Source organism: Micromonospora sp. CPCC 206061 (genome assembly GCF_036906915.1).
GTDB lineage: Bacteria > Actinomycetota > Actinomycetes > Mycobacteriales > Micromonosporaceae > Phytohabitans.
Map to the genome: position 1 here is coordinate 1 of NZ_JBAKHX010000011.1, position 56,073 is coordinate 56,073.

General features: G+C 68.3%; 53 protein-coding genes and 26 tRNA genes (1 of these 79 only partly in view). 62 read left to right on the top strand and 17 right to left on the bottom strand.

Annotation, left to right across the window (positions count from 1 at the left end; all coding sequences use genetic code 11):
- Positions 1–456: 456 nt before the first annotated feature.
- Positions 457–585: a hypothetical protein gene (locus V6V89_RS11055; RefSeq protein WP_334618953.1), complete on the bottom strand. Its 129-nt coding sequence runs from the start codon at positions 583–585 to the stop codon at positions 457–459.
- Between the two features lie 448 nt (positions 586–1,033).
- On the opposite strand from V6V89_RS11055, the gene V6V89_RS11060 reads away from it, so the two are divergent.
- The 30 genes from V6V89_RS11060 to V6V89_RS11205 all read left to right on the top strand — a co-directional run bounded on the left by V6V89_RS11060 (position 1,034) and on the right by V6V89_RS11205 (position 8,555).
- Positions 1,034–1,107: transfer RNA gene (locus V6V89_RS11060), tRNA-Trp, on the top strand.
- A 185-nt stretch (positions 1,108–1,292) separates the two neighbouring features.
- A tRNA-Ala gene (locus V6V89_RS11065) sits at positions 1,293–1,365 on the top strand.
- Between the two features lie 111 nt (positions 1,366–1,476).
- Positions 1,477–1,550, top strand: a tRNA-Glu gene (locus tag V6V89_RS11070).
- An 11-nt stretch (positions 1,551–1,561) separates the two neighbouring features.
- Positions 1,562–1,634: transfer RNA gene (locus tag V6V89_RS11075), tRNA-Gly, on the top strand.
- A gap of 6 nt (positions 1,635–1,640) precedes the next feature.
- Positions 1,641–1,720: transfer RNA gene (locus V6V89_RS11080), tRNA-Gln, on the top strand.
- A gap of 1 nt (position 1,721) precedes the next feature.
- A tRNA-Leu gene (locus tag V6V89_RS11085) sits at positions 1,722–1,794 on the top strand.
- A gap of 42 nt (positions 1,795–1,836) precedes the next feature.
- Positions 1,837–1,912 (top strand) — tRNA-Gly (locus V6V89_RS11090).
- A gap of 37 nt (positions 1,913–1,949) precedes the next feature.
- Positions 1,950–2,390 carry an HNH endonuclease gene (locus V6V89_RS11095; protein WP_334618954.1) on the top strand — a complete coding sequence of 147 codons (441 nt, stop codon included), beginning with the start codon at positions 1,950–1,952 and terminating at the stop codon, positions 2,388–2,390.
- 41 nt (positions 2,391–2,431) lie between these two features.
- Positions 2,432–2,503 (top strand) — tRNA-Gln (locus tag V6V89_RS11100).
- 36 nt (positions 2,504–2,539) lie between these two features.
- A tRNA-Thr gene (locus V6V89_RS11105) sits at positions 2,540–2,612 on the top strand.
- Positions 2,613–2,693: 81 nt separating this feature from the next.
- Positions 2,694–2,767 (top strand) — tRNA-Ile (locus tag V6V89_RS11110).
- 5 nt (positions 2,768–2,772) lie between these two features.
- Positions 2,773–2,844, top strand: a tRNA-Arg gene (locus V6V89_RS11115).
- Positions 2,845–2,850: 6 nt separating this feature from the next.
- Positions 2,851–2,927 (top strand) — tRNA-Pro (locus V6V89_RS11120).
- Position 2,928: 1 nt separating this feature from the next.
- Positions 2,929–3,002 (top strand) — tRNA-Pro (locus V6V89_RS11125).
- A gap of 92 nt (positions 3,003–3,094) precedes the next feature.
- Positions 3,095–3,168: transfer RNA gene (locus V6V89_RS11130), tRNA-Lys, on the top strand.
- 4 nt (positions 3,169–3,172) lie between these two features.
- A tRNA-Arg gene (locus tag V6V89_RS11135) sits at positions 3,173–3,247 on the top strand.
- Between the two features lie 3 nt (positions 3,248–3,250).
- Positions 3,251–3,325 (top strand) — tRNA-Arg (locus tag V6V89_RS11140).
- A gap of 76 nt (positions 3,326–3,401) precedes the next feature.
- Positions 3,402–3,473, top strand: a tRNA-Met gene (locus tag V6V89_RS11145).
- 3 nt (positions 3,474–3,476) lie between these two features.
- Positions 3,477–3,550: transfer RNA gene (locus V6V89_RS11150), tRNA-Val, on the top strand.
- A 5-nt stretch (positions 3,551–3,555) separates the two neighbouring features.
- Positions 3,556–3,629, top strand: a tRNA-Glu gene (locus V6V89_RS11155).
- Between the two features lies 1 nt (position 3,630).
- Positions 3,631–3,701, top strand: a tRNA-Asn gene (locus V6V89_RS11160).
- A 5-nt stretch (positions 3,702–3,706) separates the two neighbouring features.
- Positions 3,707–3,790, top strand: a tRNA-Ser gene (locus V6V89_RS11165).
- A gap of 6 nt (positions 3,791–3,796) precedes the next feature.
- Positions 3,797–3,871: transfer RNA gene (locus tag V6V89_RS11170), tRNA-Ile, on the top strand.
- Between the two features lie 9 nt (positions 3,872–3,880).
- Positions 3,881–3,954: transfer RNA gene (locus tag V6V89_RS11175), tRNA-Val, on the top strand.
- 2 nt (positions 3,955–3,956) lie between these two features.
- Positions 3,957–4,033 (top strand) — tRNA-His (locus V6V89_RS11180).
- 77 nt (positions 4,034–4,110) lie between these two features.
- Positions 4,111–4,182 (top strand) — tRNA-Arg (locus V6V89_RS11185).
- 544 nt (positions 4,183–4,726) lie between these two features.
- Positions 4,727–6,367 (top strand): TROVE domain-containing protein, encoded by a 1,641-nt coding sequence (locus V6V89_RS11190; protein WP_334618955.1) that lies wholly within the window; start codon positions 4,727–4,729, stop codon positions 6,365–6,367.
- A gap of 141 nt (positions 6,368–6,508) precedes the next feature.
- On the top strand, positions 6,509–6,940 hold the full coding sequence (locus V6V89_RS11195) for a phosphatase domain-containing protein (protein WP_442935118.1): 432 nt from the start codon (positions 6,509–6,511) through the stop codon (positions 6,938–6,940).
- Positions 6,941–6,952: 12 nt separating this feature from the next.
- Positions 6,953–7,120 (top strand): hypothetical protein, encoded by a 168-nt coding sequence (locus V6V89_RS11200; RefSeq protein ID WP_334618957.1) that lies wholly within the window; start codon positions 6,953–6,955, stop codon positions 7,118–7,120.
- Positions 7,121–7,304: 184 nt separating this feature from the next.
- Positions 7,305–8,555: a cellulose binding domain-containing protein gene (locus tag V6V89_RS11205; RefSeq protein WP_334618958.1), complete on the top strand. Its 1,251-nt coding sequence runs from the start codon at positions 7,305–7,307 to the stop codon at positions 8,553–8,555.
- Positions 8,556–8,995: 440 nt separating this feature from the next.
- On the opposite strand, the gene V6V89_RS11210 is transcribed toward V6V89_RS11205, so the two are convergent.
- Entirely contained in the window at positions 8,996–9,637 is a 642-nt protein-coding gene (locus V6V89_RS11210) for a class I SAM-dependent methyltransferase (protein ID WP_334618959.1), read from the bottom strand.
- A 320-nt stretch (positions 9,638–9,957) separates the two neighbouring features.
- Positions 9,958–11,457, bottom strand: coding sequence for an MFS transporter (locus V6V89_RS11215; RefSeq protein WP_334618960.1), 1,500 nt, complete (start codon positions 11,455–11,457; stop codon positions 9,958–9,960).
- Between the two features lie 129 nt (positions 11,458–11,586).
- Here V6V89_RS11215 and V6V89_RS11220 point away from each other — a divergent pair, with 129 nt between their 5' ends.
- The 3 genes from V6V89_RS11220 to V6V89_RS11230 all read left to right on the top strand — a co-directional run bounded on the left by V6V89_RS11220 (position 11,587) and on the right by V6V89_RS11230 (position 16,465).
- On the top strand, positions 11,587–12,303 hold the full coding sequence (locus V6V89_RS11220) for a TetR/AcrR family transcriptional regulator C-terminal domain-containing protein (RefSeq protein WP_334618961.1): 717 nt from the start codon (positions 11,587–11,589) through the stop codon (positions 12,301–12,303).
- A 9-nt stretch (positions 12,304–12,312) separates the two neighbouring features.
- The gene (locus V6V89_RS11225; RefSeq protein ID WP_334618962.1) at positions 12,313–13,155 is read left to right on the top strand and encodes a siderophore-interacting protein; all 843 of its coding nucleotides are present in this window, start codon (positions 12,313–12,315) and stop codon (positions 13,153–13,155) included.
- Positions 13,156–13,255: 100 nt separating this feature from the next.
- A complete protein-coding gene (locus V6V89_RS11230) occupies positions 13,256–16,465 on the top strand; it encodes a S8 family serine peptidase (protein WP_334618963.1) in 3,210 nt (1,069 codons plus the stop codon).
- Between the two features lie 42 nt (positions 16,466–16,507).
- Here V6V89_RS11230 and V6V89_RS11235 read toward each other — a convergent pair whose 3' ends face one another.
- Entirely contained in the window at positions 16,508–16,825 is a 318-nt protein-coding gene (locus tag V6V89_RS11235; RefSeq protein ID WP_334618964.1) for an SDR family oxidoreductase, read from the bottom strand.
- A gap of 345 nt (positions 16,826–17,170) precedes the next feature.
- Here V6V89_RS11235 and V6V89_RS11240 point away from each other — a divergent pair, with 345 nt between their 5' ends.
- Entirely contained in the window at positions 17,171–17,644 is a 474-nt protein-coding gene (locus tag V6V89_RS11240; protein WP_442935119.1) for a SigE family RNA polymerase sigma factor, read from the top strand.
- Positions 17,644–18,837, top strand: coding sequence for a hypothetical protein (locus V6V89_RS11245; protein WP_334618966.1), 1,194 nt, complete (start codon positions 17,644–17,646; stop codon positions 18,835–18,837). Before V6V89_RS11240 ends, V6V89_RS11245 begins: the two co-directional genes overlap by 1 nt.
- Positions 18,838–19,018: 181 nt before the next feature.
- Here V6V89_RS11245 and V6V89_RS11250 read toward each other — a convergent pair whose 3' ends face one another.
- The 6 genes from V6V89_RS11250 to V6V89_RS11275 form a co-directional block, all read right to left on the bottom strand.
- Positions 19,019–19,147: a hypothetical protein gene (locus tag V6V89_RS11250; protein WP_334618967.1), complete on the bottom strand. Its 129-nt coding sequence runs from the start codon at positions 19,145–19,147 to the stop codon at positions 19,019–19,021.
- A 24-nt stretch (positions 19,148–19,171) separates the two neighbouring features.
- Entirely contained in the window at positions 19,172–19,741 is a 570-nt protein-coding gene (locus V6V89_RS11255) for a hypothetical protein (protein WP_334618968.1), read from the bottom strand.
- Positions 19,742–19,750: 9 nt separating this feature from the next.
- The gene (locus tag V6V89_RS11260) at positions 19,751–19,969 is read right to left on the bottom strand and encodes a hypothetical protein (RefSeq protein ID WP_334618969.1); all 219 of its coding nucleotides are present in this window, start codon (positions 19,967–19,969) and stop codon (positions 19,751–19,753) included.
- A gap of 444 nt (positions 19,970–20,413) precedes the next feature.
- Positions 20,414–21,178, bottom strand: a complete 765-nt coding sequence (locus V6V89_RS11265; RefSeq protein ID WP_334618970.1) for a hypothetical protein — start codon at positions 21,176–21,178, stop codon at positions 20,414–20,416.
- 276 nt (positions 21,179–21,454) lie between these two features.
- Positions 21,455–21,823 (bottom strand): hypothetical protein, encoded by a 369-nt coding sequence (locus tag V6V89_RS11270; protein WP_334618971.1) that lies wholly within the window; start codon positions 21,821–21,823, stop codon positions 21,455–21,457.
- Positions 21,824–21,881: 58 nt separating this feature from the next.
- Positions 21,882–22,397, bottom strand: coding sequence for a YxiG-like protein (locus V6V89_RS11275; protein ID WP_334618972.1), 516 nt, complete (start codon positions 22,395–22,397; stop codon positions 21,882–21,884).
- Between the two features lie 411 nt (positions 22,398–22,808).
- Between V6V89_RS11275 and V6V89_RS11280 the strand changes: the two genes are divergently transcribed.
- Genes V6V89_RS11280 through V6V89_RS11290 form a run of 3 tightly spaced genes read left to right on the top strand, consistent with a single transcriptional unit; the run spans position 22,809 to position 27,300 of the window.
- Positions 22,809–23,399, top strand: coding sequence for an RNA polymerase sigma factor (locus V6V89_RS11280; protein WP_334618973.1), 591 nt, complete (start codon positions 22,809–22,811; stop codon positions 23,397–23,399).
- 4 nt (positions 23,400–23,403) lie between these two features.
- On the top strand, positions 23,404–24,018 hold the full coding sequence (locus tag V6V89_RS11285) for a hypothetical protein (protein WP_334618974.1): 615 nt from the start codon (positions 23,404–23,406) through the stop codon (positions 24,016–24,018).
- A 21-nt stretch (positions 24,019–24,039) separates the two neighbouring features.
- The gene (locus V6V89_RS11290; RefSeq protein WP_334618975.1) at positions 24,040–27,300 is read left to right on the top strand and encodes a S8 family serine peptidase; all 3,261 of its coding nucleotides are present in this window, start codon (positions 24,040–24,042) and stop codon (positions 27,298–27,300) included.
- A gap of 296 nt (positions 27,301–27,596) precedes the next feature.
- On the opposite strand, the gene V6V89_RS11295 is transcribed toward V6V89_RS11290, so the two are convergent.
- Positions 27,597–28,124, bottom strand: a complete 528-nt coding sequence (locus V6V89_RS11295; RefSeq protein WP_334618976.1) for a hypothetical protein — start codon at positions 28,122–28,124, stop codon at positions 27,597–27,599.
- A 1,195-nt stretch (positions 28,125–29,319) separates the two neighbouring features.
- On the opposite strand from V6V89_RS11295, the gene V6V89_RS11300 reads away from it, so the two are divergent.
- Both V6V89_RS11300 and V6V89_RS11305 read left to right on the top strand, forming a co-directional pair.
- Positions 29,320–29,988, top strand: a complete 669-nt coding sequence (locus V6V89_RS11300; protein ID WP_334618977.1) for a GntR family transcriptional regulator — start codon at positions 29,320–29,322, stop codon at positions 29,986–29,988.
- 8 nt (positions 29,989–29,996) lie between these two features.
- Positions 29,997–30,917 (top strand): phosphotransferase family protein, encoded by a 921-nt coding sequence (locus tag V6V89_RS11305; protein ID WP_334618978.1) that lies wholly within the window; start codon positions 29,997–29,999, stop codon positions 30,915–30,917.
- Here the strand turns inward: V6V89_RS11305 and V6V89_RS11310 are convergent.
- Complete coding sequence (locus V6V89_RS11310) at positions 30,914–32,263, bottom strand: hypothetical protein (protein WP_334618979.1); 1,350 nt, start codon at positions 32,261–32,263, stop codon at positions 30,914–30,916. The genes V6V89_RS11305 and V6V89_RS11310 overlap by 4 nt on opposite strands.
- 661 nt (positions 32,264–32,924) lie before the next feature.
- Between V6V89_RS11310 and V6V89_RS11315 the strand changes: the two genes are divergently transcribed.
- The 18 genes from V6V89_RS11315 to V6V89_RS11400 all read left to right on the top strand — a co-directional run bounded on the left by V6V89_RS11315 (position 32,925) and on the right by V6V89_RS11400 (position 46,087).
- Positions 32,925–33,182, top strand: a complete 258-nt coding sequence (locus V6V89_RS11315) for a DUF6284 family protein (protein ID WP_334618980.1) — start codon at positions 32,925–32,927, stop codon at positions 33,180–33,182.
- A 148-nt stretch (positions 33,183–33,330) separates the two neighbouring features.
- Positions 33,331–33,546 (top strand): hypothetical protein, encoded by a 216-nt coding sequence (locus V6V89_RS11320; protein WP_334618981.1) that lies wholly within the window; start codon positions 33,331–33,333, stop codon positions 33,544–33,546.
- Positions 33,543–33,692: a hypothetical protein gene (locus V6V89_RS11325; RefSeq protein ID WP_334618982.1), complete on the top strand. Its 150-nt coding sequence runs from the start codon at positions 33,543–33,545 to the stop codon at positions 33,690–33,692. Before V6V89_RS11320 ends, V6V89_RS11325 begins: the two co-directional genes overlap by 4 nt.
- Positions 33,689–34,585 carry a hypothetical protein gene (locus V6V89_RS11330; protein ID WP_334618983.1) on the top strand — a complete coding sequence of 299 codons (897 nt, stop codon included), beginning with the start codon at positions 33,689–33,691 and terminating at the stop codon, positions 34,583–34,585. The genes V6V89_RS11325 and V6V89_RS11330 overlap by 4 nt, the downstream gene beginning before the upstream one ends.
- Positions 34,586–34,841: 256 nt before the next feature.
- Complete coding sequence (locus tag V6V89_RS11335) at positions 34,842–35,006, top strand: hypothetical protein (RefSeq protein WP_334618984.1); 165 nt, start codon at positions 34,842–34,844, stop codon at positions 35,004–35,006.
- Between the two features lie 93 nt (positions 35,007–35,099).
- A complete protein-coding gene (locus tag V6V89_RS11340; protein WP_334618985.1) occupies positions 35,100–35,513 on the top strand; it encodes a transcriptional regulator in 414 nt (137 codons plus the stop codon).
- Positions 35,510–35,761 (top strand): hypothetical protein, encoded by a 252-nt coding sequence (locus tag V6V89_RS11345; protein ID WP_334618986.1) that lies wholly within the window; start codon positions 35,510–35,512, stop codon positions 35,759–35,761. The genes V6V89_RS11340 and V6V89_RS11345 overlap by 4 nt, the downstream gene beginning before the upstream one ends.
- Entirely contained in the window at positions 35,736–37,955 is a 2,220-nt protein-coding gene (locus V6V89_RS11350) for an FtsK/SpoIIIE domain-containing protein (RefSeq protein ID WP_334618987.1), read from the top strand. The genes V6V89_RS11345 and V6V89_RS11350 overlap by 26 nt, the downstream gene beginning before the upstream one ends.
- A gap of 141 nt (positions 37,956–38,096) precedes the next feature.
- Positions 38,097–38,348: a hypothetical protein gene (locus tag V6V89_RS11355; RefSeq protein WP_334618988.1), complete on the top strand. Its 252-nt coding sequence runs from the start codon at positions 38,097–38,099 to the stop codon at positions 38,346–38,348.
- Positions 38,349–38,439: 91 nt separating this feature from the next.
- Positions 38,440–38,766, top strand: a complete 327-nt coding sequence (locus V6V89_RS11360) for a hypothetical protein (RefSeq protein ID WP_334618989.1) — start codon at positions 38,440–38,442, stop codon at positions 38,764–38,766.
- On the top strand, positions 38,766–39,977 hold the full coding sequence (locus tag V6V89_RS11365; RefSeq protein WP_334618990.1) for a DNA cytosine methyltransferase: 1,212 nt from the start codon (positions 38,766–38,768) through the stop codon (positions 39,975–39,977). Before V6V89_RS11360 ends, V6V89_RS11365 begins: the two co-directional genes overlap by 1 nt.
- Positions 39,978–40,025: 48 nt before the next feature.
- On the top strand, positions 40,026–40,397 hold the full coding sequence (locus V6V89_RS11370; protein WP_334618991.1) for a hypothetical protein: 372 nt from the start codon (positions 40,026–40,028) through the stop codon (positions 40,395–40,397).
- A gap of 178 nt (positions 40,398–40,575) precedes the next feature.
- Positions 40,576–41,487, top strand: a complete 912-nt coding sequence (locus tag V6V89_RS11375) for a bifunctional DNA primase/polymerase (RefSeq protein ID WP_334618992.1) — start codon at positions 40,576–40,578, stop codon at positions 41,485–41,487.
- Positions 41,484–42,305 carry a deazapurine DNA modification protein DpdA family protein gene (locus tag V6V89_RS11380; RefSeq protein WP_334618993.1) on the top strand — a complete coding sequence of 274 codons (822 nt, stop codon included), beginning with the start codon at positions 41,484–41,486 and terminating at the stop codon, positions 42,303–42,305. The genes V6V89_RS11375 and V6V89_RS11380 overlap by 4 nt, the downstream gene beginning before the upstream one ends.
- Positions 42,302–43,882, top strand: a complete 1,581-nt coding sequence (locus V6V89_RS11385) for a hypothetical protein (RefSeq protein ID WP_334618994.1) — start codon at positions 42,302–42,304, stop codon at positions 43,880–43,882. Before V6V89_RS11380 ends, V6V89_RS11385 begins: the two co-directional genes overlap by 4 nt.
- A 457-nt stretch (positions 43,883–44,339) precedes the next feature.
- On the top strand, positions 44,340–44,510 hold the full coding sequence (locus V6V89_RS11390) for a hypothetical protein (RefSeq protein ID WP_334618995.1): 171 nt from the start codon (positions 44,340–44,342) through the stop codon (positions 44,508–44,510).
- Positions 44,507–44,719: a helix-turn-helix transcriptional regulator gene (locus tag V6V89_RS11395; protein WP_334618996.1), complete on the top strand. Its 213-nt coding sequence runs from the start codon at positions 44,507–44,509 to the stop codon at positions 44,717–44,719. Before V6V89_RS11390 ends, V6V89_RS11395 begins: the two co-directional genes overlap by 4 nt.
- Entirely contained in the window at positions 44,720–46,087 is a 1,368-nt protein-coding gene (locus tag V6V89_RS11400) for a tyrosine-type recombinase/integrase (RefSeq protein ID WP_334618997.1), read from the top strand.
- Between the two features lie 151 nt (positions 46,088–46,238).
- Here V6V89_RS11400 and V6V89_RS11405 read toward each other — a convergent pair.
- From V6V89_RS11405 to V6V89_RS11420, 4 genes are all read right to left on the bottom strand, one after another.
- Positions 46,239–46,310 (bottom strand) — tRNA-Arg (locus V6V89_RS11405).
- Positions 46,311–46,360: 50 nt separating this feature from the next.
- Complete coding sequence (locus tag V6V89_RS11410; protein WP_334618998.1) at positions 46,361–47,020, bottom strand: winged helix-turn-helix domain-containing protein; 660 nt, start codon at positions 47,018–47,020, stop codon at positions 46,361–46,363.
- 72 nt (positions 47,021–47,092) lie between these two features.
- A complete protein-coding gene (locus tag V6V89_RS11415; protein WP_334618999.1) occupies positions 47,093–47,764 on the bottom strand; it encodes a DUF305 domain-containing protein in 672 nt (223 codons plus the stop codon).
- Positions 47,764–48,663: a DUF3105 domain-containing protein gene (locus V6V89_RS11420; protein WP_334619000.1), complete on the bottom strand. Its 900-nt coding sequence runs from the start codon at positions 48,661–48,663 to the stop codon at positions 47,764–47,766. The genes V6V89_RS11415 and V6V89_RS11420 overlap by 1 nt, the downstream gene beginning before the upstream one ends.
- 109 nt (positions 48,664–48,772) lie before the next feature.
- Here V6V89_RS11420 and argS point away from each other — a divergent pair, with 109 nt between their 5' ends.
- From argS to V6V89_RS11435, 3 genes are read left to right on the top strand one after another with little or no spacing between them, the layout of a single operon-like run.
- Positions 48,773–50,416, top strand: coding sequence for an arginine--tRNA ligase (gene argS, locus V6V89_RS11425; RefSeq protein WP_334619001.1), 1,644 nt, complete (start codon positions 48,773–48,775; stop codon positions 50,414–50,416).
- Positions 50,417–51,802: a diaminopimelate decarboxylase gene (gene lysA, locus V6V89_RS11430; protein ID WP_334619002.1), complete on the top strand. Its 1,386-nt coding sequence runs from the start codon at positions 50,417–50,419 to the stop codon at positions 51,800–51,802.
- Positions 51,799–53,100, top strand: a complete 1,302-nt coding sequence (locus V6V89_RS11435) for a homoserine dehydrogenase (protein ID WP_334619003.1) — start codon at positions 51,799–51,801, stop codon at positions 53,098–53,100. Before lysA ends, V6V89_RS11435 begins: the two co-directional genes overlap by 4 nt.
- A 178-nt stretch (positions 53,101–53,278) precedes the next feature.
- Here V6V89_RS11435 and thrC read toward each other — a convergent pair whose 3' ends face one another.
- Positions 53,279–54,328, bottom strand: a complete 1,050-nt coding sequence (thrC, locus tag V6V89_RS11440) for a threonine synthase (protein ID WP_334619004.1) — start codon at positions 54,326–54,328, stop codon at positions 53,279–53,281.
- Between the two features lie 165 nt (positions 54,329–54,493).
- Here thrC and V6V89_RS11445 point away from each other — a divergent pair, with 165 nt between their 5' ends.
- On the top strand, positions 54,494–56,073 hold the beginning of the coding sequence (locus V6V89_RS11445) for an efflux RND transporter permease subunit (protein WP_334619090.1). The gene runs 1,606 nt beyond the window's last position; 1,580 of the gene's 3,186 nt are visible here — the first part of the coding sequence; its start codon is at positions 54,494–54,496; its stop codon lies off the right edge, out of view.

Genomic DNA, 56,073 nt, shown 5'->3' on the forward strand with positions numbered 1-56,073 from the left:
CGAGGGGCTCGTTGAGGGCATGACCGGCGTGCACCCGGACGCCCCCTTCGCTCTTTATCGACTCTGAAGTCCTTGGGGACCCGCGCCGGCCCGGCTCACAAGGTGTCGCGGCGACTATTTCGGCGGGTGCCCGGCCGCGCGCGCGTGAAGGAGCCGAACGTTGTCCTGCAACGCCGTCTGCGCGCGGAGGGTGTCGAGTTCGCTGCTCACCTCGCGGATGACCTGGGCGTAGGTGTTGACCCGTTCGGCCAGTTCGGTGTGTCTGCGCGGAGACGCCGGTTGGCGGCTTCGAGGTCGGAGATCTTGCCGCTGAGGTGCTGGAACGCTGGCGGGACGCCGTTGGTAGCTCGTCGCTGTTCTTCGAAGGCTTGGCGTAGGTCGGGGTGTTTGTGGGTGAGGACCCAGCGTTTGGCGCTGCACGTCGGCGACGTAGGCGTCGAGGTGGGTGAGGGTGACCTAGCTGAGACGGCGGATGCCGCGGTCGGTGAGCCACTCGGTAAACGCGCGCAGGTAACGGAAGATCGCCACGATGGTGCGGATCGCGGGCCGCGTGAGGTTGTCCCCGGCCGGGCGCAGATCCGCCACGCCGATGTTTCCACGACGTGGCGAGCGAGCTGATGCCGGGGACCGGCAGCAACGCCGGCGCGCGGCGACGCTGGCCGGGAGGTAGGGCGCGAACCGCTTGCGAAGGCTGTCTGTGTGCAACAGCGAACCTGACCGATTCGGGCCCGGGAAGAACCCGGCCGAAAAGCCCGTTGCATTGATTGGACGCGGCCATCTACCGTGGACACCAACAGATCAACCATCGCAGCAAGGGAGCCCGGACATGTTGTGGCACGCCACGTTCGAACCGCAGCGGTCACCGCTGTGCGGTTTCGCGGGCATGTCCTACACCGGGCGACCTATAGACATGACCGTCAACGAGAAGCCAAACCCGGGCCGGCGGCGAACGTAAACGCAGCACACACAGCGTCTACGCCGCCCACCCAGACCAGGGATCGGGCGGCTTTTCGTTGTAGCACAACAGGCTCATAGGGGTGTGGCGCAACAGGTAGTCGCGGCGGTCTCCAAAACCGTAGGTTGCAGGTTCGAATCCTGTCACCCCTGCTTTGCCCTGCGCATTTATGCGCGGAATGGCATTGATAGTTGAGAATTCCACAGTGGATGGCATAACGAAGCCTGGCTACCGTCGCGTAATGGCGGTAGCCGGGCGATCGGGAACGACCGGCACGGTGACCGGGCCTGGTTTGGGACCAGGAAGCAGCGCGTTCGACTCGCGCGTTCCCGACGTTGGGCTTGTGGCGCAGTCGGTAGCGCGCCGCCGTGGCACGGCGGAGGTCCCCGGTTCGAACCCGGGCAGGTCCACGCACATGGCCGTCAAGCTCAGGAGGTAGCAGCGTCCGGTTGAAGCCCGGAAGGTTCGCGGTTCGACGCCGCGGGCGGCCACGTTCGGCGCGGAGACGCGCCGGCAGCCATGGGCCGTTGGAGCAAGGTGGCAGCTCACTTGACTCTCGATCAAGAGGTTACGGGTTCGAGCCCCGTACGGCCTACGCAGCACGATGCGGTAGTAGCTCATCCGGTAGAGCGGCTGGCTTCCAACCAGCAGGCGCGGGGTTCGAGTCCCCGCTACCGCTCAACGTTCCGGGGTGCGGTGTTGGCAGCCGCGACGGGACTTTGGATCCCGGCACAGACGCAGGTTCGATTCCTGCACCCGGAGCCATGCCGAGGTAGCCCAAGGGGAGAGGCAGCCGGTTCAAACCCGGTACAGCGCGGGTTCGACCCCCGCTCTCGGCACGCACGCCGTCGTGGCGGTTCGATTCCGCACGTCGGCTCCCTGCGGTTGTAGCTCAGTAGGTAGAGCGCGACGTTGCCAACGTCGAGGTCGCCGGTTCGAATCCGGCCTGCCGCTCCATCCCACCGGCCATCACGACATGGAGGGGAGGTATCCGGTGGACGTCCTGGTCATCAACGCCGACTTCGGCCCGCTCCACCGGGTCAGTCTCCGTCACGCCGTGCGGATGCTGGTGCGGAGGGTTGCCGAGGTTCACGAAGCACAACCCGACCGGGTGATCGGTGTCTACCCGGTCCCCACGGTCGTCCGTCTGGTGCGGTACGTGGTCACCCGCTGGCGGTACGGCTCGGGCCCGCCCTGGTCGCGTCCCGGCGTCCTGATCCGCGACGACCGGGTGTGCGGCTACTGCGGCGGTCATGCCACAACCGTCGACCACATCCTGCCCCGCTCCCGCGGCGGCAGGAACACCTGGCTCAACACCATTGCGGCCTGTGGCGGCTGCAATCAGCGCAAGGGCGACCGCACACCGGCTGAGGCTGGGATGCGGTTGCTGTTCGAGGCGACCGCCCCGTCGTGGGCGGCGCTCGCAGCGCGCTGATGGTGCGGCCGGCGGCACTCTCTCGCCCGCCGGCCGCTCTTTGGGAGCTGATGTAACCGGCAGCATGGTTGCCTCTGAAGCAGCTCGTTCAGGTTCGAATCCTGGGCTCCCAGCGATATCGCGAGTACGGCTCTCGCTGCCGGCTCCATGCCAGCGCAGCACGACGGGTGGTGCACCGGATTCGTAACCCGGAGGTAGGGCGTTCGAGCCGCCCCGCTGGCTCTCATGGGTCCGTAGCTCATTTGGTAGAGCGCGGCTCTCGCAAACGGAGGCGCCCGGTTCGACTCCGGCACCCTCCGCCAGGTCGTCGTGGCCAAGCAGGTGAAGGCACTTCGCTGATAACGAAGAGATCGCTGGTTCGAGCCCAGCCGACGACACTCATGCCCACGTGGTCCAACGGACAAGACGCAGGTCTACGAAACCTGAGATCGGGGTTCGATTCCCTGCGTGGGCACTCAATCGGGACGTGGCGCAGCTTGGTAGCGCTCGCGGCTGGGGGCCGCGCGGTCGTCGGTTCGAATCCGGCCGTCCCGACCAACGGGTTGTGGCTCAGCTTGGTAGAGCACTGCGTTCGGGACGCAGGGGTCGTGGGTTCGAATCCCGCCAACCCGACTGTGGAAGGCAGCGCGGCGTGGGCCGCAGCCGGCCTCGAAAGCCGGAGCCCGGTGAAAGCCGGCGGGTTCGACTCCTGGGCCTTCCGCCACGGGTCGCGAGCATGACGGTAATGCTGCGGGCTCTTACCCCGTAGACCGAGGTTCGACTCCTCGGCGGCCCACCACCATGCGGCACGTGCGCTGGATGCGCTTGTCGGCCTCCTAAGCCGACTGTGCTGGGTTCGACTCCCAGGTGTCGCACCATCCCTCTCGGTAGCTCAACGACCAAGCGGCGGGCTTCTACCCCGCGGCATGCGCGTTGGAGTCGGGCCCGAGGGGCCACGCCGCCCGCGCCTGACCGGACGGGCTCCTGACTTTTACTCAGGATTGACGGGGTTCGAGTCCTCGGGGCGGCACTGCGGGTAGGAGCACCGGTCGTGCTCAACGGTCTCATAAGCCGAGTCAGGTGGGTTCGACTCCCACACCCGCTCCCGTTCCGGTAGCTCAGCCCGGCAGAGCACCGCCTCGACACGGCGGAGGTCCCTGGTTCGATCCCAGGTCGGAACACGCAACGCGCCTTCGGCTATGGGTAGGCCGCTGGGCTTTCACCCCGGCAAAGCGGGTTCGAGTCCCGCAGGCGCGACCATTTCGGCGTCGTTCAACGGCAGGACGCGGGGCTGTTAACTCCGTCATGGCAGTTCGAATCTGCCCGCCGAAGCACAAGGAGGAGCCGGCTGGCTACGGAAACGCCGCTGGAAACGGCGTACGGGCTCAGGCCCGTCGCGGGTTCGAATCCCGCTCCCTCCGCGTCATGCCCGCGTCGCCCAACAGGTCAGGGCAGCGCTCTTATACGGCGTACAGGTGTGGGTTCAAATCCCGCCGCGGGCACGCGGTGAGGCTCGTGTAGCTCAACTGGGAGAGCGCCGGTCCTACAAACCGGGGGTTTGCAGGTTCGAGTCCTGCCGCGAGCACGGTGGCTGTGGTGTACCGGTGGTGCACGCCAGATTGTGGCTCTGGAAGGCGCGGGTTCGACTCCCCGCAGCTACCCCAAGCAGGCGCTCACGCGGCGCGAGGCGCTGCCTGTAAAGCAGTAGCCCTGTGGGTTCGACTCCTGCCGCCTGCACCATGCCCTCGTAGCGCAGCGGAAGCGCGCAGCCCTCCGAAGGCCGAGGCCGCTGGTTCGAATCCAGCCGGGGGCGCTCATGACTTCGTGGAAGCTCCGGGTGGAGCTGGCCGCCTGCAAAGCGGTTCCTTCAAGGTATTCCCGTTCGACTCGGGGCGAGGTCTCGATTGCCATCCACTGTGGATCTCGCAGGCGGGCGCTGGCTGCCCAGCCGCTGCTCATAACGGCGGACAGCCCGGTTCGACACCGGGGCCTGCGACAAGGGAACCACGACAGCGTCCACAATGGTGTGTTGAACCGGTTCCTGACGCACCTCTCGGTGCGCTGGCTGCGGGTACTTCTGGTTGAGGAGCCCCTTTGGGGCTCGCGGGTTTCGACGCCCGTATCCCCGCCGCCAATTAGATCTCGGGAGGCGACAACTTCAGATGAGGGGTGCCCGGTGCGCAGGTGCGGAGTTCTTCGCCTTTCAAGCGGGTGGTTGCGGGTTCGAGTCCCGTCACCGGCCCTGGGGCCGGTGTAGCTCAAAGGTAGAGCACCTAACGATCGCCGCGCCGACTTGATCTCGGGCACCCCCTTCTGAATGAGTGGCGCTCCCGTCGCGGACGAAACGGAGCCCGTCCTTGTCGAAGTTCAACCGCGCCTCGGTCCGCGCCGCCACCGGCACGAGCCCCATCGTCAGCGACCCCACGCCGTCGGGCACCACCTACGAGGGGGCGCCGGGTCGCGCCCGTGACGCCAAGTCCGAACTGTTCCTGCTCGCTGTGACGAACATGGTCAGCGAGCACACCTTCTACGAGAGCGCCCACGCCCGCGACGGCCGCTACGAGCAGCTCGTGCGGCAGCTGGCCGTCGCCGACCCGGTGTGGACGGCCGATTTCCTGGCCTGGTTGCGTGGCGAGGCGAACATGCGCTCGGCCGCGCTCGTCGGTGCCGCCGAGTTTGTGCACGCCCGGCTCGCCGCGGGCGGCGACCAGCAGTTGCCCCGCGACCAGACCGCGGAGGGCACCAACAGTCACGCCTTTCATGGTTCGAACCGGCGGGTCATCGACTCGGTTCTGCTGCGCGCGGACGAGCCGGGCGAATTGCTCGCCTACTGGATGCGCCGGCACGGCCGGGCGATCCCAAAGCCGGTCAAGCGCGGCATCGCCGACGCGGTCGGCCGGCTGTACACGCAGCGGGCGTTGTTGAAGTACGACACTTCCTCGCACGGGTTCCGGTTCGCCGACGTCCTGGACCTGGCGCACGCGTCGCCAGCGGCCGACAAGCCGTGGCAGGGGGCGCTGTTCGCCCACGCGCTCGACCGGCGTCACAACCGGCCGCTGGCCCCCAACCCTGAGGCGCTGCCGATGGTGGCCTTGAACGCCACGCTGCGACGGCTTGAGGGACAGGACCTGCAGCGGCACCTGCTGGACCCAGACGTCCTGCGGCGCGCCGGCATGACCTGGGAGGACGTGCTGTCCCTGGCCGGACCGACGTTGAACAAGGCCCGGCTGTGGGAGGCGCTGATCCCATCCATGGGCTACATGGCACTGCTGCGGAACCTGCGCAACTTCGACGAGGCCGGCGTCTGCGACGAGGCGGCCGCCTCCGTCGCCGGGAAGCTCGCCGGCCCAGCCGAGGTGGCTCGGTCGCGGCAGCTGCCGATGCGGTTCCTGTCCGCCCACCGGGCGGCGCCGTCGCTGCGCTGGTCGTACCCGCTGGAGCAGGCCCTGGGCCACTGCTTGGCGAACATCCCCATCCTGGCGGGCCGCACGCTGGTGCTGATCGACACCTCCGGGTCGATGAGCTCCCGGTTCTCCAAGGACGGCACGCTCATGCGGTGGGACGCGGCCGTGCTGTTCGGCGTGGCTTTGGCACAGCGATGCACGAGCGCCGACGTGGTGTCGTTCTCCACAGACAGCTGCACCTTCCCGGTACGGCCGGGGGAGTCGCTGCTTCGGGCGCTGGACCGGTGGCGCGCCGACGGCTACTTCTACGGCGACGGCACCAACACCGCACGAGCGGTACGAGACCACTACGCCCGCCACGACCGGGTGGTCATCGTCACCGACGAGCAGGCCCACTTCGACCACCGCGGTGGCGTCGACGCATCGGTGCCGGCGACGGTGCCGATGTACACGTGGAATCTGGCCGGCTACCGGCGCGGCCACGTCCCGTCCGGCACGGGCAACCGGCACACCTTCGGTGGCCTCACCGACCAGGCATTCCGGATGATCCCGCTGATCGAGGCCGGCACAAACGCCACCTGGCCGTGGCTGTAACGCCGCAACCGCAGACGTTCCGACCCACCGTGGGGGGTCGGAACGTCGCCGCAAGCCCGCCGACGTACGTCGGCGAGCTCGAAAGGTTCCTGACCCAGGACAATGGCAAGCCGGCAAACGATCAAGGAGGGTCCTGTGACGATGCTGCCTCGCGCGGTTCTGTTCGACGTCGACGGGACGCTCGCCCTGCGCGGTGACGGACCCGGCGTACGGGCCTTCTACCACTGGCACCGGGTGGGCGAGGACCAGCCCAACCCGGCCATCGTCGAGCTAGCGCAGACAATCGCCGCCGCCGGCCGGCACCGCATCATCGTCATGTCCGCCCGCGACAGCGTATGCCGCCCAGAAACCGAGGAGTGGCTCGAAGATCACAATATTCCGTTCGACGACCTGCACATGCGCGCCCCACGGGACAACCGCAAGGACGCGATCGTCAAGCAAGAGCTGTACCGGCAGCACATCGAAGGCCGCTACGACGTCGCCTTCGTCGTGGACGACCGAAACCAGGTGGTCCGCATGTGGCGCGACGTGCTCGGCCTGACCGTTCTCCAATGCGCCGACGGCGACTTCTGAAGGGGGATACGCGTGCAGGTGCTGCTGTCCGGCATCGTCGGGTCGACGGCCTACGGGCTGGCCGGCCCGGACTCCGACGTGGCTCCTCAAGGTCCGACGGGCGTACTGGGACGTCGAGCCCGCGTCGTAGGTGGGTTTGATGAGGCCCACATCGCCGTGCTGCCGAGCGGTACAACCTGAGGCCGGACACTTCCATTGACGAGCGTCACTCTCACGCCTACTATCCAAGTTGATCGATTTAGCACGGATACTGCGTAGTGGAGCAGCCCTCGAAGGAGGAAAGTTGATCGGGAACCCAGGTCACCGACGTCGTCGGACGATACTGACACTGTCGGGCGCCGCAATTGCCGCCGCGGGCGTCGCGATGCTGATAACGACGGCGATACCGTCGGGCGCGGCGATGTCGAGCGACGCCCGCGCCGCAACCGCACCGGACACCGGCGTTGGGGCCCTTGCGGCCACCGCCGGATGCGGCAAGACACCAACGCTGACCAGCGGTACGCACTCGATACAGAGCAGCGGCAAGACCCGCAGCTTCATCCTGAGAATTCCAGACAACTACGACAACAGCCGCCCCTACCGGCTGGTCTTCGGGTTCCACTGGTTGAACGGCACCGCCAGCTCAGTCACGAGTCAGAACTACTACGGGCTCCTGCCCCTGTCGAACAACAGCACGATCTTCGTCGCGCCTCAGGGCCTCAACAATGGCTGGGCCAACTCCGGCGGTGAGGACGTGATCTTTACCGACGACATGATCAGAACGATCCAGGACGCTCTCTGTGTCGACACGACGCAGTTGTTCTCCTTGGGATTCAGCTACGGCGGCGGCATGAGCTATGCGCTGGCGTGTGCCCGAGCGAACATCTTCCGCGCGGTCGCGATCTACGCCGGCGGGGTGATCAGCGGCTGCAGCGGCGGTACCCAGCCCATCGCCTACCTTCAGGCGCACGGCCTCACCGACAACGTGCTCAGCATCTCCGGCGGCCGAACGATGCGTGACAGGTTCGTCAGGAACAACGGCTGCACCGCGGCGAGCCCGCCCGAACCAGCGCAGGGCAGCGGGACGCACACCGAATTCCACTACTCAGGCTGCTCGGCCGGGTATCCGGTCGCCTGGTACGCCTTTGACGGAGGCCACACCGCCACACCACGGGATGCGGGCTCCAACGTGGCCTGGCTCCCCCAAGAGACCTGGACGTTCTTCACTCAGTTCGCCACCCCGACTCCGGGCCCGACCACTCCGACGCCGGGCCCCACCACCCCGACGCCAGGCCCGACCACCCCGACGCCGACCACCGGCGCGTGCCGGGTCACCACCACCGTCAACGCGTGGAACACCGGCCTGACCGAGAGCATCACCATCACCAACACCGGCACCGCCACCATCAACGGCTGGTCTCTCGTCTTCACCCTGCCCAGCGGGCAGGCCATCACCTCGGGCTGGAACGCCAGCTACGCGCCGGCCACCGGACAGGTGACGGCAAGAAACGTCTCCTACAACGCCGCCATCGCACCCAGCGCATCAGTCGGCATTGGTTTCCAAGCCACCCACACCGGCAACACCGGCAAGCCAACCTCGTTCACCCTCAACGGCGCCACCTGCGCCACCGCCTGATCGACAGCGACGACCCGGGGTGGAGCCCGAACGGGCTCCGCCCCGGGGAAAACGACGGCGATCTGCCCCTGCTTCAAGGGTTGGAGCGACATGCCATGGCGACACCTGGCACCGCTCTACGTCATACCCACGTTGGCGTTCTCGTCGGGCCATACCTGAAGGAGCCATTCCTCAACGCCCTCATAGGCGGTCTCCATGGAGAGGCGTTCCATGGCCTCGCCTCGACCCTTGGTGTAAACCCGCACCCGTACGGGGCCGGGGCGTTCGAGGGTGACGGTGGTCTCGGGTTTGCCGGACAGTGACTCGATTCGTGTCTGCGCCGGGGGTGCCTTCCTCCAAGGGCGTGGGCCGGCTGCGAGGGTCTCGCAGCACGAACATGCGATGGTCGACCCACGGGCTTACCCGGAATCGCGCTGTAACGTCCATAGTGGACGCTGGTGCTAGTCGTCAGTCTTCCGGCGCAGCGTCAACAGGATGTTCTCTTTCCAGGGGCGCACCCATCCCGTCTCGCAGACGGTGAATTCGGGCAGCGCGTCGGCGAGCGTCTTCCGTAGTTGCGCATCGGTCATGAAGTCGACGTCCTTGTCGCCGGTGATGTACCGGTCGGCCCAGTAGCCGAGCCGGCCGGCGATGAGCCGGCCCCAGAGCCACTCCTTGACGACGATCCGGCCGCCCGGGGCGGTAAGCGCCGCGGCGCCGTTCAGCAGGTCGGATCGCATGTCGACCGGCACATGATGCAGCACGTCAGCGATCACGATGAGGTCGAACGGGTCGGGTGCCTCGGCTCGCAGGTCAGAACAGGTCATGGTGCGGAACTCCGCGCGGCCGGTGTCTCCGCGGAAGAGCCGGCCCGCGGTGGGCGCGGGATCGATGCCGAGGTAGTCGGCGTGATCGAAGGTCTGGATGAGGCGCTGGCCGAGCGCGCCGTCACCGCAGCCGACCTCCAGGATGCGCTTGGGCGTGCCGACGTGCGAGAGCTGCTTGACCAGCGCTTCTAGGTCGATGAAGAAGGAACGGTAGAGCTCTGCCGCCGGCTCCTCGAACCGCCCCAGTCGGTGCCGGATTGCCGTGCCGATGCCCATTCGAGGGACTCCTAGATGATCGCCGATCGAAATAGAAGAGCCACCCTATAGCAAATCTTGAATCAATGAATACCCATCGACGCCTATGCCTAGCGTTAGGAGTCGGTTACAGCAATAGACTTCCGTGTTGAGCAGGGAGAACGTGTTGGTTCAGAGCGTTTCGAGCCACTCGTGGATGGTGGCGACGTCGTCGCGAGTGAGGCCGTGTCGACGGTCCACTTTGTACAAAAGCGGACCATGCCTGCCATCTCCTGCCGGGGCTGCGCCCGGAACAGGCCGAAGGCCGGTACCCCACTGGGACCGGCCTTCAGAGCGAATGTTCAGGCGACGAGGTCGAGTTCCTTGGCTGGCGCTTCGACTGGCGCGGTCTTGCGGTCCCGCATGATCAGGCTGGCCAGGACCGCGGCGGCGAAGACGCCGATCGCGCTCAGCGTGAACGTGGTGGACATCGAGGCGGTGAAGGCGTCCCGAGCGGCCTGGATGAGGCCGGTGTCGCCCTGCGCCATTGCCAGCGCGTCGGCGATCGAGCGCTTGGCCGGCTCCGGTGCGTCGGCGGGCATCTCGCTGGCGAAGCCGCTGGAGAGCAGCGAGCCGAGGATGGCGATGCCGAGCGCGGTGCCGGCCTGCTGGATGGTGTCGTTCAGGGCGGAGCCGACGCCCGCCTTGTCGGCCGGGATGGTGGCCATCAGGGCGCTGACAGCGGCCGGCATTGCGGCGCCGGCACCGAAGCCGAGCAGGCCGAGGGCGATCGCCGGGACAGCGAAGCTGGTGTTCGCCGAGACGGTGGTCAGCAGTGCGAACGAGGCGGCCATGACCAGCATCCCGCCCAGCACCAGGGCGCGGCTGCCGAGCTTCGCGGCGAACTTGGCGCCCAGGCCGTTGCCGACCAGCGCGGCGACCGCCAGCGGTACGAAGGCCAGACCGGCCTTGACCGGCGAGTATCCGAGCACGAACTGCAGGTATTGGGTGAGCACCAGCAGCAGGCCGCCGTTGCCGATCTGCACGAGGGCGAGGGAGAGCGAGCCGCCACTGAAGTTGCGGTGCTTGAACAGGACCAGCGGCACCATCGGCGTGGAAGTGACGTTCTCCCAGATCACGAACCCGACGAGGGAGACCACGGCGATGGTCAGGGTGACGAGCGAGCGGCCCTCGAAGGCGCCGTGCTGCGGAATCTCGATGATCCACCAGACCAGGGCGGTAATGCCCACGGCGGAGAGCACCGCGCCCAGCGGATCCGCCTTCTGCCACGGGGCCTTCGACTCGGGCATGAGGGCGAAGCCGGCCAGGAGAGCGAGGCCGACGACCGGGACGTTGATCAGGAAGATCGCATGCCAGGAGAAGCGGTCGATCAGTACACCACCCAGCACCGGACTGCCGACCAGGCCGAGCATCGCCACGGAGCTCCACACCGCCATGGCCTTGTTGCGCTCGTCCTCCTGGAAGACCGTGATGAGGATCGACAGCGTCGACGGCATGATCAGCGCGCCACCCACGCCCATGGCGATCCGCACCGCGATCATCTCGCCGGGGTTCGTGGCGAAGGTCGCCGCCATTGACGCCGCTCCGAAGAGCAGCAGACCAATGATCATGACTTTTCGGCGTCCGAACCGGTCACCGAGGCTTCCGGAGGTGAGCAGGAGTCCGGCGAACACCAGGATGTACGAGTCGAGAATCCACTGGATGTCCTGGGTGCTCGCGCCGATGTCCGCGGTCATGTGCGGCACCGCGACGGTCAGCGCCATGCTGTCGACCACCAGAACGAGGCTGCTCAGGCAGAGCACGACGAGTATCCACCAGCGGTGCGGGTTGCGAGATTCCATGATCTTCCTCCAGGGCGCGTACACCGTTCCTTCGCTGCGAACACTGTACGCAGACGCGGGCGGCGTACGCAAGCCACGTTTTGTGTACGCTGGTGGCGAACGGCGTACGCGTTCCCGGAGGAGTGGTCCATGGCTGCCAAGACGAACCCGATCCCGTCTGTGTGGGCCCGCCAGCAGGCCGAACCCGATCAGCCCGCGCTCAGCCGGGCGGCGATCGTGCGCGAGGCGATCGTCATGCTCGACGCGGAGGGCGTGGAGGCGCTGAGCATGCGCAAGCTCGGCACCCGCCTGAACACGGCCGCCACCTCCCTGTACCGACATGTGGCAACCAAAGACGAGCTGATGGAGCTCGCGATGGACGAGATCTTCGGCGAGATGGCGGTGCCGGACGCCAGCGGTACCGGATGGCGCGTCGCCGCCACCGAGGCGTCGCGCTCCTTCCGCGCGACTGCCCTGCGCCATCCCTGGTTGGCCTCGGTCGTCGGCCAGGCGGGCCTCGCCTACCTAGGCCCCAACCTCATGTCCTTCACGGAGCGGCTCGCCGCTCTCTTCACGGCCGCCGGCTTCCCCGAGCCGAGCCGCGCCATCGACACGCTGATCTCGTACGTGATCGGCATGAGCACGACGGAGGCCGCCTGGCTCACCACCGTCGCGCGTTCCGGGCAGACGGAGGCCGAGTTCATCGCGCGGCTCATGCCCGCGGCCCAGCAGGCCGCGGCCGACTACGGCCACATCACGCAGATCGGCCCGCCCGTGGACCTGGATCCGGCGGAGATCCGGGAGGGCAAGTTCGAGTACGGGCTGGAGGTCGTCCTCGACGGTCTGGAGGCCCGGATCCCTCGCTAAGCTCGGATAATGTCGGAACGCCCTGGGCGGCGCGCGCCGCGCGTCATCACCGCCCACGTCCAGTCTGTCGAGCGGATCACTCCGCACATGGTGCGCGTCGTGCTCGGCGGTCCCGGGCTGGCGGAATTCCGCGCCGGGGAGTTCACGGACCACTACGTCAAGCTGCTGTTCCCGCCCAGCGGAGTGACGTATCCCGAGCCGTTCGACATCGAGCGGATCCGCGCCAAACTGCCGCGCGACCAGTGGCCGAGCATGCGCACCTACACCGTGCGCCGCTGGCACGAGGAGCGCCGCGAACTCACCCTCGACGTCGTGTACCACGGCGAGGAGGGGCTCGCCGGTCCGTGGGCGGCCCGGGTCCAGATCGGTGACCAGGTTCATTTCTCCGGACCCGGCGGCGCCTACGCGCCCAGCCCGGACGCCGACTGGCACCTGATGGCCGGCGACGAGAGCGCGCTGCCCGCGATCGCGGCGTCCCTGGAACGGCTGGCTCCGGCCGCGCGCGCCCACGTCTTCATCGAGGTGAGCGGTCCCGAGGAGGAGCAGAAGCTCGAGACCGCGGGCGATGCCGCGGTTACCTGGCTGCACCGGGGCGACGCCCCGGTCGGCGCGGCGCTCGTGCGGGCGGTGTCGGCGTTCGAGTTTCCGCCCGGCGCCGTGCACGCGTTCGTGCACGGCGAGGCCGGCTTCGTGAAGGAACTGCGCCGGTTGCTCTTCGTCGAGCGCGGCGTCGCGCGCCAGGGACAATCACTTTCCGGGTACTGGCGGGCCGGTCACGACGAAGACGGATGGCAGGCCACGAAGCGCGAGTGGAACGCCCGCGTCGAGCGGGAACAGGACGGAATCGCGTAACCGTGCAACGGCGGGGCACTCTCACCGACACCTAAGGCTTGTGAGAATACTTCGATGGCTTGCGGCATCCGCGAGCCTGACGTTGGCCCTTTCCGGGCCCGTGCCCACCACGGCACATTCGGCCAATGCGCTTCCGGACGACACGGTCACGCTGGTCACCGGCGACGTCGTGCGCACCCGGGACGGCAAGGTGGTCGCGGTCGAGGCGGGCAAGGGACGCGCCCGGATCGGCTTCGCCGCCGAGCGCCGCGCTGGCCATCAGTACGTCTATCCGTCCGATGTGCTCGGACTGCTGGCCGCCGGCCGGCTGGACCGGCGGCTGTTCGACGTGACAGGGCTGCTCGCGGTCGGGTACCGCGACAAGATGCCGCTCCTCGTCCAGCACTCCGGAGGCGCGAAGCGGTCGAGCGTACGCCAACTGGCGGACAAACGCGCGACGGTGACCGCTGAGGTGCCGGTGGTCGACGCGTTCGCTGTGAAGGCAGCCGCCAAGGAGACCGGTGCACTGTGGACCGACCTGCGGTCCGGTCTGGATCAGGGGGCCGTGCGCTCGGTGCTGTTGGACGGGGTCAGGAAGGTCCTGCTCGACCAGAGCGCGGCCCAGATCGGCGCCCCAGCGGCCTGGCAGTCCGGCTACACCGGTCGTGGCGTCGTGGTCGGCGTACTGGACACCGGCGTCGACGCCAGCCACCCCGACCTGGCCGGCCGGATCCGCGCCAGCGAGAACTTCACCGAGTCGCCAGAGGCGGGCGACGTCATCGGGCACGGAACCCATGTGGCGTCCACCATGGCGGGCAGCGGTGCTGCCTCCGGCGGTCGGTACAAGGGAATCGCGCCGGAGGCCACCATCCTCGCCGGCAAGGTGTGTGAGGACAGGTCGTGCTCCGAGTCGGCGATGATCGCGGGCATGCAGTGGGCCGCCGAGCAGGGCGCCTCGGTCGTGAACGTGAGCATCGGCGGGCAGGACAGCCCAGGCGTGGACATCGTCGAAGACGCGGTCAACCGGCTCAGCGCGCAGTACGGCACACTCTTCGTGATCGCGGCCGGCAACTCCGGCCCCGACATGGTGGAGTCACCATCCACAGCGGACGCCGCCCTGTCGGTCGCCGCGGTCGATCGGCGGGACGCCATCGCCGACTTCTCCGGCGGCGGTCCCCGGCTGGGCGACGCCGCGCTCAAGCCCGAGATCGCGGCTCCCGGCACCGACATCGTGGCCGCCCGCTCGTCGCTGGTGCCGGCCGAGGATAGCGAGCACTACATGGCCCGAAGTGGTACGTCGATGGCGACGCCCCACGTCGCCGGCGCTGCCGCGCTGCTCGCCCAGAAGCATCCACAGTGGAGCGGCCTCGAAGTCAAGGCCGCGCTGATGAGCACCTCGCGGTGGCTCGACGGGGTGGCCCTCGACCGGCAGGGTGCGGGCCGGGTCGACCTCGGCGCGGCCATCAACGCGTCTGTGGTCGTGGACCACGGCAGCCTCAACCTGGGCCGGCCAAAGTGGCCGCACGAGGACGACGCACCGATGGCCAAGGTTCTCACCTACCGCAACACCGGCACCTCGCCGGCGTCGGTCGCCGTGACCGGAGAGTTGACCGGCCCCGGTGGAACCGCCGCCCCGGCCGGGATGCTTACGGTGTCGCCGTCGACGGTGACGATTCCCGCCGGAGGCACGGCGACGGTCACCGTCACGATGGACACGTCGGTGGCCGCTCCGGACGGCCGGTACAACGGCCAAATCACCGCCACAGTGGGCGAGAACTGGGTGCGGACGCAGGTGTCCGTGCTGCGCGAGCCGGAAAGCTACGACCTGACCGTGCGGGTGATCGACCGGCACGGCGCTGCTGCGACCTCGTACAACAGCGCCGTCACGTCGTGGACCGGTGAGCAGGTGACGTACCAGATGACGCCGCAGGGATACACCACTCGGGTGCCCGCCGGCGACTACAGCGTAGGCGCCGTGATCGCGACCGATCCTGACAGTGAGAACGAAACCATTTCGCTGCTGGCGCGCCCTCACCTGCGGCTGAAGGCGGACACCACGGTCGTGCTCGACGCCCGGACCGCCGGCGCGGTCGACATCACCGTGCCCGAACCCGGCGCAGCACCGGTGATGTCGCTGGCCAGCTACACGACGACCGGCGGTGACGGACTTGATTACTACTTCTTCTACGAAGGAACCGACAGGTTGTTCCTCGGCCAGGCCGGCCCCGCGGCCAGATCGTCGGCGTTCAAGTCCTTCGTCGCCACCCACTGGGCCCGGTCGGACGGCAACGGCTCCTACTGGGACACCCCGTACATGTACAACGTGGGCATCGGCACCAACGGCGGCATCCCGACCGGGCTCACCCGCCATCTTCGCCCCCGGGACCTGGCCGTCGTGCATCAGAGCGTGCACGGCCTTCCGAACACCGCCGGTGGGATGGGCTCACGGGTGGACAACGCGTTCTTCTCCGCCTCCACCCGCATGCGGCTGCCCGCGCGCCGGACCGACTACTTCGCTGGCACGAACGTGATCTGGTCCAGCGAGATGGTCGACATCGGACCGGTCGACGATCCAACGACGGTGGCCTTCGCCATCCAATCTGGCCTCGTCTACCGGCCGGGACATTCGTACCAGCAGACCTGGAACACGGCGGTCTTCGGCCCGGCGTTCTACAGCCGCTCAGCCGGCGAAACCTCGACGGTCGGCGTGACCCGAACAGCCGACGACGAGTTCAACGCGTACTTTGGGATGCTGGTCGACCCTGTGCCCGGCCGGTTCGGGATCGCAGGCAAGATCCAGGCAAAGCGGAGCCAGACCGCCCTCTATCGGAACGGGGAACTCGTCGCGAACTCCGGCGTCGCCGGAATTCTCTCGGCCACGCTGCCCCGCGATGACTCCGCGTACCGGCTGGAGGCGGAAGTCGACCGCACCGGGCTGTTCCCGATATCCACCAAGGTGTCAGGCTCCTGGTCGTTCCGCTCCGCGCACTCGGCCGACCCGGTGACGCCTCTTCCCCTAATGACCGTGCACTACGCGCCGGCGCTGGACGGCGCGTACAGCGCACCGGCGGGCCGAAAGTTCACCATCCCGGCGCGGGTCAGCCACCAGGCCGGCTCACGGGCCAGCACCGTCACCGGCCTCACCGTCGAAGTGTCCTACGACGACGGTGCGACGTGGAGCCCGGCGGCGGTGAGTGGACGCGGCGCGAACTGGAAGGCGTCGGTCACCCATCCGGCTGGCGCCGAGCACGTGTCGCTGCGCACCGTGGCGAAGGACAAAGCCGGTAACGAGGTCGAGCTGACCACGCTCCGCGCGTACCTCCTGCACTGATCAGCGAAGGGGCCCTTGACCAGCCGCTCAAGGGCCCCCTCTTTAACGGATGTGCTCGTCGACCCACTGCTCGAACGTGCGGGCGGGTTGGCACGTCACCCACTCGGCGTCACTGACCGCGGCGGGCCCGCCGTCGATGCCTTCGGGCTCGGCGTAGAGAAACACCTGGGCGATGCCGTGCAGCGCGGCACCGAACGTGTCGGGCTTTGCGAGGTCGAGCAGCACGGTCTCGACCCCGTCGGGCACCTCCAGGCGCCCGGGCTCGCGGCTCGACGCGCGTAGGACGTGGCCTGCGGCGTGCAGACGTCGTAGGACGCCGCCGCCGACAGTGCCGCGCGCGCCGGTGATGAGGGTGGTCATGGGTTGCTGTCTCCTTGTGTGAAGGAGGCCATCGAGCGGGCGCTTGCCGCGCCACGGCTCCGCCCGGGGATCCGGGTTACATATATGCATGATGTCATGCACGTGGTTGCGAGGACGGCGCCGACGGGGAGGTGACCGTCGGCGTGGTGGCCGAGCGTCTCGCGGTAGACCCGCCGGAACAGGAGCGGCTGGAGTTCGCCCGGCTGCTGCTCAAGTACGTCGACGCGATCGACGCGCTACGAACCACAGATTCCGGGACTTGATCCCAACCCGGCAGCGCCTTAGCGCATCTCTACGGGGCGAAGGGAGGCGCGAGTGGATGCCTTCGATGGTTTTACGGACTTCATGGCGACGAACGGATCGGCGCTCTCGAAGTTCGCGTACCTGCTAGTCGGTAATCATGCCGACGCGGAGGACCTGCTGCAGAACGCGTTGACGAAGACGGCGGTGCACTGGCGGCGGGTTGCACGGTACGACAACCCGGCGGCCTACGTGCGGCAGGCCATGGTCAACGAGACCTACGGCCGGTGGCGCCGTAAGCGGTTGCTGCAGATGGTCTCCGTGACCAAGGTGCCCGAGCGGCAGACTCCGGACGCGCTCCGTGCCTCGGACGATCGCGTCGACGTCTGGCGCGCGCTGGATCGACTCGCACCGCGCCAACGAGCGGTGCTCATCCTGCGTTTTCACGAAGACCTGTCGGTGGAGGAGACAGCCGCGCTGCTGCGGTGCTCAACCGGCACGGTCAAGAGCCAAACCCATGCCGCTCTGTCGCGGCTCCGTGCCCTGGCCCCCGAACTAGCCGATTTGAGGGTTTCCTGATGTCCAACCTGCGAGCAGTCCTTGAACGTGAGGCCGCCGAAGTGCGCACGTACGACGTCGGGGCCAACGTGCTGCGTGCGGCCAGGCGCCGCCGCCGCTTGCGTACCGTGACGAGCGCCACCGCGGTCGTCGCCGTCCTGGCCGGCATGGCCGGCATCTTCGTAACGCTGCGGCCCGAAGGCCCCACCCTCGTCGCTGCCGACCGCCCAGCGACGGCGAATGCACTGCCGTGGCTGCCGGAGACCGTCGACTCGACGGTGGCCGAACCGCCCCAACTCCCCACCGACCGCGGCGTCGGAAAGGGCGCCCTGTTGTACCAGCCGTGCAACCAGCCGTGCGCCGCGCGGCTCGTGGCCCAGGACGGCACCCAGTACACGCTGCCGAAGGTCGCCCAGATGCCGCCGACCGTTCCCCGGACGGCCACGCTGTCGCCGGACGGGCGCTGGCTGTCCTACCCGGACGCCTCCGGCAACTACCTGCTCCGCGACCTGACCGGCACGAAGACGATGCCGACGGCCAACCGGCGCGCGGTGGGCTGGTCGTCCGACAGCACCTGGGTGGGCCTCGCCGACGCCAGCTCCGAAGACGGCGTCACGGTCATCAAACCACCCACCGAAACCGCCGCGGCGCGCTCGCTGCCCGCCGATGACACCCGCCCGCTCGCTGGGCTGACCACGGCTGGCGCGGCCGTGTTCGGAGGTTCTGAAGCGCACGAGGTCGGCGACCCGGACATCGACCTGTACCTCGTCGACGACGCCGGCAAGGGCCGTTCCGTGCCCGTCAAGATGGAGGGACAGCTCGGCTCGAAGGAAGACCTCCACTCCGGAAAACTGATCCGGACGGTCGACGACGAGACCCTTCTGGTGCAGCTCATGGTGCAGAGCGACAACGAGACCACACAGGTGCCGGGCGATCTCTTCCACATCGACGCGGTCTCGGGCGAGGTGATGGCGAGAATCCGCCTGCCCCAGCCGCTATCCCGCACCACGGTGCAGGGCGAAACCGCTACGACCTCGAAGGGCGAAACGTTCCGGACGTTGGCCGCTGTGGTGCCTGACGGGGTCCTGCTCAAGGTGATCCGCGACGGGGCACCTGTATCGATAGAACTTCTCGACCCGGCGACCGGCGATCGAAGCACGATCGCGACCTTCAAGGGCATGGTTGCGTCGGCGATGGTTCCCGGCGAATCCTAGGAGTACTCGGGAACTGGACGAATGTTTCCAATCGCGGTTCGGCGGTGGTGACTGTGGTGGCGGGGCGCCTGGGAGGTCCGGGCGCCCCGCGCGGCAATGCCTTGACCTCGGTCAGCTGTGCTTGATGATCCCCGGAAGCGCCTTCTCCGCCAGGTACGTGTCGGTGAAGTTCAGCCAGCAGTCACCGCTGGTGATCGCGCTCCTCGGCCAGTTCCATCCCGGGAACGAGCCGCAGCGCCACCCGCATCGCGCCGTACCGCGTCGCGAGGTCGCGGCGCATCTCCTCGGTGACCGACGCCGCTTCGACCACAACGCGGTTGCGCTCGGCTTGGACCTACGCCGTCCGCAACTGGTCGTAGCCGGGGATGTCGGTCTGCTCCAGGACCTCGTCACGCACCGAGGTCAAATCCTCCAGCGAGTAGGTGAGGCGCTTCGTTGCGGGTGTGATGCTGACCTCCGGCGCCGCACTCGGCTCCGTGGGGGTGGAGGATTCCACGGCGTCCTTGTCAGCGACAGGTTCCGGGCCACCGTTTCCGGTGGTCTCCTGACCGTCCCCTTCGGTCAGCTGCGCCGAACTCGCCCAGATGGTCGCTGCGGCCTGCTGCAGCACAAGCGAAGGCGCGGTAACGGTTACCGGGGCGACGAGCGTCGTCTCGTTGTACAGGTAGGGCGGGCTGAACTGGGTCGGATTCGACTCGGCGCGTTCCTGGGCGAACCGGAGCGCCCGGCGGTACTCGGCCGGGGCCGCTGACAGATCTCGGTAGGGGTCGGCCGTGAAGACAGCGACGGCATCGGCGGTAGCCGGCACGTCACCAGTGATCTCAGCAGAAGCAGGTCCAGCCGCGACGACGACGGCCGCGCTGGTAAGCGCGGCCGCCGTGCAGGATAGGAGAATTTTTCGCACCCGGGCAGACTAGTCACCACCGATCACCCGGTCTAGATCATAAACGTGCGAACGTCCCCAGTGGACCTTCTCGATGCGTGCGCGGAGGGCTTCCACGGCGCGTGCCGGCTGCTCGGCCTCGCTGGCATTACCTGACGGGTCGTCGTCGCCGACCGCTCGCGGCCGATCTGCACCTCGCGTGCCGCGGATCGCGGATGTCACCATCAGGGTCGTCATCCGAGCCGACATGATCGACTCCATCGGCTCGGCAGCCGCCAGCCTCGCCGGTCAGGTGCCACCCCTGCCGGGGCAGAGGCAGTCGACCGAGACCGAGAAACAGAGAGGGCGGGCGCACAGCGCCCGCCCAGAATTCCGTTCCCATGTTTGGTGTGCACCCAACCTGTCAGCATACGAACCCTCAGCCGGTGATTGAGGGTCCTGGATGTGTGGTTACTCCGGTGCACGCGAAGGTGCGCCGGGACGGGTACACCCGTTCTGTGCGGTGATGGCCAGCGGCGCCGTGCTCGCCGGGTCGTTGGTGGGCACGGGCCGCTGGGCGCCGTCGAGGGCGTCTACCGCGAGTGCGCAGGAACGACGCCAAGCACTTGAGTCCGGCGATGAACATGGTCGATCCGGCGTGGCATCCAGATCTGGCCTCCCGCCCGCGTTTGCAACCGAGATGGGATACCACTCTCAGGACTCGCTGACGTTCCTGGTGTAGATGAGCGAATGGAGCGTGCCGCTGACCGCTGCCCTCACCTGGCGCACCGCCGTCGGATTCGCCGCCGACAGACGCTCTGGGCCTGCACGCTCAACCAGTTCGATGGCAAGCCACTGCGGCCAGCGGTCAGCGTGCGAGCGGATCGCCGTCGCGTATGGCGAGTAGCCCAGCTCGCGGCCGCCCATCCGGCCGGCGGTGCGGTGCAGCGCGTCGGATAGCACCTGCGAGGTCAACGCGGTGTCGGGCAGGTCGCCGGGCAGCGCGCAGATGCTTTCGCTGAGGTGCCGCTCGCACCTGTCAAGGTCGTCGTATCGCCGTCTCGTCGCTTGCTCATCGAATGCCAGGTCCGGGTCCTTGTAGGCCTCGACCGTGTTGAAGCTGACCGATGCGCCGGTGTAGGCGTCGACCACCCGCCGCAGCGCCTTCCGCACGCTTTTCAGGTCGCGGTCCGGATCCAGGTGCGGTTCGAGGTCCAGTTCGCGGGCAATGGCCCGGTCCTCCTCGGACAGCACGGAGACCTGCTGGCGGTATGGGCACCGGATGAAGAAGCTCGCCACCGGTATGTAGGTCCAGCCCGGGAACATCCCGCGCGCCTTGTCCGGGCCACAGAACATACGCAACTGTCCGACGGACCGGATCAGCAGCAGCCGGCCGAACACCGCCCTGGCCCGCTCGACGTCTTCGGTGACCACGCGCAGCAGCTCAGCTCGTTGCCGTCTCGCCTCCAGCCAACGCATGCAACGATGGTCGCCGATCCTGCTGCTGGCCGCCATGGGCCGGGCGTGCGCTCTCTCGAGGGACGGGTCGTGGCCTGTCGAATCAGCCTCGCGACCCAGGCCCCACGTACCGATCCCGACATCTGCGGACTCGACCGGGCACTTCGACCGAGACGCCACACCTGATGTTCTGCGGCCAGCCCCAAGCCAAAATCACCTGCGCGGATCTGTGGCCGCAATCCGAGCGTGGATCACAGGCGCGGCCCGGGCCACCCGGCGCGTCCAGCCCGGCGACGATCACGGACGGGGCCGCTGGCGGAGGTTGTCGAGGAGCCCTCTCGCCTGCTCGTGTCCATGGTGGAGGGCCGCCCGGTAGAGCTGTTCGGCTTTGTCCGGGTGTCCGGCGCGGACCAGGAGGGTGTCGAGCCTGGGCAGGCACCTGCCTTCGCCGGACTTGCCCCGGCCCCGCTGGAGCGCCAGTGGTGGGTGAGGACGAGCTGCCCTGGTCACAGGTGCCGCGCGAGCAGTGGCGCTGGCACATTGCTGCTGCCGCTCCCGGCCGTACCGCCGGGGGAAGGTGCCCTGGAACGGGCCCGCGAGCAGAGCCGCGCCGCGTGCCCGGCCGTCGACCGGGTACGCCTGGCCGCGCTGATCACATCCGCCCACCGGCATGGCCCCCCGAGGCCACATGTGATGCCCATCGCGTCGAGGACGCCGCAACGCCCTACGGGAGGGCGACCTTGAAGTCCGGTCCAGTGTCAGACACGACGAACGGCGCGTGCCCGGTTTCGACCCTATCGACGACCAAGTCCGCGAAGACCAGAGACAGGTTGTGGCCGTTCGTCTCGATGGACGCTTCGTAGAACTCAAACCCGAGATCGTGCGACCACCGCTTGGCATCAACCGAATCCCGCACGAGCTTCATCCCCGGATACAGCGCCTGCCACCTGACGCCCCACACATACCCGTCGAGGTCGCGTCCCTGGGCGTGGTGAACGAGCAGTGGGTCGAGTGATCGTTTCCAGATCTCCGGCGGCAGAGCCGATGTGATCACGGCGCGAACGCAGTACTTGAACCGATACCGGAGGTGCTCCGGAGCCACGCCGGTACGAGGATCGGCGGTGGCGTAGACGAAGAGGTCGTAGTCGCGCATGTAATCGACGAAGCCATGAAACACGATGGCTTGATCGAAGACGTCGTCAAACGCCGCCTGGATTTCGGAGATGTCCACCACCAACATGATCGCGCATCCCCGCGCTCATGACGAGCGACGCGGCCCGCTGCCGCTCTACCCGAAAATCCGGGGGCGTTGACCGAGGTGCCGTCCGCCAGGAACCGTGTCGTCGCCTGAGGCAGCCAGCGCACCGTGCGTGAGCATGCCGGTGACCCGCAGGACTACTCGGGTATCTGTGGACCGCTTTACTCAACGCGCTTTGCGATGCCCACCGCCCGTGGTCGCGTGGCTACCGGTGGGCGAGCGGCCGGGTAGGGTGTCGGTGGGCGTCACCTGGTGTCGTTGCCGGTGATGGTGTCGAAGCCACAGTTAGGCGCCGGGGGTTCTTCCGGCCAAAAACAGAAATCAGTGGCGTCCTCGTGCCGAGGTCAGGGTGGCCGGTGTAACGGGAATCCGACCGGGCCGCAAGTAATGAACGTGAGCGAAACAATGGTCGAGTCACATCCACGCCCCGGGACGGGGCAAGCAGCCGCGCCCCCGGGCGGCGGTCTGCTGGTGGAGTTCGAGACGGTGTATCGGGCCAACTTCGGTGTTGTCACCGCGTTCTTCGCGCGACGAAGTACCGATCCACAGACGATCGCCGATCTGACGTCGGACACCTTCGTCCAGGCGATCGTGTCATTTCCGACGTTCGATCCTGGGAAGGGCACCGCGCGGGCGTGGTTGATCGGCATCGCCAGGCGGGTGTTCGCCAAGCACTGTGAGTCCACCAGCCGCACCAGGGACCTGGTTCTGCGGCTGGGCGGGCACCGTGAGCTTGACGTGGACGAGGCCGCGGAGCTGGTGGTGCGGATCGACGCCGAGCGCGAGGGGCGTGGCCTGCTGGACGCCATGACCTCGCTGTCCGCGCTGGAGCGAGAGGTGGTCGAGTTGGTTGACCTGGTCGGCATGACGCCCAAGGAGGCGGCGGTGACACTCGGCGTCTCGTCGGGTGCGCTTCGGATCAGGCTGTTTCGGGCGCGCAACGGGTTGCGCGCTCTTGCGGGACGGAAGAAGGGGCAGGACTGAGGTCATGGGCAAGTTCGAGGAGCGATTGTTCGGCGATCTCGTGCAGCGGCACGGGGGCGCGATCAGCGAGGCCGTCCGTCCGGCGCCTCGCCCGTCGAGTGTCCGTCCACTGTGGATTGCGGCTGGGGCGTTGACGGTCGCCGGGTCGATCGCGATCGCGGTGACCGGCTTCGGCGGAAACAGCCCGGCGTTCGCGGTGAGCAAGGACGCCGATGGTGTGGTGACGCTGTCCATCAAGGACATCCGCGCGGTGGACGCCGCCAACGCCGAGCTGCGCAGGATCGGCGCCCCGGTCCTGGCTGTCCCGATGACGGTGGACTGCAAGGACACGTTCGAGATCGACGAGGGCTTTGTCGGCGAGATGAGCGGCACCGTGGCAAGCGGCAGCGGCGATGAGGGCTCGGTCACCGTGCGGACCAAGGGCCTGCGGCCGGGCTCCACTGTGCTGGTGGCCGCGAAGAAGGACGGCGACGAGTTCACGTTGAGCGACGGCTTTGCGGTGCGGGGCACGGCACCGAGCTGCCTGCCTGACGTTCCCGACGCTGCCGACGTGCCGGGTGGCTCCACCGGCGCCGGCGTGAGCGTGGTTCCTGTCTCGCCGACCGGGCCGGGGCGGTAGGACGTGAGGTCATTGGGGAAGGTGAAAAGGACGGCGATCGCCGCCGTCGTCCTGGGCATTGCCGCTGCCGGCCAGACCGCGTCGTCGCCGCACGCGGCGGCGGCGCCGCAGCCGGGAGCGACGGTGGAGCAGCGCTCGGTGACGCTGCTCACCGGCGACAAGGTGATCCTTGGGCCGACACCTCAGGCGCCCGTGCGGATCGTCCGGGCCAAGGGGCGCGAGAACATCGGCTTCTCGGTGCGGAAAGACAGGGGCGGTGTGTACGTTGTCCCGGCCGATGCGGCGAAGCTCGTCGCCGGCGGTCAGCTCGACGCGCGGCTGTTCGACGTGGCCGGTCTGGTTGCGCAGGGCTACGGCGACGCGGACGGGAAGACGCTGTCGGTGATCGTGCAGTACCAGCCAGGAACGAGTCGCACCGCCGCGCAACCTGACGGCGCGCGGGTCACCCGCCAACTCCCGGCGGTCGGCGGCGCGGCGCTGCGGATCACCAAGGGCGACAACGCGTACTGGAAGTCGATCAGTGGCGGTGGCACGGCGCCGAAGGCGCTCGGCGCCGGGGTGGCGAAGGTGTGGCTGAACGGGATCCGCAAGCCGCTTCTGGACCGCAGCACCGCGCAGATCGGCGCTCCGGCGGCGTGGCGGGCCGGGTACACCGGCAAGGGCGTCATGGTGGCGGTGCTCGACACCGGGGTGGACGACTCCCATCCCGACCTGGTCGGCAGGATCGCCGAGGCACGCAACTTCACCGAGGATCCGGACACAGTAGACCGGGTGGGCCACGGCACCCACGTGGCGGCCACGATCGGCTCCAAGGACGCCGAGTACCGGGGTGTGGCGCCGGAGGCCACGCTGGTCTCGGGCAAGGTTTGCGTCCTGGAGGGCTGTCCTGACGACGCGATCATCGCTGGCCTGCAGTGGGCCGCTGCGGAACGACGCGTCAAGGTGGTCAACCTGAGCCTTGGCGGCCAGGACTTTCCGGGCGTCGACCCGTTGGAGGAGGCGGTCAACCGGTTGACCGCCGAGCACGGCACCTTGTTCGTCGTCGCCGCCGGCAACTCGGGCACGGAAGGTGACGAGACGGTCGGTAGCCCGGCCTCCGCCGACGCCGCGCTGGCGGTTGGCGCGGTCAACCGCCGGGACGTGCTCGCCGACTTCTCCAGCCGGGGTCCACGGGTCGGCGACGGCGCGGTCAAGCCGGACATCACCGCTCCCGGCGTGGGTATCGTGGCCGCGCGGGGCAAGGACGGCATCATCGGCGAGCCTGGGCAGACCCGGGTCGCTCTCGACGGGACGTCCATGGCCACGCCCCACGTGGCCGGGGCCGCGGCACTGCTGCTCCAGCAGCATCCGGATTGGACGCCCGGGCAGGTCAAGGCCGCGCTGATGGCCTCGGCCAAGCCGACCGGGGACCTCGGCGCCTACGGCCAGGGGGCCGGCCGGGTCGACCTGGCACGCGCCATCAAGCAGACGGTGCTGGTCGAGCAGCCGAGTCTGAGCTTCGGCACGCAGGAGTGGCCGCACAACGACGACAAGCCGGTGACCAGGACGCTGACCTACCGCAACGTCGGCCCTGACGAGGTCACCCTCGATCTCGCCGTCGAGGCGGCGGCCGGACCGGACGGCAAGCCTGCGCCGGCCGGGATGTTCCTGCTGGCCGAGCCGAAGGTGACCGTGCCGGCCGGCGGCACCGGGACCGTCGAGGTCACTGCCGACACCCGCGTCGGCTCCGCTGACGGCGCCTTCACCGCACGGGTGGTGGCGAAGTCCGGCGACCTGGCCGTTGTGACGGCCATGGGTGTGGTGCGCGAGGAGGAGTCCTACAACCTCACCATCCCGGTCATCGGCAGAGACGGGCAGCCCGCGCCTGATTACGAGATCAGCCTGTACGGGTATGACCGGTTCCTCGTCAAGCGGCTCTACGACCCCAGTGGCACCGCGAACATCCGCCTTCCTCGTGGCCGCTACCTGCTGAGCAGTAGCGTCTTCACCGGTGAGAACGAGCACGACACTGTTGTGCGACCCTTCCTGGACCTGACCAAGGACCAGTCGGTCACGCTCGACGCACGCAAGACCACGCCGGTCACCGCCACGGTGCGGCGTCCGGAGGTCAAACGGCTCCACTCGCTTGTGGGTATCAACTTGAAGGCCGGGGATAGCGGGTACACCGCCGTTGACTGGGTGGCCGGGGACAGTGTTCTTCGGTCCGCACATGTTGGTCCGGACGCACCGCCCGGACGGGTGGCCGGCGTGTACCACGCGGTCCTCGCGAAGCCGGCGCCGGATGGCGGCTTCGTCGACGCGCCCTACGTCTACAACCTGGGGTGGTTCACGCCGAACAGGATGTACACCGGCACGCGAGTCGTACGCGACGACGATCTGGCAAAGGTGCGTGTGCGCACCGTGCCGCGCGGCGAGGATCAGATGGCCATGCGGGTCTCCATCCCGACGTCCACCGCGTTCGAGGGTGCCTCGGCCGGCCTGAGCATCGGATTGGACGTGCGACTTCCCAGCGAGCGGACCGAACTGTTCACCACCGACGGGGTGGCCTGGCAGACAACCAGCTCCCAGGACAACGCTCTGCAGGTCGCACCCGGCCGGCAGTACCGCCCCGGTGAGCACCGCGAGGTCTGGCACGGCGGCGGTGTGTTCGGCCCTTCCCTGCCAGGCCCGCGCTACGCGGTCAGCCACGCTCTTCAGCTGCCAGACGCCTTCTGGTTCAACGTGGCGCTGTTCAGCCCATCGTCTGACACCTGGGGGGTGACCACAGTGGACAGCGCGAGAACCGTGGTCCGCCAGAACGGGAAGGTGATCTGCGAGTCGGCGGGCGCGGGTACCTGCATCACCGACGGCAGGTACGCTGGCCAGTTCCGGGTCGAAGCCGAGGCCACACAGGGTATGACTGACGTGTCGACCCGCGTCAGCGCCGTATGGACGTTCGCCAAGGAGGACGACAAACCCGCCGACCTGCCGATCCAGGTGATCAGGTTCGGTGCGAAGCTGAACGATGACAACTCCGCGCCGGGCGGACGGATCTTTCCGATCCCCGTCCAGGTGCAGCGCAACCCCGGTGCACCGGCCACGTCGGTGAAGTCGCTGACCGTCGAGGCATCCTTCGATGACGGAGCCACCTGGCGGAAGGTGCCCGTCGTCACGTTCGGCGACCAGCGGATCGCGCTGGTGAGCAACCCCGCCAACGGATACGTGTCGCTGCGGGCCAAGGCGGTCGACAGCGCAGGAGGAACCGTAGAGCAAACCATCATCCATGCCTATCGGATCCGCTGACTCAACGCCGCGAAGGCCGGGCTGCGGCGAACGTCCGCAGCCCGGCGCCCGCCACCGCCGTCGCGCCAAGGGTGTAGGCGATACGAAAGCGCGGCGTCAGCGAGCACCCTTAGGGTGTGGACGGTCCGGCCGGCGTTCAACAACTGCCGCGTGCCAACGGCTGCGCACCAGATCGCGGCCGACGCCGACGTTGCTCACGTCGTCTTTCGTGGCCCATCCTCGTGTTTTGTGGGTGCTGATGCGACGATCCCGCTTGACGTTGCCACCGCCGGCGCGCTGGCGTTGCTGCCCTCGTGTCACCTGGCCGGCCGGTACGGTTCGGTCGTCGACGAGGCGATCAGGGCGCTCAGCGTGTGGCGGAACCGTACGATCCGGCCGCGCGGCCCGTCATCGTCCGACGACCAGAGGTTCGTCGCTGTCGTGGTGTACGTCCGTCCGCCCGATCGCAGGGTCACCACCACCAGCAGCGAACCGTCCTTTACGCTCCCCGGCGAGGACAGGTGCTGGTTGCGGGCCAGCCCAGCTCGGTGGGCGAGGGCGTAGATCCGGCGGTACCGGTCCGGAGTGAGGACATGTTCGGTGGCTCGTTGCAGGTTCCCGTCCTGGCCAGCCGGGATGATCACGCGGCCGCCGCCGAGGATGGTGACCTCCGGTACCTCCGCTGTCTCCCAGGGCCCAACCAGGCTCCGCCACTCCTTCACCTGCAGCACGGCTGTGCCGGGATCGGCGGGCGGCTCGGGCACCCGGGCGGGCGGCGCGTGAATCGACCCGGTGACCACGGCGAGGATGGCCGCCGCCTCACCGGCAAGGGTAGGCAGGCGCACGTCCGATACGACGCCCAACCCAACGGCCTGATTCCCGGGCGGCATCAGGTCAACGACAAGGACCTACGCGGCGTCTGGCCTGGCTGCTGGCCGCCTGGCCGCAGGACGAAGCTCACCACCGCGCGGTTGTCGACCAACGTCAACGACTTCGCCCTGGTGGACCTCCTCGGCCTGCTCGGGCTGCGGATCTTCGAAGCCTGCGGATCCAACTTCCCGGACCTGGGCGAAGAACACGGGCACCGGGTCCTACGCGTGCGTGGCAAAGGCCGCCGACAGTGCACCGTCCGGCTTGTCATTTCTCTGGCGGCGGCCGGTCGGTCGGCTGCTCTGGGTAGGTGCTCTCGTGGGGCCAGCTGTGCCAGCAGCTTGAGCAGCCGTCGGCTGTGCAGTTCATCCAGCCGCCGCAGACGGCGTCCGGCTCCCAGAGCACGTGGACGGTGATCGGGGTGAGGGCATTGGTCGCACGTCGTCGGTGGGGACCAGCCCGATTGGGGCTTGGTTCACGAGGCGCCTCCGTCCAGCGGGTCGACGTACTCTATGCCGCCATGGCGCCGCAGCGTCGATCGCGAGAACCGTTGATCAGGTGCACACACATGCCCCGATGAGGGCTTGGGGCCGCTACAGGAAGCTGAGCGGCCCCCGGACTCGGCCCGGCTTGAACGGGCTGCCACCCTCTCCAATTGCGGGTGCGATCATCCGGAGCCAGCGCACCTTGGGCGAGGACCGGCACAGCATAAGGCGTCGCGCAATCATGCGACGGCCCAATTAGTCGGAACCAAGATCGGTTCACTCAACTGCCGCGATCCGCGCGGCGTATCGCGTTCCAGCCGCGAGCGCGACGAGCCGCGGAGGGCTGGATGCGTCCGGTCTGTGTCCTCGACCGCGGTAACGGGCAGAGCCGGGTGGGTAAACTGAGGCGCGCGGTGCCGCATTTTATATATTCGGACAAGTCGTGTCAAGTCGTGATTTATGTGGATGGTGCCCCCGGCAGGATTCGAACCTGCGCCACCGCCTCCGGAGGGCGTGAAGGTCGCGGCGTCGAGCAGTGTCGTGACCTGCGTCAACGCTACCTCACCGCCGGCTGCGTCGGAGACGATGGCGTACCGGTGGCGTGATCATGGTTCCCGCCGTGCTTCCAAGGCTGTTTCGCTGGCGCGCGTCTACGCTGGTTGGGCTGGCGTCTGGAAGGAGTCGTGTGGATTCAGCCCAGGACTACAAGTATCGGCGCGCCGTAGCTGAGCTGCGCCGCCGCATCGAGGATGGGGCATATGGCCCGTCCGGCGAGCTTCCACCGGCACCGCGGCTTGCCGATGACCTCGGCGTGACGCCCGCAACCGCCCGTCGCGCGCTGGCCGAGCTTGACCGCGAGGGTATGACCGCTGGCCGGCGAGGTCGGCCGCGCATGGTTCTACGCGACGTCGGCCCGGTCGCCACGCGGTATGAGCGCGTTGCGGAGCAGATCCGTAGCGGCATCCAGCAAGGGGCATTCGCGGCCGGCACGCCGCTGCCGGGCGAATTAGAGTTGGCCGATCGGTTTCAGGTGGCCCGGTCAACGGTCCGGCAGGCACTCTCACTGCTTGAACAGGCGGGCGACATCGAGCGCCGATCGGGCCGCCGCTACGTTCCAGGAAGCGCCGAATCAAGCGATTTGGCATATGAGCGGGTCGCATCACAGATTCGAAAAGCCATTGCGTCAGGCAAGTACGCTGCTGGCGCGAAACTGCCGGGCGAGCACAAGTTGAGTTCCGACTTCTCGGTTAGTAGGCCAACGATACGGCAAGCGCTACAGGTTCTTGAGCACGATGGTGCGGTGTATTCGCTTCCTAAGCAAGGATGGTATGTCGGCACTAGGCGTGAGGAGTAATTGCCCTAGTGGAAAACCGGAACCGTGCGCAGTTTACGCCGGAAGCTAGCCAGGTTCTACTCGCAGAAGCGTGCAAGATTGCTGGACTGGGCTCCGCAAATGCCGAACTAATACGGCTCGGAGAAAACGCCATATACCGGCTTTCCGTTGCACCGCTCGTCGTTCGCATTGCCAGATCAGGACAAATGCTGGACGATGTACGTAAGGAGATGCGAGTAGCGCGTTGGTTGGCCCTCGAAGAGTATCCCGCCGTCCGTCTTGTCTCAGACCTGCACGAGGCCGACATTCCATTGATGGTCAGCTCCCACCCTGTCACTTTCTGGCATTTCGTTAGTAGCGCCCAGCCGTTGCCCGGACCGTCCGACCTCGGCGGGCTTCTGCGACGACTGCATGAACTACCTGTGCCTGACTGGCTAGCGCTTCCCGCTTTCCAACCGTTTGCCCGCGTCGAGCAGCGCCTCAACTGCGCTCCTCCAGAGGTAACTCCGGGGGATGTTGACTTCTTGCGCGAGAGGTTCCGGCAGTTGAAGGAGGCACTTCGCAGGCTCCAGTTTCATTTCCCCTTCGGTCCAGTTCACGGGGACGCTCATCCCGCGAACCTCCTTCGCAGTGCGAACGGTGAGGTTGTGCTCCTCGATTTCGAGGCATTCTCTTGGGGACCGAGAGAATGGGATCTCAGCCTTACGGCAGGATACCGGTATGGTTTCGAATGGCTAGATGAACGGGATTATGCCAAGTTTGTGAGCGCCTACGGATACGACGTATCTCAGTGGGAGGGCTTCCGGGTGCTTTCCGCTATCCGTGAACTCGGCATGACTACGTGGCTCATGCAGCTTGCCGGACACGACGCGGCCCGGCGTGATGAGTTTCGAGTCAGAATCGATGACCTGCGCTCTGGGCGTTATCCACGGCGGTGGCGTCCGTTCTAGATCCGACCAAGAGTATCCTTTGCGCGCTCGCAGAATTCCGCGACCTCCGCGCTCTTGACGTACGGCTGCAACCGACCGACGAAGTCTCGGACGTAACTGACGCACCGTCCGGACCGCAGGGCCGACGTGGTCGACAGCACCATATCGGCAAGCGCAATCCCCTGTTCTATTTCGCCTCGCGCCACGTGGCCTGTAGCGAGTACCGTCCGACAGAACGAGATGCTTCGCACATACATCGGGTCGTGCGTATCGATGGCCAGTCCCGCGTACTCAATTGCCCGCGGCGCATCGCCTAGGTCTCGATAGCAGTGAGCAAACTCGGCCGCCAGTTCAGCCGCATCGAAATACTGGAGCCATTCGGGCTCATTCTCAGGAATGCGCCGTGAGAACCAATTTTCAGCCTGGTCTAGGGCGTGTTCACATGCTGCGCGCTGACCCATGTTGGCAAGGCCGCGAGCTTCCATGGCGTAAAACAGGGTCATTGCTGTTGGAGTAGCCGCGCTGTGGGCGCCCCGCTGTGCTGCCCGCGCTAGGTTCACTGCGTGCTCGTAGTGCCCGAGGTAGTTAGCCTGATGGCTCATACCAGCGAGGATGCGACCGCCGAGCGCGCGATCATCCGCCTCCTGCGCTAGCCGAAGCGCTTGGATCAGGTACCGCAAGGCTGCCTGATGCTGGCCCGTGTCGTAGGCGGTCCAACCGGCGAGCCGAAGCAGGGCAGCCGATGCGCACAGCAACTCCGGAACCTTGCGGTTAGCCGTGATCCGCAACAGCGGGTCTACTTCGGACGCGATGTACTGGATGAGCGCCGATCTCGCATATCCCCCGCCGAACTGGTAATCGAGCTGAGAGAAGAGCGACGTAGAGCGCTGGACGGCGATGATCGCTCCTGTAGGGGAGACACGCTCGCGCGGCACCGCGCTGTCCGGGGTGAGTAACCACCGCACCATGACCTCAGACCACGTACTGGTGTCGAGATCGACCGTTCGTGGTGACGCACCCGCTAGGTCGATGTGCACGAGGCGGGAGATCATTTCGATGCTGTCGGTTAGGTGCTCGGCGTACTTGTCGGCCTGTACCGGATGGTTCCCTTCCGGAGGAAGCATTCCGACCTCAGCAACGGAAACAGGGCGACCCAGCTTGCGGCCGATCGCTTGCGCCACGAAGTAGGGCGTCATGCCGCGCGGCTGGACTCCGTCAAGCCATCGCCTGACATTGGCGTGGCCATAGTTGACCGACTGCCCGTGTTCTGCTGCGATCTCGCAGACGCGCCGGGCCAGCCCTTTGTTGCTCATGCTGGCGAGCCTCATCAGGGCAGCAAGGTCGCGGTTCGGCGTGTGCGAGGTCATCCCCTCCCCCCATGGGGTTCCTACGTGTCAATTCCTCGATGGTTGCACGCGGACGGGCGTTCATAAAGGCGATTGATCAGGCGGAGCACCCCCTAGAGCACCCCCTGAGCTACCAAGCGCCCCCACCGGCTCACTGCCGAGCACCCCGAATCTCCGGATTTCCTTGTCCTGCAAGCGAAACAGGCACGCAAGCGAAGAGCAAGACCCTGACCCCCTTGACGCATGCGCTGGCTCTTGTCATGCTCATGTACGTACAACAAGCTGACAAGAGCCAGCCGGATGGCGACCGGAACGGCGGAGTGGCTTCGGCTGCGACGTGCGATCCCCGGCATGCCTGCCGCGTACTTGATCTTTGAGAACTTCATAGAGGCAGCGTTGACCGGCTGCACCCTCGACGGTCAGGCGCTCTACCCCCGACCGTCGGGAGACGGACGTGAGCGGCGGCGCCAGCAACACAGCGACGGCGAAGGCCGTGAGCAGTAGTTACCTCGCATTGAGCCGCATGGCTGGCCGACCCCGGTAGGTCCCGGGTGAGCGAGGCGAGCAAGACCGGAAGGTCCGTCGCTGGCAGCACGTTTCTTCGACTTCCCCGATCGAGCCAAGGAAGACGGCGCGCGGTGTGCGCCGTCTTCCTTGGCTGGCAAGCCTTTGAGGAGACCTGATGGACAGGTTCGACGTTGGCTGCGTGGATGCGGAGCCGACTGGTGATGACCTCGCCGCGATCGAGGCTGAATGGCCGTTGATCGAGGCTGGGATAGACCTGGTGGACGCTGAGGCGCGGATGGCCGCGGCGGATCACCCGTCCGAACTGGACTGGCGTGCGCTGCGCCGTGCTCAGGCCCGTGTCCTGCGGGCCGCGACCGAGTCCTACGCCCGCTCGGCGCGTCCGGCTGGCTCGACGGTGGCGCGGGCCGCGTGATGGCCGCGCTCGCCCAGTCGGTCCGGGTCACGATCCCCAACGCTGCCGCGTGGCGGGTGTGCGACGTGTGCGGCGACCTGGCAGCTCTGGCACCGGGTGCCGAGCACTGCCGGCCGCGCAGGCGCCGCCGGCGAGCGGGTGAGCGGCAATGACGGACCTGCGTACCGCCCCGCTTCCCGCTCTCTACCCGTTGCCCCGGCCCGCCGACGATGACCGGTTCACGTTCGGGCTGGTCATCGACATGGCGGATGTGCTGAAGCTGCACGGCTTCCCGCCGATCCGCTCCGGCACGGACCTGGTCCGGCTTCAGCTAGCCCTCTTCCACTTCCTGTACGACCCCGACTCTGGGGAGGCTTCCCGATGATCCGCAAGCTTGCCGGTTGGGCAGTGCTCGCGTTCGCGCTGTTCTACGCGATCACCAACCCGACCGACACCGCCGATTTCGTCCGGACCGTTGCGTCCGGGCTCGCCCAGTTCGCCTCCGCCCTGGCCGGAGGTGGTACGCAGTGAAGACGTTCGTTGCCCGGCTGCGACTGTTGGTGCCGCTGTTCATCGTCAACGGCGCCGCCGTCTACGGGCAGATTGCCTACGCGTATGAGGACATCGCCCCGGCCGACTGGCCTTCGCAGGCCAAGCTTGCGTTGTCGGTGCTGTTCGCCGCCGCTGTGGAGTCGATCGCCATCTACGTTGGCTGGCACGCCCACGATGCGCTGTTGTCGAAGGCGACCGCGACGGCGGCCCGGCTGCGCCGTGCCTCGTATGCGATCGCGGCGGCGGTGGCTGCCATCAACTACGCCCACTTCGCCGGCGAGCACATGGCACCGACCGCCGCCGCCGTGGCGTTCGGACTGTTGAGCCTGTTGTCGCCGTGGCTGTGGGGCTTGCACACCCGCCGTGCCCAACACGTTCAACTGCGGGATGAGGGTGCCGTGGACTGCATCGGCGCCACGTTTAGCGCCGAGAGGGTACGGGCGTTCCCGTTCCGTTCGTGGGCGGCCCGCCGCTGGTCGATCGATCACAACATCACCGACCCGGCCGCCGCGTGGACCGGCTACAACGCCGCCCGCGCCGCCCGGCAAGCGGCCTATCCGTCCGGCCGTTGGGGCACGGCGTGGGCGGCCCTGCGCGGCACCCTGCCGACCTCGGCCAGCCCGACGCCGGCAGCGCCAGCCAGCGACGGGCCGACACCGCCGCAGCGCCCGGCAGCCAAGCGCCCGGCAAGCGGCACCACGACCGCTGCTAAGGCGTCCACGTCGGAGCGGGTGGCCCGTGCGGTAGCCAAGAACCCCGACGCCAGCCCGGCGCAGATCGCGGCCCGGCTGAAGGTGTCCGAGCGCACGGTGCAGCGGTACTGGCCGCGCCCGACCGACAGCGACGCCGGCTCGCTGCCGGCCGCCGCCTGAACCACCGAAAGTCGCCTGAACCCAAGTCCTGAAAGGACACGACTGCCATGAGTTGGCTGTGCAACGACCGTGACCGCTTGCTGCGTCAGCAGGTTTCCAACGCCCGGGGCCGGTTGGAGGCCCTCGCCGCCACCGAGAAGACATGGACGGACGAGACCGAAGCGGCGAACCGCGCCGTGGCCGAGACCGAATCCCAACTTCCTTGGTGGAAGCGCCTCAGCGCATAAGACAACGCTCATCTAAGAAGGGGTGCGCGATGGATTTCTTCAACCAAACCAACGTCCCTGACACCATCACAGATCGACAGTGGACAGACCTAAACCGGCGTGCCCAGAAGGCCGCGCCGCCCATGTTCAGCGACAAGGCGATACAGCAGCGCAAGGCGTCCAACGCCCAGCGCAGCCAGGCACAGAACAGCTAGCTCCGCCCGGGGCGCGGCCTTCCGGCTGCCAACCACCCGGCCGCGCCCCGGCCCCCTCCATGTCCCTGACGGAACCTCTTGGGAGGAACCTTCATGCTCGCAGATCCGAGCAGCAAGCTCGGCATGTTCGGGGCGGTGTTCGCCGCCCTGTACGCCGCTCACCAGGTGGCCGACCACTGGGTGCAGACCCAGTGGCAGGCGGACACCAAGGGCCAGCCCGGCTGGCTCGGCCGCCTCGCCTGCGCCGCGCACGTGGCCACCTACACCCTCACCGCCGCCATCGGGATGACCGTGTCGGCGGTGTCGCACTACATCGCGGACCGGCGTACGCCGCTGGCACGGATCGCCGCCGCGCTCGGCTCGGCCCGCTTCCACGCCTTCGGCGCACCGCGTCCGGGTCGGGACGACAACCCCACCTTGGGGACCGGCGCCTACGCCCTCGATCAGGCGTGGCACGTCGGGTTCCTGTTCGTGGCCGCGCTGTGGATCGCCGGGGGTGCATCGTGACCGCTCCCAGCCTCGCCGCTGCCCTGACCTACGCGTGCACCGACTTGGACGACTTCGCCGCCGCGCTGGCAGATCTGGCGGAGGCGATCGAGCGCCGGGACACCGGCGACACCCTCACCCACCTAGACCGGCTCGCCGCCGCCGACCCGGACGGCGCGGACGCGCTGGCCGACTACCTGACATTCGCTGGCCTGTTCGACCCCGAGGAAGGAGGCACCTGCGATGACGACACACCCGAACGACGGTGACGGCTTCGACTGGCGCCGCGCCGAAGACGACATTGCCGACGTGGTCGACCTCGACGCGGCCCGCGAGCGGCGCGGCGGTGACGACAACCCGCCGCCACCGGCCGCCGACGGTGGCGACAGCCGCGACAACAGCCGCGACGACAGCCGCGACGACAGCGACCCGCCCCCGTTGGTGGACAGTGTCGCCGCGCAGCGGGCACCGCGGTTCACCCTCGCCGCGATCCGGGGTGCACAGCGGCTGCCGGTACTACCGGGCTGGCTGCGCTCGGCGGACGAGCTACGCGACGCGGCCCGTTGGGTGGTCTCCCACTACACCCACAAGATGCTGTTTCACGGCGTACGGCTGCCGGTCTATGGCGGCAAGCTCGCCTTCCGCGTGCCGGTCGGTGCCGCTCGCCTGTTGGCCGGGACGGGCCGGTGGGTTGCCGACACCGAAGGAATGCCGGTGCGACTCGCCGCCGTACGCCGCGAAGACGCGGAGCAGTACCTGAAGCTGTCCCGGCAGCGCGACGCCCGCGTACGGCTGCGCACCCTGATGCTGACCGCCGCGCTGTTGCTGGGCGTGCCGACGGTGGCGGTACTGGCGGTGCTGGCGCCGACGTGGGCGAAGTTCGCCGCACTCTGCGCCGCTGTGGTGGCGTTCGGCTACCTGGGCCGCCCGGCGGACCGGCCGCTGCTGGGCACGGCGGTGGTCACGTCGGAGGCACCGAAGCTAACCAGCGAAATCGTGATCCGCGCCCTTGGCGCGCTGGGCATCGCGGAGATCAATAAGGCGATCGGCAAGGGGTGGGGGCCGCGAGCGTTCCCGGCCCCGATCACCCGCGACGGTCCCGGCTGGCGGGCAGAGGTTGATTTGCCGTACGGGGTGACGGTCACCGACATCATCGAGCGCCGGGACCGGCTCGCGTCCGGTCTGCGCCGCCCGCTGGGCTGCGTGTGGCCGGAAGCCGCATTCGAGCAGCACGCCGGCCGCCTCGTCTTGTGGGTCGGTGACCAGGACATGAACAAGGCCCGCCAGCCGGTATGGCCGCTGCTCAAGGGCGGGAAGGCGAACATCTTCGCCCCGCTGCCGTTCGGCACCGACCAGCGGGGCCGCCAAGTCGCGATCCTGCTGATGTTCGCCAACATGCTCATCGGCGCGATGCCCCGGCAGGGCAAGACGTTCGCGCTACGGGTGCTGCTGTTGGCCGCCGCGCTGGATCCGACGGTGCGGATGCTGGTGTATGAGCTGAAAGGCACCGGTGACCTATCCAGCCTGGAGAAGGTGGCGCACGACTACGCCTCCGGCGCCGACGACGCCGCGATCGAGCAGACCATCGAAGGGCTGCGGTGGGCGCACAAGGAGCTGGACAAGCGGGCCAAGACCATACGCGGGCTACCCAAGGACATCTGCCCGGAAAACAAGGTCACCCCGGAGCTTGCCGCCAAGCGGTCGTTGGGCCTGTTTTCGCTGCTCATCTCCATTGACGAGTGCCAGGAGCTGTTCACCCACCCGGTGCACGGCAAGGAAGCCGAAGAACTCTGCACCGCGATCATCAAGCGCGGCCCGGCGCTGGGGATCATGCTGGTGCTGGCCACGCAGCGGCCGGACAAGGACAGCCTGCCCACCGGCATCAGCGCGAACGTGGGCATCCGGTTCTGCCTGCGGGTGATGGGCCAGGTCGAAAACGACATGGTGCTCGGCACGTCCGCCTACCGCAACGGGGTGCGGGCCACCACGTTCGGGCCGCGTGACAAGGGCATCGGCTACCTGGTCGGTGTCGCGGACGATGCGCAGATCGCCCGTTCCGCCTACCTCGACGCCCCGGCCGCCGAGCGGATCGCGGACCGTGCCCGCGCCGCCCGCGCCGCCGCTGGCACCCTGTCCGGCTACGCCGCCGGTGACGTGGCCGGCACCGGCACGCAGACGGTCACCGTCAACGTGCTGGACGACATCGCCGCCGTCGTCCCGACCGGGGAGGCGAAGGTGTGGTGCCAAACCGTGGCCATCCGGCTGGCGGAGCTGCGCCCGGACGTGTACCGGGGTTGGGACGGCGAGCGGGTCACGCTCGCGCTCAAGCCCTACAACATCAAGGTCGGGCAGACGTGGGGCACCGACCCGGACACCGGCAAGGGCGCCAACCGCAGCGGGTTCGAACGCGCCCACCTCATCGCTGCGATCACCGAGCGTAACCGGAAGCGGGACGTGGGCTGACCGCCACACGGTTCTAGGTCTAGGACTGACCGGGTCCTAGACCTAGAACCGCTCCTAGGACATCAACTCGATCACACGCAGGGCGCTAGAACCCTAGCGCCCTGCCCTCAGCGTGCCCGAAAACCGCCTTCGGAGGCTGAAGTGACCCCCGACATCCTGCTAGCCGCCGCTCCCTGCCTCCTCCCCCTCGCAGTCACGCTCGGTTACGCCTTCACCTGTGTGGCCTGGCCGTTCGGCAAGTGCCGCCGCTGCCACGGCGCCGGGAAACTCCGTGCCCCGCTCGGCCGGGTGTACCGCATCTGCCCGCGCTGCCACCACACCGGTCTCCGGCCGCGCATCGGCGTGCGGCTGTGGAACATGGCCCGCCGCCTGCACCGGGACGGCACCCAATGACCGCTTCGACACGGCACCCAGGCACCGGGCTACGGCTACGGATCGGTCGCCGGATCTTCAACCACTTCCGCCGCATCCGGCGGGCCGCCGGATGAGCCTGTTCGACTTCAACCCCGACCACACCGAATGGTGTGCCCGCAACCACCAGTGCGGCACCGCCGGGGAACACCGTTCTGACTCGATCCAAGTGGACCTGACCGACACCGCCGGCTACGGCTACGGCCGGGCCAGCCTGGTCCGCGTCCGGGACGCAGACGGCCGCGAGTGGGCCGAGATCCGCGCACGGGTAGCGCTCGCCCCCGTCGAGCCGCACGCCCGCCGGCAACTGCACACCCTCCTGAGTGGACTGCGCGACCTCGTAACCCGGACCACGGTCGCGGGCCGCCCGGCGCCGCGTACGAGGCGGAAGGCGGCGTGATGAACGAACCTATGACGGTCGGGTCGATGTGCACCGGCTCCGGGATGCTCGACGTTGGCGTGGCCAGCGTGCTGGACCTCATGCCCGTGTGGCACGCCGAGCCCGACCCGGCCGCGTCCACGGTGCTGGCCGCGCACTGGCCGAGCGTGCCGAATCTCGGCGACCTACGGGCGGTCGACTGGACGGCGGTCCCGCCGGTGGACGTGCTGCTCGCCGGTTTCCCCTGCCAGCCCGTGTCGGCCGCTGGCCGCCGGCGTGGGCTGTCCGATGAGAGGTGGCTGTTCGATGACATCGCGGACGCTGTTGGCCGATTGGAGCCACGACCCCGGCTGTGCCTGTTCGAGAACGTCGCTGGGCTGCTGTCTGCAAACCGCGGGCAGGCTATGGCCCGAGTCGTTCACCGCCTGGCCGCGCTCGGCTATCTGGGACGCTACCGGCTTCTACGCGCATCCGACGTCGGCGCCCCGCACCGCCGCGAACGCGTCTTCATCGCGGCGTGGCTCCCCGACCGGCCCAACCCGTGGCCGCTGCGTACCGCCGGACGAGGTGCCGACGCTGTTCGAGGTGCCGACCGGGACAGGGTGAGGCTGCTACCCACCCCGGCGGCCCGTGACGGCGACGGCCGCGGCGAAGGCCACCCCGACCACCGCCGCGACCGCGCCCGACGCACCGGCGCCAACATTGGCGGGCCGATGCTCGGCGAGGTCGTGTGCCACCTGCTACCGACCCCACGGGCCAGCGACGGCAGCCGCGGCCCCGAACCCCTCAACGGCGCCGGGCGGACCGGTCACGGCACCGGCCCGGCACTGCCGGACGTGGCCGTACTGCTGCCCACACCCCGCGCCACAGACGGGTGCAAGGGCGGACCGAACCAACGGGGCAGCGCCGGCGACCTCGCCTTGCCGGCCGCTGTCCAGGACGGCCGGTTCGGCAACTACGGCGCCGCGATCCGACGCTGGGAACAGATCACCGGACGGGCCGCGCCGGAGCCGACCGAACCCGGCCGCACCGGCAACCCCCGCCTGGCGGCCCGGTTCGCCGAATGGGTGATGGGCTGGCCGGACGGATGGGTCACCGACCACATCGCACGCAACGACGCCCTACGCGTCTGCGGCAACGGCGTCGTCCCCCAACAGGCCGCCGCCGGCTACGCCGAACTGCTCCAACCGGAGCCGGCCGCGACACCGCATGACCAACGCCGGGCCGCGTAACACCTCGGTCCCTCTTTGCGCACATCACCGCCGAAAGGACTCCGCACAGTGGACACCACAACCACGGCTGGCCGTCTGCCGGCTGGCTTCCTCGCCTACGGCGAAGTTGTCATGGCCGCACCCGCACGACCCGGCAACCTGGCCCACCGCCGGGCCGCCCGCTGGATTCCCCTCCCCGTCCCGGACGGCACTCCCGCCCCGGCCGCGCCGTCCGGCGCAACGGGTGTGGCCATGACCGCGCAGCGCACCGGCCGCACCCTGGTACGCCCGGCGTGCGAACCGGAGCCCGACCCGGGCGAGACGACCGCCACCATCGGATGGCGCGAGAACGACTTCTGGCAGATGAGCGCTGGATGGGCCGACTCGCTGCACGCGGCCCGCCCGTGCACCGCTGCGCAGTGCTTCCCCGATCAGGGGTAGCCGTGAACCAGCCATCCACGACCACGGCCCGGCCCACCTCGCTGCTCGACCCGTTCGACCGACGGCCGTGCCACAAAACCTGCGCCGAAGCCGCGATCAAGCCACGCGCCGCGCCAGCGGCACGCGCCAGGCCCGCCGCTGCGTAACCCCTGCTCGCCTGTCCCGCAAGGGAGGAACCATGCCCGACTTGCTCACCATGGCACTCGACCACGCCGGCCGCGGCTGGCACGTGTTTCCGCTCCGCCCCAACGACAAGCGGCCCGCGTTCCCCGACCACACCGAAGAGGTCTGCACCGGCCGCGACCCGCGATGCGGTGCCGCGGGCAGGCACGTCGGGTGGGAGGAACGCGCCACCGTCGACCCCGCCCGCATCAGCCGCGCATGGTCGTGCGGCCGGTGGGGGATCGGGATCGCGTGCGGCCCGTCCGGGCTGCTCGTGGTCGACCTCGACCGACCCAAAACCCCCGGCGGCCCGGACGGCATCAACGTGTTCGGCACCCTGTGCGAGCAACACGACGGGCCGGACGTGTGGACGACGTACACGGTGCGGACAGGTTCCGGTGGTCTGCACCTGTACTACCGACACCCGCCTACCGGGCCGCGGTTGCGCAACACCCAAGGCGACCGAGGTGGACTCGGCCCGGCCGTCGACACCCGCGCTCACGGCGGGTACGTGGTCGCTGCCGGTAGCACCGTAGGCGGACGCCGGTACGAGGTCGATGGGGAGACCGATCCGGCGCCGCTACCGGCATGGCTGGCCGCGCGCCTACGGCCGGCACCCCCGGCGCCGCGGCGGGCGGTGGTGCTCGACCTGGGCACCGGACGGCGGGCCGCCTACGTCCACGCCGCGATCGAGCGGGAAACCGCCCTGGTCGCCGAAGCCGCCAAGGGTGAGCGCAACCATCTGCTCTACACCGCCGCAGTCGCGCTCGGCCAACTTGTCGCCGGTGGCGCGCTGGCCGAACACGACGCCACCAACGCCCTGACCGACGCCGCCGGCCGCGCCGGACTCGCTCCGGCCGAGACCACGCGGACCATCCGATCTGGGCTGCGGGCCGGAGCCAAGAGCCCCCGGAGCGTGGCCGCGTGAACCGGCCGCTGTTCCTGCTGGGCACCCATCAACCGGGCTGGCTGGGTAAGGCAGGGGTGCCGCTGTTCGTATCCGACCGGCGGCTACGCGTCTACAAGACGCTGCCTCGCGCAGCTGCGCCGTGGGCGCTCGATTCAGGCGGGTTCACCGAGCTACAGAAGTACGGCCGGTGGACCGTCACCCCGCGCGAGTACGTCACGCGGGTGCGCCGCTACCGCGATGAGATCGGCCAGCTCATGTGGGCTGCGCCGCAAGACTGGATGTGCGAACCCATCGTCATCAACGGCGGACACATCGGACCAGTCGTGTTCGCCGGTACCGGACTGTCCGTAGCCGAGCACCAGCGACGCACCGTGCTCAACTACGCGCAGCTGCGCGACCTCGCCCCCGACCTGCCGATCATCCCCGTCGTGCAAGGCGACACCGAAGACGCCTACCTACGGTGCGTCGACCTGTACCAGTCCCTGATCGGTGTCGACCTCACCACAGCACCGCTGGTCGGTGTCGGTTCGGTGTGCCGCCGGCAGGGCACCGCCGAAGCCGGCCGCATCCTGGCCGCCCTGCACCGCCGTGGGGTGCGCCGCCTGCACGGGTTCGGGTTCAAGACCCTCGGCCTGATCGCGCACGGGCATCTGCTGACCTCGGCCGACTCCCTCGCCTGGTCCGACACCGCCCGCAAGCTCCGACGGCCCGCCCTTGCCGAGTGCGTCCGCGCGGGCCGGCACCGCAACTGCGCCAACTGCCTGCCCTACGCCCTGCACTGGCGGGCCGGGGTTCTCGCAGCTGCGCGAGCCGCACAGGACGGAGAAGCCGCATGACCGACACCACCGACACACGTGGCCGGGTGCAGGTCGGTACCGGCCCGGAAACCATCCGCGTGCTCAAGGCCGCGCTCGCCGACCGGCTGTTGCCAGACACCTACGTTTCCGGCGGGGCGTTGGTACACATGGAGACCGTCTCCGGTGGCCTGCCCATGGTCGCCGCGGATGAGGACTCGCCGCTACCGGTCTCGGCCAGCACGATGACCCCCGCCGGGCTGGCCGCGCTACTGGCCGAACACGCCTACGTCTACCGGCTCAAGACCCGCAAAGGCGACACGGGTCAGCCGGAGGTCTACGAGGATGAGACCACCCCGCCGCGGGAAATCCTGTCCTCAGTCCTCGCGGGCAAGACCTGGCCGAACCTGGCACCGCTGCGCGGCATCATCGGCGCCCCCGTGCTGCGCCGGGACGGCACCCTGTTGCAGGCGCCCGGCTACGACCCGGCCACCGGCCTCTACCTGGCCACGAAGGTTGACCTGCCCCCGGTGCCCGATCAACCCACCGTCGAGCAGGTACGAGCCGCCCGGACGTTCCTGCTGGGTCGGTTCCTGCGGGACTTCCCGTGGTCCGGGCCGGCTGACCGGGCTAACTATGTGGCGTTGCTGGCTACGCCGATCCTGCGGCACTTCACCCGATCGTTGACCCCGTTTGCGCTTGTCGATGCGACCATGCCCGCGTCTGGCAAGACCATCTTGACGGCCGGGCCGGGCATGCTCTACGGGCAGCGCGTGTTGCCGTGGACTTACTCCGATGAGGAGCTGCGTAAGTCCATCACCGCTGTTTTGAACGAACAGGTCGGCGTGGTGATCTGGGACAACATCGCTGAGGGCAGCGTCATCGACTCGCCGATCCTTGCCCAGCTCGTCACCGGCGGGGTCTGGTCCGATCGGCCGTTGGGCACCTCCCGCAACATCGCCACCGTCAACGACCGGTTGTGGATGGCGACCGGGAACAACCTGCAAGTCGGTGGGGACATGGCCTCGCGAACGGTGCGGGTGCACCTCGACCCGAACATGCCGCGGCCGGAGCAGCGCGATCAATCCGGCTTCGGCATTCCGCACCTTGACCAGTGGATCACCGTTCCCTCCAATCAGCTCAAGGTGCTGTGGCATCTGCTCGTGCTCGTGCTCGACTGGACTCGGAACGGGGCACCCCGTGCCGCGGGCATATCGATGCGCCAGTTCACCCCGTGGGCGCAAGCGTTGGGCGGGTTCCTGACCCACCACGGCATCGAGGGGTTCCTGACCAACCTCGCCGACGTGCGGGAGATAGACGAAGACGAAACGCGCTGGCGCGCGTTCCTCACCTGCTGGCACGAGCGCCACGGCGGTAGGGCTGTGACGGCCGCTGAACTGCGCAAGGATGGCGAACCGCAGACGTTCGCCGGAGAGGTCACCGACCCGTGGGACGGCCAGTTCATCACCACCCACAACGGCCGGCTACCCAACCCGCTGCAACTCGGGCGGCTGCTCACCGGGCAAGCCGGCCGGTGGCGCGGTGACCACGTACTACGGGCCGGCAAGAACGACCGCGGTGACCGGGCCGTGTTCTGGGTCGAGCGTGACGGCGGCTAAAACCGGCTGGAACATCTCCGCATCTCCGCAATCCCCGCAGAATCGACCCGCTACCAGCGTGAACACCCTGCGGAGATAGCCCCGCCTCGACAACCTTCGATCTCCGCATCTCCGCAACCGGCTGCGGAGATGAACCCCGGTTGCGGAGATCTTACCCGGCCACTTTCCAAGATCTCCGCAGACGTTTGCCCAGCTCAACGGCACGTTTGCGGAGATGCGGAGATGCGGAGATGTTCCAGCCCTCCTGACAAGCAACGAACCGGGCAGCGACCGACCCTAGATCACACCCACCGCCAGACACCTTGAGAGCGAAACAGACAGTCCGGTGCATGTAAAGACATCAGGACATGAAAGATCTTGGCTCAGCGTTGCTCTCAGCGGGCCGCTCTACGGCCCGCTGACGAATCGAACCCCGTTCCCATCCCCGGACCGTCCGCCCGCCCGAAAGGCGCCCACGATGCGTCTCAGACTCCACGGCACCCCGGCAGAGAACCAAGCCATACTCGCGATCCTCGCCGCCGTGCTCGACATCCGGACCGTCAGCCGCTCCTATCCCGACCGGCCACCGTCCACCTTGGAACGGATCTACCTCGACGCAGAACCCCGCGACCGGAAGGAGACCCGATGACCGAAAAGCAGGTGAAGCGGCGTACAACCGGCCGCCATCTGACGATTGCCGAGGTTTGCGAGGAACTGGATATCTCCCGATCGACGTTCTACGACTGGCGCGCGAAGCGCAAGGCGCCGCCGTGCTTCAAGCTGCCGAACGGTGATATTCGCATCCGCCGTACCGCTTTCGAGAACTGGCTGAGTGGCCTCGAAGAGGAGGCGGCATAGTTGGCGCTGTCCTACGACGTTAGGGTTTGGAAGGTCGAAATCTACGAGGGAAAGCAGCGTAGCTCGTACCGGGTCCGATGGGTGGTTGCCGGAAAACCGTGGAAGAAGGTATTCCGTACATCTGCCCTTGCGGAAAGCTTTCGGTCGGATTTGATCGCCGCGGCCCGAAAAGGGGAGGCGTTCGACACTGAGACGGGACTTCCAGTGTCGATGGCGCGCACGTCGCGTGATATGACGTGGTACGAGTTCGCATGCAAATTCGTTGACATGAAGTGGCCACACGTGGCAGCGACCACGCGGCGCACGCATGCGGAAGCGTTCACCGCGGTTGCCCCCGCGATGTTCGCCACAACGCGCGGGATGCCGGACGCCAAATTGATCCGGCGCGCGCTGTGCCGGTGGGCGTTCAACACCGCCAGACGCAGCGACCCGGCATGCCCGGACGACGTCAAGGCGGCGCTAGCGTGGGTGAAGCGCAACACCCGTTTGGTGTCGACGCTTGCCAAGCCCGAGATCCTGCGACCACTGCTCGACGGTCTCACCGTGCGACTCGACGGCGGCCCGGCCGCATCGAGCGTTGTAAGCCGACGCCGGAAGATTCTGAACACTGCTGTGGAATACGCTGTCGAGCTGAATTTACTTGACGCGAATCCGATTCCGGCACTCAAATGGAAGAAGCCCAAGCCGGTGCAAGTGGTGGATCCGCGCTGTGTACCCAATCCGGTTCAGGTACGCACGCTATTCGATGGTGTGCGGGAACAGGGACGCGTGGGGCGCCGCCTGGTCGCGTTCTATGGCTGCCTGTACTACGCCGGGATGCGACCGGAAGAGGTGGCATTCCTGAACAAGCGGCATCTTGCGATCCCGAAAGAAGGATGGGGGGAATTTCATCTCGACGGTGCCGATCCCTACGCTGGAAAGGACTGGACGGACACGGGAAGGGACCGAGACCGACGCCAACTGAAGCAACGTGAGCGCGGGGAATCGCGAACCGCGCCATGCCCGCCTGAATTGACCGCACTCATCCATGCCCACCTGGACGAGTTCGGCACAACGACGGACGGACGACTGTTCGTTGGCGACCGCAACCACGATGAGCTACCGAAGCCCACCGTTGTGCGGATTTGGAGCCGCGCGCGTGCGGCGGTGTTCACAGAGGACGTTGCGGCCTCGCCACTCGCGCGCCGCCCGTACGATCTGCGCCACGCGGCGGTGTCGACGTGGCTCAACGGTGGCGTTCCGCCGACGGACGTTGCGGAGTGGGCGGGTCAGTCGGTGGAGATCCTGTTCAGGATCTACGCCAAGTGCCTCGACCGTGGCGTACAGCGTAACCGGCAACGCGTTCAGCAGGCGCTCGGCCACCAGTAGCCACCCCAAACGGTGGCGTGCCGGTGGCGTGACTGGCCGATCATGGCCGGGCAGCGTCGGTGACAACCGGACACAACAACGGTGTCGCTGACCCGCATATCCGCAGGTCAGCGACACCGTTTTAGCTGCTAGAGAATGGTCCGATCAAGTGTGCCCCCGGCAGGATTCGAACCTGCGCCACCGCCTCCGGAGGGCGGTGCTCTATCCCCTGAGCTACGGGGGCTCAGCGACCAACGAAGAGTAGCAAACGCCCCCCGCTGGCGCCGAACCGACTCAGCGCCCGCGGTCACAGGTCGGCAGCGCGTGTAGTACCACCCCGTCCGGGATCCGGCGGGGCCATTCGGTGGTCGCCCATGAGCCGTCCACCACCACGTGTGCCGGCCGGCCCGCGTGCGAGGCGAGGCGGCTCAGGAACTCGCGTGGCAGTGTCGTCTCGCCGGTGACCAGGAAGCGGACCCAGCCACGTGTCGACACCGCCGCCACGACGTCGGTGGCGGGTGTGACGCCGTGCAGGCGGGTGCGGCCAGCCCAGTACAGGTCGGCGCGTTCGAGCTGCGCGGCCTGTTGGAGCTCTGGGTACCGGGAAGATTGCCACTGCACGACCGCCATCGCGCAGAGGGCGCAGGCCCGGTCGACGGGTTCTCGTGGTGCGAGGCCCCAGGCGCGCAGGTATCGGGCGATGCCGGGCACGCTGAGCGGGATGCCGTAGGTCTGCTCGACCAGTGCGAGCACGCTCTGACGGGTCCACAGGCTTCCGGCCAGCCCGAAGTGGTCGGGGAACGTGTCGCGCAGCATTTCGATGAGTCGGAGTTCCTGCTCACGGGTGAGCGCTCCGTGCCGGCGGCGGGCGGCTACCGCGCCGTCGCCACCGCTCGCATACCGCCGGCACCAGTTTGCGATTGATCGTCGTCCATCACCAAGTACAACCCCCACGTCCCGGACAACGACGCCGATTCGGACAGGTAGCGCTGGGTGAGCAGAAAGCTACGGAAAGTGCCGATTTTGTCAGGCTGGTGCACCGAGCTTCTTGAGCAGCTGCTGGAACGCGGCGACCTCGTTGCGCTGGTTGTTGACCATGCCCTGCGCGAGCCGGCGCACCTCCGCGTCGTCGGTCAGCTTGAGCACCTCCTCGGCCATGTGGATGCCGCCGAGATGGTGCTTGAGCATCAGCTGGAGGAAGAGCACATCGAACGCATTGCCGGTGGCGTTGCGCAGCTGCTCGCGCTCGGCATCGGTCGCCATGCCCGGCATCAGGCCGTTCTGGAGGCCGGCGCTGCCCTCGGGCATCCAGGCCATGCGGGGACGTGAGCTGGTGGGGCCGAGCTTCCACTCCCGCAGCCACGTCTGCATCATGCCGATCTGCGCCTGCTGGGTCAGCGCGATGTCGCCGCCCAGCGTGCGCACGTCGCTGTCGCTGGCCTTCTGGTGGGCGAGCATGCCCATCTCGACGGCCTGGGCGTGGTGCGTCGACATGTCGCGAGCGAACCCGGCCTCGGCCGAGTCTTCGCCGGGCCGGGTCAACGTCGGGACGATGAGCAGCCCGGCGACGAGGCCGAGCAGCAGGCCCAGTGCGACGCCGGCCGCCAGCCAGCCGGAGGCACCGAAGCGCCGGCGGGCTGGCGGAACCGCGTCGTCGATCTCCGGCGACTCGGGTTCGGACTCCACCGAGACGCTCATCAGCCGCCCTGCTGCTGCTGGTCCTTGCCGATGTCGCGCGGCGTGGTGCCGGTGGCGGTAATGCCGCCGGAGCAGGTTGCCCCTGCCTCGATCGTGGCGTTCTGGCGCAGCGCGCTGATGAACTGGTCGATCCGGCCGTCGTCGACGCTGTCGAGCTTGAGCTGGTAGCCCCACGCCTGGAGCGAGACGTTGCTGTCCAGGTTGTCGACCGGGCTCATCAGCATGTACTCGTTGCCGCGCACCTTGCTGGCCAGCTTCTCGACCTGGTCGGCGGCCAGCCCGCTCTTGTACGCGACCCAGACCGCGCCGTGCTCCATGCTGTGCACCGCGTGCTCGTTGGCGATGGGGGCGTCGTAGACGTCACCCATGCAGTTCTGCCAGTTGTAGTTGTGGTTGCCACCGACCGGCGGCGTGAGCTTGTAGGTCAGCGGGCCCCACGCGTGGTTGGCCTCGGTGAGCGTCTTGTCGGGATTGTCGCGGTAGTTGACGATCCCGCTGATGTCGGCGGCCTTCTTCTCCCACGGCTGGGAGCCCTTGAAGGCGGCCCAGGCGCCGTACCCGATGATGCCCGCCGCCAGCACGCCGACTGCGACGAACATCGCGATCGGGCCCCAGCTGCGCCCCTGGCTGACCTTGACCGGCGCGATCGGCTTGCGTCCCTTACCGCCGCCGGACGCGCCGGGTTTGCCGCCGGGACGGCTCGTCGTGCCCCCGGCCTTGCCGGCCGCGGTCTTGCCCGGCGCGGCCTTGCTGGCCGACGCCTTGGTCGCCGTCGACGACGGCGACTTGCCGCCAGACGTGGTATCGGTCGAGGAGGATTTACCCGCAGGCGGCTTCTTGCCGGTGCTGACCACGGACGGACGGCGCTTGTTGTCGCCGGCCGGGGTACTGATGCTCATCGTGCCTCGTCAGGTCGGTCGGTCACAGGGGTGGCGGTTGATCGAAGTACATATCGATCGAACAGGGTCGCCGCCGAAGGACCCACTGTACCCCCGGTAACATGACTCGGTGACTCCCGCCAAGCTCGCAGAAGCCGTATTAGCGGCTGCCCACGCGCTCTTTTCCGAGCGCGGGCTCGACCCGATCGCGCTCCCGGGGTCGACGGCGGTAGAGCGACCCCGTAACTCCGATCACGGTGACTACGCGTCCACGCTCGCGCTCCAGCTGGCCAAGAAGGTGGGTGTGCCCCCGCGTGACCTGGCGGCCGGCCTCGCCGATCAGCTCGGCCGCACGCCGGGCATCAAGTCGGTCGAGATCGCCGGCCCCGGCTTCCTCAACATCAGGCTCGACGCGGCCGCCGCCGGGCAGCTCGCCCGCGTCGTCGTGCAGGCCGGCAAGGAGTACGGGCACAGCGAGCGGCTCGCGGGCCAGAAGATCAATCTGGAGTTCGTCTCGGCGAACCCGACCGGTCCCGTGCACATCGGCGGCGTCCGGTGGGCCGCGCTCGGCGACGCGCTCGCCCGGCTGCTGCGTGCGGTCGGCGCCGAGGTCGGCACCGAGTACTACGTGAACGACGCGGGCACGCAGATCGACCGGTTCGCGCAATCGCTGCTGGCCGCCTCGCGGGGCGAGCCGGTGCCCGCGGACGGATACGCGGGCGCTTACATCGCCGAGATCGCCGAGGGCATCACCCGCGACCACCCGGGCGCCGACCTGGCGACGTTCCGCAGCGAGGGCGTCGAGCGGATGCTCGCCGAGATCGAGTCGTCGCTGACCGGCTTCGGCGTGCGTTTCGACATCTACTTCCGGGAGTCCGACCTGCACCGCCGGGGCGAGCTCGACCTCGCGCTGACGCGCCTGCGCGAGCAGGGCCACGTCTTCGAGGCGGACGGCGCGATCTGGCTGCGCACCACCGACTTCGGCGACGACAAGGACCGGGTGCTGCGCAAGTCCGACGGCGAGTGGACGTACTTCGCCGCCGACTGCGCCTACTACCTGGACAAGCGCGAGCGTGGCTTCGAGCGGGTCGTGATGATGCTGGGCGCCGACCACCACGGCTACATCGGCCGGATGCGGGCGATGGTGGCGTGCTTCGGCGACGACCCCGACGCCCATCTGGAGATCATGATCGGGCAGCTCGTCAATCTGGTGCGCGACGGCGTGCCGGTGCGGATGAGCAAGCGGGCCGGCACCGTGGTCACGCTCGACGACGTGGTCGAGGCGATCGGCGTCGACGCGGCCCGGTACGCGCTGGCCCGGTACTCCGCCGACTCGCCGATCGACATCGACGTGGAGCTGTGGACCCGGTCGACGCGCGACAACCCGGTGTACTACGTGCAGTACGTGGCCGCCCGCTCCGCCAGCGTGGCCCGCAACGCGGTCGAGGTGGGGCTGACCCGCGGCGACGCCGACTCCTTCCGGCCCGAGCTACTCGACCACGAGAAGGAAAACGAGCTGCTCAAGGCGCTGGGCGAGTACCCGTCGGTGGTGGCCACCGCGGCCGAGCTGCGCGAGCCTCACCGGATCGCCCGGTACCTGGAAGACCTGGCGGGCAATTACCACCGGTTCTTTGACAACTGCCGCATCCTTCCCAAGGGTGACGAACCAATCGGTGATCTGCATCGGGCCAGGCTGTGGCTGAACGACGCCACGCGTACCGTGATCGCTAACGGTTTGGATCTTTTGGGCGTCTCCGCCCCCGAGAGGATGTAGATGAGGGCGCACGAAGCGGGGGCGCTGCACGGCGACCTTGGCAGCCGGGGTCCCGCCTGGCTGCGTACCCCGGAAGATGTCAACGCCCTCGTGCCGCACCTGTGGCCCACCGGCGTCGCGCGAGCCGCCGACGGCGCGATCGCCGTCGGCGACCTCAGCGTCCGCGCCATGGCAGAGGAGTTTGGTACGCCGGCGTACGTGCTCGACGAAAGCGACATGCGCGCCCGATGCCGTGACTTTCTGGCGGCGTTCGCCGGCTGCGACGTCTACTACGCGGGCAAGGCGTTCCTGTGCCGGGCGGTGGTCCGGATCATCGCCGAGGAAGGGCTGCACCTCGACGTGTGCACCGGCGGCGAGCTGGCCACGGCGCTGTCGGCGGGCATGCCGCCGGAGCGGATCGGCTTCCACGGCAACAACAAGTCCGTCGCAGAGCTCACCCGCGCGGTCGAGGCCGGGGTGGGACGGATCATCGTCGACTCGTACCAGGAGATCGACCGGCTCACCGAGATCGCCCACGCTCTGCAGAAGCGCCCCAGTGTGCTGATCCGGGTAACCGTCGGTGTCGAGGCGCACACGCACGAGTTCATCGCGACCGCGCACGAAGACCAGAAGTTCGGGTTCTCGCTGGCCGGTGGGGCAGCGGCCGAGGCAGCGCTGAAGATCATCGACGAGGGCGTGCTCGACCTGCGCGGCCTGCACTCGCACATCGGCTCGCAGATCTTCGACACCAGCGGCTTCGAGGTGTCGGCCAAGCGGGTGCTCGGGCTCCAGGCCCAGATCCGCGAGGCGCGCGGCGTGGAGCTGCCCGAGCTCGACCTGGGCGGTGGTTTCGGCATCGCGTACACGACACAGGACGACCCGTCGCCGCCCGCCGACCTGGCAAAGCGGCTCACCAAGATCGTCGAGGGTGAGTGCGAGGCGCTGCAGCTCGCCATGCCGCGCCTGTCGATCGAGCCTGGCCGGGCGATCGTCGGGCCGGCCGTGTTCACGCTCTACGAGGTCGGCACCGTCAAGGACGTCGACGGCCTCCGCACGTACGTGAGCGTCGACGGCGGCATGAGCGACAACATCCGCACCGCGCTCTACGACGCGTCGTACTCGGCGACCTTGGCCTCTCGCACGTCGGACGCCGGGCCGATCCTGGCCCGGGTGGTGGGAAAACATTGCGAGTCCGGCGACGTGGTTGTTAAGGATGAATTCCTGCCCGCCGACGTGCAGCCCGGAGATCTTCTTGCCGTACCCGGCACGGGAGCGTACTGCCGGAGCATGGCCAGCAACTACAACCACGTGCCCAGGCCACCGGTGCTCGCCGTGCGTGACGGGCGGGCTCGGGTGATCGTCCGGCGGGAGACCGAGGACGATCTGCTGGCATTGGATGTGGGATGAAACCTGTTCGCTTGGCGCTGTTGGGGTGCGGCACGGTCGGAGCCGAGGTTGTCCGGCTGTTGCACGAGCAGGCGGATGACCTGACGGCACGGATCGGCGCCCCGATCGAGATCGCCGGCATCGCCGTACGCCGGCTCGCGCGCGACCGTGGCCAGCTCCCCGTCGACCCGGCGCTGTTCACCACCGACGCGCTCGGCCTGGTCAAGCGCGACGACGTCGACGTGGTGGTCGAGGTCGTCGGCGGCATCGAGCCGGCCCGCACGTGGCTGGTCGAGGCGCTGCGCGCCGGCAAGAGCGTGGTGACCGCCAACAAGGCCCTGCTCGCCGAAGACGGCGGCACCCTGCACGACGCGGCCACCGAGGGCGGCGCCGACCTGTACTACGAGGCGGCCGTCGCCGGCGCGATCCCGCTGCTGCGCCCGCTGCGCGAGTCGCTGCACGGCGACAAGATCACACGGGTGACGGGCATCGTCAACGGCACCACGAACTACATCCTGTCGTCCATGGACGCGAGCGGCGCCAGCTTCACCGAGGCGCTGGAAGAAGCGACCGCACTCGGGTACGCCGAAGCCGACCCCACCGCCGACATCGACGGGTTCGACGCGGCGGCGAAGGCGGCGATCCTTGCGTCGCTGGCCTTCCACAGCCGCGTGGGCGCCGCCGACGTGCACCGCGAGGGCATCACCGAGGTCAGCGCCGCCGATGTGGCCAGCGCCAAGGCCATGGGCTGCACGATCAAGCTGCTGTGCATCGCGTCGCGGGTGTCCGGCCTGTCCGGCGACTCCGTCAGCGTGCGTGTGCACCCGGCGATGATCCCGCGCACCCACCCGCTGGCCAGCGTCGGCGACGCGTTCAACGCGGTATTCGTGGAGGCCGAGGCCGCGGGGCAGCTCATGTTCTACGGCCGCGGCGCGGGAGGCGCGCCGACCGCGAGCGCCGTCCTCGGCGACATCGTCGCCGTCGGGCGCAACCGCCTGGCGGGCGTACGCTCAGCGAGCGAGTCCTCGTACGCTGACCTGCCCGTCCGGCCGATGGGCGAGGTGGTGACCCGCTACCACATCAGCCTCGACGTGGCCGACCGCGCCGGTGTGCTGGCCGCCGTGGCCGGGGTGTTCGCCAAGCACGACGTCTCGATCGCCACCGTCCGCCAGTCAGGGCGGGGCGACGACGCGATACTCGTGATCGTCACCCATGGCGCTCCGGACGCCGCGCTGGCGGCGACGGTCCGCGAGCTCCAGGCGCTGGACATCGTTCGCTCGATAGCCAGCGTCCTCCGCGTAGAGGGCGCCACCACTTAGCCCCGCCAGCGCCGCTCCCACCGTGCGCGCCCGCGCACGCCGCCCTTTCCCGCCGATCAAGGGCAAATGCACGTGGTTCGATCTCCTTTCCGCGTGCATTTGCCCTTGATCGATGGCATTGCCCTTGATCTGTGGACGGAAGGGGCGTGGGGCGCCGCGCGGCGGGTGAGGGGCGGGGTCAGGCCAGGTCCAGTGACTTGGCCGCGGCCAGCACGTCGTTCTTGATGGTCGTTGGGCTGGGTGCCGTGGAGATCGCCCACTCGGGATCCTTCAGGCCGTGGCCGGTCACGGTGCAGACGACGGTGCCGCCGGCCGGGATGCGGCCGGCTTCGGCCTGCTGGAGCAGGCCGGCCACGCTCGCCGCGCTGCCCAGCTCGACGAACACGCCGACGTCGCGGGCCAGCAGCCGGTACGCGGCCAGGATCTCGCGGTCGGTCACGGCCTCGATGAGCCCGCCGGAAGCGTCGCGCGCGTCGACGGCCTTGGTCCAGCTCGCCGGGTTGCCGATGCGAATCGCGGTGGCGATGGTCGACGGCTCGCGAACGGCCTGGCCGGTGACGATCGGGGCGGCGCCGGACGCCTGGAACCCGTACATCTTCGGCTTGCGGGTGGAGTTGCCGGCCGCGAAGTCCTCCTGGTAGCCCATCCAGTACGCGGTGATGTTGCCGGCGTTGCCGACCGGCAGGCAATGGATGTCGGGCGCGTCGCCGAGCGACTCGATGATCTCGAAGGCGGCGGTCTTCTGCCCGGCGAGGCGGTCGGGGTTGACCGAGTTGACCAGGGCGACGGGGTAGTCCAGGGAGAGCTTGGACGCCAGCGCGAGGCAGTCGTCGAAGTTGCCGCTGACCTGGAGCAGCCGGGCGCCGTGTACGAGCGCCTGGGCCAGCTTGCCCAGCGCGATCTTGCCCTGGGGTACGAGCACGGCGCAGGTCAGCCCGGCGCGGGCCGCGTACGCCGCCGCGGACGCGGACGTGTTGCCGGTCGACGCGCAGATGATCGCCTTGGCGCCGCTCTCGACCGCCTTGGAGACGGCGACGGTCATGCCGCGGTCTTTGAAGGATCCGGTCGGGTTGGCGCCTTCGACCTTGAGGTAGACGTCCGCGCCCACCCGGGAGGAGAGCGACGGTGCCGGTACGAGCGGCGTGTTGCCCTCGTGGAGCGTGATCACCGGAGTGGCGTCGGTAACCGGCAGCCGGTCACGGTACGCCTCGATCAAACCGCGCCACATGGTGCTCTCCTGTCTAGCGGTGTTCGTGCCGTGTCAAGGATGCCGCACTACCTGGCAGGACATTCGAAAGGGGTCGGATGCACTACACCAAGCCGCCGGTTCGGTAGATAGGGTTGGTCGCCGCATATCCCATGCGCCTCAATTTTCTCAGGAGTGAGCTACCCCATGCCGTCGCTCGCCAGACTCAGCCTCGCCAACCGCAGTCTGGTCGCCCTGATCGCGGTGGTGGTCACCGCGTTCGGCGCCTTCGCCATTCCGTCGCTAAAGCAGCAGCTCCTGCCGTCGTTGGAATTTCCCGCGGCGTTCATCGTGGCCACCTATCCGGGCGCCGCGCCCGAGATCATCGAGGAACGGGTCACCGAGCCGATCGAGAATGGCGTCCAGGGCATCGCGGGTGTCGACAAGGTGACTTCGACGTCCCGAATGGGTTCGGCGACGGTACAGGTGGCTTTCGAATTCGGCACCGATGTCGATGATGCGGTCGTGAAGCTGCAAGGCGCGCTCGGCCGGCTCGGCGTGCAGCTGCCGGCGGGCGTGGAGCCGCAGGTGTTCGCGGGCGGCACCGACGACCTGCCGGCGGTGGTGCTGGCGGCCAGTGGCGGGGCCGACGAGCGCGCGCTGGCCGGCACGCTCAACCAGACGGTGATCCCGGAGCTGTCGGACATCGACGGCGTTCGCACGGTCGAGGTGACCGGCGGTCGTGACGAGGTCGTGCTGATCACACCGGATCCGGCGAAGCTGAACGCGTCCCGCGTCGACGCGCGGGCGATCGGCACCGCGCTCCAGGCCAACGGCGTCGCCGTGCCGGCCGGCGGCCTGACCCAGGACGACCAGACCCGCACGGTACAGGTGGGTACGCCGATCGGGTCGGTCGACGACCTGCGTGCGCTGTGGGTCACGGGTGCGACCGGCGTCAACGTCCGGCTGGGTGACGTGGCGACGGTGACGCAGCAGCTTGCCGAGCCGACCGGGTTCACGCGCACCAACGGCAACGACAGCCTGGGCATCGAGATCGTGGCGGCGCCGGGCGGCAACGCGGTGGAGATCTCGCACGAGATCCGCGACCGGCTCGACGCGCTGAAGGCCGCCTCGGGCACCGAGCTGGCGGTGGTCTTCGACCAGGCGCCGTTCGTGGAGAAGTCGATCGACAGCCTCACCACGGAGGGGCTGCTCGGTCTGCTCATGGCCGTACTGGTGATTCTGGTCTTCCTGCTGTCGGTGCGGTCGACGCTGGTGACGGCGGTGTCGATCCCGCTGTCGGTGCTGGTGGCGTTGATCGCCCTGTGGGTCGGTGACTACTCACTCAACCTGCTGACGCTTGGCGCGCTGACGATCGCGGTGGGCCGGGTCGTCGACGACTCGATCGTCGTATTGGAAAACATCAAACGCCATCTGGAGTACGGGGAGGAGAAGCGGAAGGCGATCCTTTCCGGCGTTCGGGAGGTCTCTGGCGCGGTGACCGCCTCGACGCTGACGACTGTCGCGGTGTTCGCGCCGATCGCACTGGTGGGCGGGTTCGTCGGGCAGCTCTTCCGGCCGTTCGCGGTGACCGTGACGGTCGCGCTGCTCGCCTCGCTGCTGGTGTCGCTGACCGTGATCCCGGTGCTGGCGTACTGGTTCCTGCGCCCCGCGACCGGCGAGGGCGGCCCGGAGGCGGTCCGCCGGGCGGCCGAGGAGCGCGAGAAGACCACCTACCTCCAGCTCGCGTACCTGCCGGTGATCGGCTTCGCGCTCCGCCGGCGCTG

Coding starts and splice junctions, on each gene's coding strand:
- V6V89_RS11260 (WP_334618969.1), bottom strand. CDS start 19,969: ATGTCGGCTCGGATGACGACCCTGATGGTGACATCCGCGATCCGCGGC.
- thrC (WP_334619004.1), bottom strand. CDS start 54,328: ATGTGGCGCGGTTTGATCGAGGCGTACCGTGACCGGCTGCCGGTTACC.
- V6V89_RS11435 (WP_334619003.1), top strand. CDS start 51,799: ATGAAACCTGTTCGCTTGGCGCTGTTGGGGTGCGGCACGGTCGGAGCC.
- lysA (WP_334619002.1), top strand. CDS start 50,417: ATGAGGGCGCACGAAGCGGGGGCGCTGCACGGCGACCTTGGCAGCCGG.
- V6V89_RS11275 (WP_334618972.1), bottom strand. CDS start 22,397: ATGTTGGTGGTGGACATCTCCGAAATCCAGGCGGCGTTTGACGACGTC.
- V6V89_RS11360 (WP_334618989.1), top strand. CDS start 38,440: ATGAGCCTGTTCGACTTCAACCCCGACCACACCGAATGGTGTGCCCGC.
- V6V89_RS11375 (WP_334618992.1), top strand. CDS start 40,576: ATGCCCGACTTGCTCACCATGGCACTCGACCACGCCGGCCGCGGCTGG.
- V6V89_RS11215 (WP_334618960.1), bottom strand. CDS start 11,457: ATGGAATCTCGCAACCCGCACCGCTGGTGGATACTCGTCGTGCTCTGC.
- V6V89_RS11420 (WP_334619000.1), bottom strand. CDS start 48,663: ATGAGCATCAGTACCCCGGCCGGCGACAACAAGCGCCGTCCGTCCGTG.
- V6V89_RS11390 (WP_334618995.1), top strand. CDS start 44,340: ATGCGTCTCAGACTCCACGGCACCCCGGCAGAGAACCAAGCCATACTC.
- V6V89_RS11315 (WP_334618980.1), top strand. CDS start 32,925: ATGGACAGGTTCGACGTTGGCTGCGTGGATGCGGAGCCGACTGGTGAT.
- V6V89_RS11195 (WP_442935118.1), top strand. CDS start 6,509: ATGCTGCCTCGCGCGGTTCTGTTCGACGTCGACGGGACGCTCGCCCTG.
- V6V89_RS11310 (WP_334618979.1), bottom strand. CDS start 32,263: ATGACCTCGCACACGCCGAACCGCGACCTTGCTGCCCTGATGAGGCTC.
- V6V89_RS11225 (WP_334618962.1), top strand. CDS start 12,313: ATGTCGGAACGCCCTGGGCGGCGCGCGCCGCGCGTCATCACCGCCCAC.
- V6V89_RS11220 (WP_334618961.1), top strand. CDS start 11,587: ATGGCTGCCAAGACGAACCCGATCCCGTCTGTGTGGGCCCGCCAGCAG.
- V6V89_RS11245 (WP_334618966.1), top strand. CDS start 17,644: ATGTCCAACCTGCGAGCAGTCCTTGAACGTGAGGCCGCCGAAGTGCGC.
- V6V89_RS11365 (WP_334618990.1), top strand. CDS start 38,766: ATGAACGAACCTATGACGGTCGGGTCGATGTGCACCGGCTCCGGGATG.
- V6V89_RS11210 (WP_334618959.1), bottom strand. CDS start 9,637: ATGGGCATCGGCACGGCAATCCGGCACCGACTGGGGCGGTTCGAGGAG.
- V6V89_RS11395 (WP_334618996.1), top strand. CDS start 44,507: ATGACCGAAAAGCAGGTGAAGCGGCGTACAACCGGCCGCCATCTGACG.
- V6V89_RS11325 (WP_334618982.1), top strand. CDS start 33,543: ATGATCCGCAAGCTTGCCGGTTGGGCAGTGCTCGCGTTCGCGCTGTTC.
- V6V89_RS11285 (WP_334618974.1), top strand. CDS start 23,404: ATGGGCAAGTTCGAGGAGCGATTGTTCGGCGATCTCGTGCAGCGGCAC.
- V6V89_RS11205 (WP_334618958.1), top strand. CDS start 7,305: ATGCTGATAACGACGGCGATACCGTCGGGCGCGGCGATGTCGAGCGAC.
- V6V89_RS11320 (WP_334618981.1), top strand. CDS start 33,331: ATGACGGACCTGCGTACCGCCCCGCTTCCCGCTCTCTACCCGTTGCCC.
- V6V89_RS11350 (WP_334618987.1), top strand. CDS start 35,736: ATGACGACACACCCGAACGACGGTGACGGCTTCGACTGGCGCCGCGCC.
- V6V89_RS11340 (WP_334618985.1), top strand. CDS start 35,100: ATGCTCGCAGATCCGAGCAGCAAGCTCGGCATGTTCGGGGCGGTGTTC.
- V6V89_RS11385 (WP_334618994.1), top strand. CDS start 42,302: ATGACCGACACCACCGACACACGTGGCCGGGTGCAGGTCGGTACCGGC.
- V6V89_RS11415 (WP_334618999.1), bottom strand. CDS start 47,764: ATGAGCGTCTCGGTGGAGTCCGAACCCGAGTCGCCGGAGATCGACGAC.
- V6V89_RS11265 (WP_334618970.1), bottom strand. CDS start 21,178: ATGCGTTGGCTGGAGGCGAGACGGCAACGAGCTGAGCTGCTGCGCGTG.
- V6V89_RS11335 (WP_334618984.1), top strand. CDS start 34,842: ATGGATTTCTTCAACCAAACCAACGTCCCTGACACCATCACAGATCGA.
- V6V89_RS11240 (WP_442935119.1), top strand. CDS start 17,171: ATGGCGACGAACGGATCGGCGCTCTCGAAGTTCGCGTACCTGCTAGTC.
- V6V89_RS11235 (WP_334618964.1), bottom strand. CDS start 16,825: ATGACCACCCTCATCACCGGCGCGCGCGGCACTGTCGGCGGCGGCGTC.